We start from the raw sequence: 57073 nt of genomic DNA on the forward strand, positions 1-57073 counted from the left end.
GCTAACCTCGACTTCGTTTCTTTCGAAGCGATGCCGTGTCAGCGAGGTGGCATTATAGAGATTGCGATCACATTGGCAAGCCCTTTTTCACGTTTTTTTTGATTTTTTTATCGTTTGGGTGTTTTTTATTCTAAAAGGCGAGTTTTCACTACTATTCTACCTCCATATCCCCAGTAATCGCCCCTAATAAGGAGAAAAGATGAGCTCAATTAGAAGCTACAAAGGTATAAAGCCCCAACTTGGTGAGCGTGTTTACGTTGACTCAACCTCAGTGTTAGTCGGAGATATCCGTATTGGGGACGATTCTAGCATTTGGCCATTAGTAGCGGCACGAGGCGATGTGAACCACATTCACATTGGTGATCGAACTAATATTCAAGATGGCAGTGTTTTGCATGTCACCCATAAGAACTCTGAAAACCCAAACGGCTATCCACTTATTATTGGCAATGACGTTACGATTGGCCACAAAGTGATGCTGCACGGTTGTGAGATACACGATCGTGTATTGGTTGGTATGGGGGCGATTGTTTTAGATGCTGTCGTTATTGAATCAGAGGTGATGATTGGAGCGGGCAGTTTAGTACCGCCAGGAAAGAGATTAGAAAGCGGTTATCTTTATGTCGGTAGTCCAGTAAAACAAGCTCGCCCTCTATCAGAGACAGAACGAGCTTTTTTGCAAAAGTCTGCCAATAACTATGTTCAAAACAAAAACGACTACTTACATGAAGTAGAAGACTTGAACTAAAGGTCTGTTAGCCGATGATAATATGGCCTTCTTCGTTGAAGGCTTCATCTTGTATTAACTCTTCTGCTATTTCTTCCAGATCAAATCGGTAGTCAATAAAAGCAGAGAGCACGGCCTGCTCCGCATCTAACTCTGAGCCAGATAACTTTTCTAACTTTTGTTTCGTCACAAAGCATTCTATTAACGCACCAGATTGTTGCGCCGCAAAGTTTACTGATTGTGATACTTCATCCCATGATTGCATGTCTGGGAATAAGATGGATTGATTCATCGCTTATTGACCTTCAAGGTTCTTTCTTAATTCACGCAAAATCTGTTTGGCTCCTGGACGAAGACCGCGCCATAACATAAAACTCTCAGCAGCTTGGCCAACTAACATACCTAAACCATCATAAGCATGTGCGGCACCATGTTGCTTAGCCCATTGGTTAAATGTGGTATCACCTTTGCCATACATCATGTCGTAGCTTGTACTATTGGCGGCGAACACCGAGGAAGAGATCGCAGGTAACTCACCACTCAATGATGCAGACGTAGAGTTGATTATGACGTCGTACTCTTCAGCAATGGTATTCATCTCTTTTGCTGTAACAAGGCCATACGCAGAAAACAATTCTGCCAATTCTTCGGCTTTGAAAAATGTACGATTAGTTATCGTTAGAGATGTTGGTTTTTGATCGAGCAATGGTTTAATCACTCCTCGAGCGGCACCACCAGCTCCTATGATCAGGATACGTGCACCTTCTAAAACGACTTGATGTTGCAACAAGTCTTGCACTAAGCCTGCACCATCAGTGTTATCACCAATGATTTCACCATCATCAAGCTTCTTAAGTGTATTCACTGCTCCAGCAAGCTGAGCACGCTCGGTCAAACGGCTGGCAAATTGATAGGCATCTTCTTTAAAAGGCAAGGTCACGTTACAGCCTTTGCCGCCGTCAGCAAAAAATGCTTTCGCCGCCTCGATAAATCCACCCACAGGCGCACATTCTGCGGTGTATGTTAGGGACTGATTCGTTTGACGAGCAAAGAGTGTATGGATAAATGGCGACTTGCTGTGCCCGATAGGGTTACCAAACACGGCGTAACGATCGATTTGCAGGGTCATTTCCTTACCTTTATTCCTTACTTAGATATAGAGAAAACAGGGCCATCTGATTACAGGTGACCCTATCACTATCTATCTATATAGAAAAGGAGATTCCGTGCTTACCATTCGCGTGGTTTCAGGTATCGATCGTAAAGTTCGGCTTCAGGCGTTCCTGCTTCTGGTTCGTAGCGGTACTCCCATCGCGCTAACGGCGGCATCGACATCAGAATCGACTCGGTACGCCCACCACTTTGTAAACCGAATAAAGTGCCACGGTCGTACACTAAGTTGAACTCAACATAACGACCACGACGGTAAAGTTGGAATTCACGCTCGCGCTCGCCATATTCGATGTCTTTACGACGAGACACGATCGGCAAGTAAGCTTGGCAATAGCCTTCACCCACCGCTTTGATGTAATCGAAACACTTATCAAACTCCCAGTGGTTCAAATCATCAAAGAACAAACCACCGACACCACGAGTTTCGTTTCGATGTGGCAAGAAGAAGTACTTATCACACCACGCTTTGTGTTCTGCATATACTTCTTCACCAAATGGGGCACAGATTGCCTTAGCTGTATCGTGCCATGACTGACAATCTTCTTCGAAAGGATAGAAAGGAGTCAGGTCGAAACCACCACCAAACCACCAAATTGGTTCTTCGCCCTCTTTCTCAGCGATAAAGAAACGCACATTAGCATGAGAAGTTGGGACGTAAGGGTTTTTGGGATGGATAACCAAAGAGACCCCCATCGCTTCAAAACGGCGACCCGCTAGCTCCGGACGATGTGCCGTCGCAGATGCTGGCATTTCTTTCCCTTCTACATGCGAGAAGTTCACCCCACCTTGCTCGAAAACAAGGCCATCACGCATAACACGTGAGCGCCCACCGCCACCAAGACGTTCGCCCGGTTCACGATGCCATGCATCCTCGACAAAGACGGCCTCTCCATCTTCTTGTTCTAACTGCTGACAAATGGAGTCCTGAAGTGACATCAGGAACTGCTTTACGGCGTGCTTATCGATTGCTGACATACGTTATTACCTATTACGTGATACCGGTTGATGACTGGCAAGCAGGGTTAGCCCTGTCTTAATATTTGTGAAGTCTTGGCGTCACGAATCTCGCTGGGTTTATCACGACCGCTGGTTTCACCACGAAGAATGGCCACCAGCTTGTCACCCAATTGCTCTTCGACTTCTTCCGTGGTCATACACGGTGGCAAGCCGGAAAGATTCGCGCTGGTAGAGGTTAACGGCTTTCCGAATGCATTACACATCTTTTGAACCAAAGGATGATCAGTCACACGAACTGCAATTGAATCAAACTGCCCTGAAACCCAGTTGGAGACTTTATCGCTCGCAGGCATGATCCAAGTGTATGGACCTGGCCAAGTTGCATGAACGGTCGCTAATTGTTCTCGAGTCAGTTGAGATTCATCAATATACGGCAAGAGCTGCTCATAACTTGCAGCGATCAGAATCAGCCCTTTTTCCACCGGGCGCTGCTTGAGCTCCAGCAGTTTTTGAATTGCTTCTGGGTTATCTGGATCGCATCCGACACCAAAAACCCCTTCTGTTGGGTAGGCAATCACTTCGCCTTGTTGTAGTGCGTTGAGCACTTGTTCAAAGTTATCCACCGATTACTTCCTGATTGTCTGACTGTATTATTTTCACTAAGTGTACAAATATTCATTCTCAGACACTAAAGCAATTTTTTTATAAAATGTATCAATAGCGTCAGCAACAAGACGCAAACGTTTGCTTGAGATAAAAATCCCCGTATAATGCGCACAAATTTATCAGCTCACCTAATTTTGCAGCTTGAAGGAGTTTGAGATGAAAGTCGGTATCATCATGGGTTCTAAATCCGATTGGCCAACCATGAAACTAGCAGCGGACATGCTAGACCAATTTGGCGTACCTTACGAAACAAAAGTCGTGTCAGCACACCGAACTCCTCAATTACTGGCGGACTACGCCAGTGGCGCAAAAGAACGCGGCATCAAAGTTATCATCGCAGGCGCAGGTGGTGCAGCCCACCTACCAGGTATGGCTGCTGCGTTTACTAGTTTGCCAGTGCTTGGTGTTCCCGTTCAGTCTCGTGCACTGAAAGGTATGGATTCACTGCTCTCTATTGTACAGATGCCAAAGGGAATTGCGGTTGGTACATTAGCGATTGGCGAAGCGGGCGCAGCAAACGCCGGTATCCTAGCAGCGCAAATCCTAGGCACTCATGATGAAAACATCATGGCGAAGGTAGAAGCGTTCCGCAATGAACAGACGGAAACCGTACTGGCTAACCCAAATCCAGCTGAGGATTAATCAGATGCATGTACTGGTTCTCGGATCAGGTCAGTTGGCTCGCATGATGTCTCTGGCTGGTGCACCACTGAACATCCAAATCTCGGCTTACGATGTCGGCAGCGGTAACGTTGTCCATCCTCTTACCCAACAGGTGCTTGGTCATGGTTTGGAAAATGCCATTGAACAAGTGGATGCGATCACCGCAGAATTCGAACATATTCCTCACGATGTACTCGACATCTGTGAATCAAGTGGCAAGCTCCTCCCTAGTACCGCAGCCATCAAAGCAGGCGGTGACCGCCGTGTTGAAAAAGCGCTACTCGATAATGCTGGCGTGCGTAATGCCAAGTACTACGTGATTGAGACACGTGAAGATTTTGAACGCGCAATTGAACATGTTGGCATGCCTATGGTGCTGAAAAGTGCATTGGGTGGTTACGATGGTAAAGGCCAATGGCGCTTGAAAGAAACGGCTCAGATCGAGACGATCTGGGCAGAAATGACGGAGTGCATTGCAGCAACACCAACTCAAGCGATTGTGGCTGAAGAGTTTGTGCCATTTAACCGTGAAGTATCGTTAGTCGGTGCGCGTGGCAAAGACGGCAGTGTTGAAGTTTACCCTCTAGCAGAAAACGTTCATACCAATGGCGTATTGAGCTTATCCACCGCGATTGATGCGCCAGAACTGCAAGCCCAAGCCAAGCAGATGTTCACGGCCGTCGCAGATAACCTGGATTACGTTGGCGTATTAGCGCTCGAGTTCTTTGATGTCGATGGCACACTATTAGTGAATGAGATTGCCCCACGCGTACACAACTCCGGTCACTGGACACAGCAAGGTGCGGAAACTTGTCAGTTTGAGAACCATCTGCGCGCCGTGTGCGGCTTGCCGTTAGGCAGCACCAAACTGATTCGCGAAACCTCAATGGTGAATGTTCTTGGTGAAGATACGTTACCAGAAGCATTGCTAGCGATGGATGGTTGTCACATTCATTGGTACGGCAAAGAGAAACGTGAAGGACGCAAAATGGGTCACATCAACGTATGCGGCGACTACCCAGGAGAATTGCACCGTAGGTTGTGCGCTCTCGCGGAGGTCTTAGATCCAATGACATTTCCAGCCGTGCACGAGTTTGCGAAACAAGCATAACGCTAAAATCTAGCCCCAAAAACCACAAAGGGTCGCACGATGCGACCCTTTTTAATTCTTTTGATGTATTTACCCTTGTTGAGTGTGCTGGCACTTACGGTTGGCACATTGCAATTTCACACCACTGGCGAGTTTCTTCTCCACCAACAACGTAAAACCACATTCTTCGCACCTCCCCTTTACCGGAGGGAGATTCACTGTAAATTTGCATTTAGGGTAGTTATCACATGCGTAGAAAGTTTTACCAAAGCGCGTTTTACGCTCAACTAAATGACCTTTACCACATTCAGGACACGCGTGTTGCTCTTGCGGCTGCTTTTCTGGCTCAGGTTGATTAATCGACTCAATATGATGGCACGCCGGATAGTTACTGCAACCAACAAACATGCCATAACGCCCTTGGCGTAATACCAACTCGTTACCACAATCTGGACAAGGAACGCCAAGCTCTTTGACGATGTGTCCATCATTGTTGTGCAGGGCTTTGATGTAATCACAGCTTGGGTAGTGGCTACAGCCAAGAAAGGGGCCGTGTTTGCCATGTTTGAGGGTCAACTCGCTGCCACATTTAGGACACGGCTCGTGTTCCAATGCGTGTTCATGGGCAGAGAAAAGGGTGTTGTCGATTTTACTACTCATACTTACCGTTTCGTGAAAAACACACCAAAAGACAAGCTCGCGTTCTTGCTAGCTAAACTCGAACTTGCCTAGATTGGGTTAGTGAAGAATCCCTTGTTCCTTGGTGTACAACAGCTCTTCCATTAGCGTGTAAGCGTTTTCGTTGCCAGGCACATTAAACAACACCATCAAAATGATCCATTTGAGGTCTTCAAGCTCAAACTCGCTCGTTTCTAGACCCATCACTCGGTCAATCACCATTTCGCGAGTTTCTGTGGTTAACACATTGATTTGCTCAAGAAACAATAAAAACCCTCGGCATTCCAAATCTAAACGCTGCATCTCTTTCGCTGTGTAGATACGAGTTGATGACGAAGCCATGCAAGTCGAGATTGCAGAAGAGGTGTCACTTTGCTGCAATGCGGCAAGCTCTTCTAACCAGACAAGGGCTTTGTAGATATCTTTTTGTTGGAAGCCTGCACGGAGCAGCTCTTCTTCCAACTCGTCTTGTTCGACCTGTAACTCTGCATCGCTATGGATGTAGGTTTCGAATAGATACATCAGTATATCCATCATCATAGCTAGCCCCTCCCCTTTCGAATATAGCCACCTGAAACCGCAACGACATACCCAGAGAGTTCTAACTCTAAGAGCTGCATCATGACTTCCTGGACAGGTATATTGGTCCTGTTTGCAAGAATATCAACCGGTGTAGCTTCACTTCCTACGTTAGCTAACAGCTGAGGAAATGGCAATTCTTCTTCATAATTTAACGTAGAAAATAAATCGGTACTCTGATTAATAGACCAATCAAGCAAAGACTGTATTTCATCTAAGACATCTTTCGTCTTTTCTACGAGGCAAGCACCATGACGTATCAACTGGTTGCCACCGCTGGCATTAGGGGCATTTATCGAGGCTGGCAGCGCAAAGACTTCTCGACCTTGCTCAAGCGCGTAACGAGCAGTAATTAACGAGCCACTCCTTTCCGCCGCTTCCACAACTAACACACCTAGCGATAATCCGCTAATAATGCGGTTTCGACGCGGGAAGTTTTCCGGGCGCGGCTTGGCGTTGGGGCGAAACTCGGACACCAAAGCTCCATGTTCAATGACACGTTGCGCTAAACCACGATGACGTGCCGGATAAATATTTGCTAAGCCAGATCCCAGCACCGCAATCGTCTTACCTTTGGCTTGCAACGCACCATCATGCGCATGACCGTCAATGCCTAAAGCTAGACCACTAGTGACAATAAAATCGTGCTGAACAAATTCTGCGGCAAATTGGCGTGCATGCTGTAAGCCATCAATACTCGCATTTCGGCTGCCAACCATCGCGATTTGTGGCTGCGAAAGACAAGTAGAATTTCCTTGCACAAAAAGCAGAGGTGGCGGCGCAACGATTTGTTTGAGTTGAGGTGGATAACGCGGGTCAGTCAGTGTCAGGATATGATGATTTGTAGAAGCCTCAAGCCAGCTTAAACAGGCATCGACTTCTTTATCTGTTGAAGCCCAAACTTGAATTTGCTTAGTTGTTAACCCAATTTGTTGTAGCTGTTCGGGAGAGAAGTTTACGATGTTACGCGGCGTGTCTCTTGCAAGTAGCTTATTCATTTTTACCCCGCCAATGCCTGGTAAACAACTCAGCTTTAACCAGGCAGCGAGATCATCGTTATTTCGTCGATTCATCGATGGTTAATTCGTCCGCCAACGGTGACACCACCGAAACATCTTGGTTAATGGGTTTCGTACTGTTAGTGATCAGTGCCAAGCTAAAGTACTGATACGGACGAATCACAAGCAATTCGCCAACTTTACTCTGTGGCAGAGTAATTTTCTTATCAAGCACGCCAAACTCTTTCTTGAACTCATCGCCGTCTTTGTAAACTGGGTGCGCGTCTTCTTTTAAATCAAACACACTGCCTTGCTTCAGATTGTCTGACGTGCCTTTATCAATCACCACGACTTGGTTAGTTGAACTAAAGCGAATACCTTCGATATTGCCCAGCAACTTTGCAGAGCTGTCTCGTGGCGACGGCAGCGGGTAGAACGTTGTTGTGAAGTCAGTGTTCTCGACTGATTGATTTGGCAACGCGATATCGTTACGCAGGATTTCTTGCAATTGAGACGTGATCTTCAAACCAGAATAATCGCTCGAAGCTTCAACGAGCTCACCTTTGGCAATCAAACGCAGCGCGGTGATCTCTTTAGACACATCGTCACGCGAGAACGTTTCTACTGGTCGGTAAATAGCCCAGCCTGTCGCGGTCTGCTTGCCATCGATGTACAGCACATCTTCTGCTGTCAGATACTTACTGCCTTTGCTGCTACCCATCACTTTTGCTGCACTGTTCAACGCATCTTGATCCAGCAATCGATCCGATTTGAGGTACGGCATCACCAAACCTTCAGCAACGGTTGGCACCGCTTTCTTTTCTGTGATGCGTGCTTTCGGGCTCAGCTTCTTTACCGGTTTTAGGCTCAATACGGGCTGACCGTTAATCCACACCAAAGACAGCTTGTCTCCGGGATAAATTAAATGAGGGTTGTCGATTTCCGGGTTTACTTGCCATAAACGAGGCCACAACCACGGGCTATCCAAGTACATGGCCGAAATATCCCATAGCGTATCGCCCTTCACGACTACATATGTTTGTGGCGCATCATCTTTAACAGTCAGTGGTTTCGCATCCACATTTGCTACAGCGTTGAAAGAGAAAAGTAACGGCAACGTAACACTGGCAACGTTGCGGAAAATTCGATTCATGACCCTCGTCCTTGGTCTATTAAGCAGGAACCAGAATGGAAATTGGTGCAAGGATGCTGTCATTTAGGCTATAAAATGTCTAGAATTGAGCCAACAAGGTTTGTGCTGTTTCGGCACAGTTCAATATTTCGAGTGAATATGTCTGTATTACAAGTATTAACATTCCCGGATGATCGCCTGCGCACAGTCGCAAAGCCTGTTGAAGCGGTGACGCCTGAGATTCAAAAAATCGTCGATGACATGATTGAAACCATGTACGACGAAGAAGGTATTGGCCTTGCTGCAACGCAGGTTGATATCCACAAACGTATCGTAGTGATTGATATTTCAGAAACTCGCGATGAGCCGATGGTGCTAATCAACCCTGAGATTCTGGAAAAGCGTGGCGAAGATGGCATCGAAGAAGGCTGTCTGTCGGTACCAGGTGCACGCGCACTTGTGCCTCGCGCTGCAGAAGTTACCGTTAAAGCACTGGATCGTGATGGCAAAGAGTTCACCTTTGAAGCCGACGACCTGCTAGCGATTTGTGTTCAACACGAGCTTGATCACCTACAAGGTAAGCTGTTCGTGGATTACCTATCGCCACTGAAACGCAAACGCATTCAGGACAAGCTAGCAAAAATCAAACGCTTTAACGAGAAGCAGCAAAACGCTTAATCTCGAACCATACCAATTAGAAGGAAGTCTACCTTGAGTCAGTCTTTACGAATTGTCTTTGCAGGTACTCCGGATTTCGCCGCCCGTCACTTGGCGGCGTTGTTGTCTTCGGAGCATGAAGTAATCGCGGTTTACACAAACCCAGATCGTCCAGCGGGTCGTGGCAAGAAATTGGCTGCGCCACCGGTAAAACAACTGGCGCTGGAACACAACATCCCGGTTTACCAACCTGAAAGCTTTAAGTCCGACGAAGCGAAACAAGAACTTGCCGATCTGAACGCCGATCTCATGGTTGTCGTGGCATACGGTATGCTACTGCCACAAGCGGTTCTTGATACCCCTAAGCTGGGTTGTATCAACGTACATGGTTCTATCCTACCTCGTTGGCGTGGTGCGGCTCCAATCCAACGCTCTATTTGGGCGGGCGATGCAGAAACTGGCGTGACCATCATGCAGATGGACATCGGTCTCGACACTGGTGATATGCTGAAGATTGCAACGCTGCCAATCGAAGCGACAGATACCAGCGCTTCAATGTACGAAAAATTGGCGGAGCTTGGCCCAGAAGCCCTGATTGACTGCCTAGCAGACATTGCTGCGGGTAAAGCAGTGCCAGTGAAGCAAGACGATGAGCTAGCGAACTATGCGAAAAAACTCAGCAAAGAAGAAGCACGCATCAACTGGAACGACGATGCGGCGCACATTGAGCGCTGCGTTCGTGCATTTAACCCATGGCCAATGAGCCACTTTGAGGCAGCAGAAAACAGCATCAAAGTATGGCAAAGCCGTGTGGCAGAGCAAACCAGTGACAAGCCAGCCGGCACCATCGTGCAAGCAGATAAAACCGGTATTTATGTTGCGACAGGTAACGGCGTACTGGTGCTAGAGCAACTGCAAGTTCCTGGCAAAAAAGCCATGTCAGTTCAGGATATTCTAAACTCACGTGCAGCTTGGTTTGAAGTCGGCACTCTGCTGGTTTAAGCCATACTAGGGGTTATTATCCCCAATAATACGAACTTTTAGAGGGCAGAGATGCCCTCCTTTACTTTAAGGTACTCATCATGAATGTTCGCGCTGCGGCTGCTAACGTCCTGTATCTTGTCGTCGACAAGGGCCACTCACTTTCAAGCGCTCTTCCAGCGGCTCAACAAACGGTACGACCTCGTGACCACGCTCTGCTACAAGAGATCTGTTACGGTGCGCTACGTTACCTACCTCGCCTAGAAATGATCGCAAACCAGTTGATGGATAAGCCGCTCAAAGGCAAACAACGTGTATTCCATCACCTAATTCTGGTTGGCATTTACCAACTGAGCTTCATGCGTATTCCTGCGCACGCAGCAGTCGGTGAAACGGTTGAAGGCACTAAAGAGCTGAAAGGTCCTCGTCTGCGTGGTTTGATTAACGCTGTATTGCGTAACTACCAACGCAACCAAGAAGAACTCGACCAAATGGCCGTCAGCAACAACGCTGGCAAATACGGTCACCCAAGCTGGTTACTAAAACTGCTGCAAGAGGCCTACCCACAGCAATGGGAAAGCATTGTTGAAGCGAACAACCAAAAAGCGCCAATGTGGCTGCGTGTGAACCATCAACACCACACTCGTGATGAATACCTTGCGCTACTCAAAAATGAAAACATTGATAGCACGCCACACACAGAAGCAATGGACGCCATAAAATTGGCCGCACCATGTGATGTGATGAAGCTACCTGGTTTTGATAAAGGTTGGGTTTCGGTGCAAGATGCGGCGGCGCAGCTTTCGATCAACTACCTAAAACCACAAGACGGCGAACTGATTTTAGATTGCTGTGCTGCGCCAGGTGGCAAGACTGCGCACATTCTAGAGCGCACGTCGGGCAGTGAAGTGGTCGCGATTGACTGCGACGACACACGCCTGAAACGTGTGCATGAAAACCTGAAGCGTCTCAACCTTCAGGCAAAAGTGGTTTGCGGTGATGCGCGTAATCCACAAGAATGGTGGCAAGGTGAGCAATTTGATCGCATTTTGCTGGATGCCCCATGTTCTGCGACTGGCGTGATTCGTCGTCACCCAGACATCAAATGGCTACGTCGTGCAGACGACATCGCCGCATTAGCAGAGCTACAAAGTGAAATTTTTGATGCCATGTGGACGCAACTGAAACCCGGCGGCACAATGGTTTACGCGACTTGTTCAATCACACCGCAAGAAAACGTGGAGCAAGTAAAAGCGTTTTTAGCACGTACCGCGGATGCGCAACTGCTGGATTCTGATCCCGACCAGCCTGGTCGTCAAATTCTACCAGGCGAAGAAGATATGGATGGTTTCTACTACGCAGTGCTAACTAAAACACACGCGTAACAGCATGCTAAATAGGGCGATTGGAGTGATTTCAATCGCCTTTTTCAGATAACGAGAAAAGAGTATGAAGATCATTATTCTTGGTGCAGGTCAGGTTGGCGGCACACTGGCAGAAAACCTAGTGGGTGAAAACAACGACATCACCATCGTCGACAACAATGCCGACCGACTGCGTGAATTGCAGGACAAATACGACCTGCGTGTGGTCAATGGCCATGCGAGCCACCCCGACGTGCTGCACGAAGCTGGTGCGCAAGACGCCGATATGCTCGTCGCGGTGACCAACACTGATGAAACCAACATGGCCGCCTGTCAGGTCGCGTTCACTCTATTCAACACCCCAAACCGCGTTGCGCGTATTCGCTCTCCAGAATACTTGGCAGAAAAAGAAGCCCTGTTTAAATCTGGCGCTATTCCTGTTGATCACCTTATCGCACCAGAAGAACTCGTTACGAGCTACATCGAACGTCTGATCCAATACCCAGGCGCACTGCAAGTGGTAAGCTTCGCTGAACAGAAAGTCAGCCTAGTCGCAGTAAAAGCCTACTATGGTGGCCCGCTGGTGGGTAACGCGCTGTCTGCTTTGCGTGAGCACATGCCACACATCGATACCCGTGTGGCGGCGATTTTCCGTCAAGGTCGCCCGATTCGCCCGCAAGGCACTACCATCATTGAAGCCGACGATGAAGTGTTCTTCGTTGCCGCAAGTAATCATATTCGCTCAGTGATGAGTGAACTTCAGCGCCTAGAAAAACCGTACCGCCGCATCATGATTGTTGGCGGGGGTAACATTGGTGCCAGTCTCGCAAAGCGCTTAGAACAAAACTACAGCGTGAAGCTGATTGAACGTAACTACCAACGTGCAGAAAAACTGTCAGAAGAGCTAGAAAACACCATCGTGTTCTGCGGCGACGCGGCAGACCAAGAGCTTCTCTCGGAAGAGAACATCGACCAAGTCGACGTCTTCATCGCGCTGACCAACGAAGATGAAACCAACATCATGTCTGCGATGTTGGCAAAACGCATGGGCGCGAAAAAAGTAATGGTGCTGATCCAACGTGGCGCTTATGTAGATCTGGTACAAGGCGGCGTAATTGATGTGGCGATCTCACCACAACAAGCGACCATTTCCGCCTTGCTGACGCACGTTCGTCGCGCTGATATCGTGAACGTATCCTCACTTCGCCGCGGCGCTGCGGAAGCAATTGAAGCCGTCGCTCACGGTGATGAAAGTACATCCAAAGTTGTTGGACGTGCGATTGGAGATATTAAGCTCCCACCTGGGACCACCATTGGTGCTATCGTTCGTGGCGAAGAAGTCCTTATTGCCCACGACCGTACGGTCATCGAGCAGGATGACCATGTGGTGATGTTCCTGGTCAACAAAAAATACGTATCAGACGTCGAAGCGCTATTCCAGCCGAGTCCATTCTTCCTCTAGGATTTTCCTATGGTCAACTTACGTCCCGTACTATTTGTTATCGGGCTGGTTTTATCCAAACTGGCCCTGTTTATGTACGTGCCGACTTTGGTCGCTTTCTTTACCGGTACGGGGGGATTCCTCGATTTCGCCCAAGCCGTTGTGATCACGCACCTTGCCGCCTTCATTTGCCTCACGATCGGTCGAACCGCCAAGTTCAAACTCAGCGTACGCGATATGTTCCTCATCACCAGTTTGGTTTGGACCATCGCCAGTGCGTTTGCCGCCTTGCCATTTGTGTTTATCAACCACATCAGCTTCACCGACGCCTACTTCGAAACGATGTCGGGTATCACCACGACGGGCTCAACGGTGCTCAGTGGCCTAGACAACATGGCGCCGAGCATCTTGCTGTGGCGCTCTATTTTGCAGTGGCTTGGGGGGATTGGTTTTATCGTAATGGCGGTGGCGGTGCTACCTATGCTCAATGTCGGTGGTATGAAGCTATTCCAAACCGAATCATCAGATTGGTCGGATAAAAGTAGCCCGAGAGCAAAAACGGTCGCCAAAAACATCGTAGCGGTTTATTTGATGCTTACTGGCTCATGCATTGTGGGCTACTTGGTCACAGGCATGAACTTGTTTGAAGCGATCAACCATGCCTTTACTACGCTATCAACGGGCGGATACTCTACATCCGACGGGTCGATGAACCACTTCTCTAATGGCGCACACTGGGTGGCCACTACCTTTATGTTCTTAGGTGGCTTGCCATTTTTGCTCTTCATCGCCGCGTTACGTAAACGCCGTATTGATGTGTTAGTTAACGACGCTCAAGTTCGAGGATTCGCGTACCTGTTCGTGTTCTCAAGCTTAGTGATTTCAGCCTGGTTAGTGATTCGAGACGGATACACCATTTTGGATGCGCTACGAGTGTCGATGTTTAATATCGTCTCTGTCGTCACCACAACCGGCTTTGGCTTAGAGGACTTCACCGCGTGGGGCGCATTACCCACAACTCTTTTTGCCTTCTTAATGATGGCGGGGGCATGCTCAGGATCAACGTCTGGCGGGATCAAAATCTTCCGTTTCCAAATCGCAATGACACTGCTGAACAAACAGATGATGAAATTGATTCACCCTTCAGGTGTGTTTGTACAGCGCTACAACCAACGCCCAGTGAATGATGACATTGTTCGCTCGGTGGTCGCGTTTGGCTTGATGTTCTTTATCACCATCATCTTTATCGCGGGTTGCTTGAGTGCGCTGGGTTTAGACCCCATCACGAGCATCTCTGGTGCCATCACTGCGGTAGCCAACGTCGGCCCAGGTATGGGAAGCGTGATTGGACCGACGGGTAACTTCGCGCCTCTGCCAGATACCGCCAAGTGGCTCCTGAGCTTTGGCATGTTGATGGGCCGGTTGGAAATTCTGACTATTCTTGTACTGTTCTTCCCTGCGTTTTGGCGCCGTTAAGCAGACACAAATAAAAGGTATAACAATGAAAACATGGATCACTCTGGCGACCCTACTTGCCGCCTCATCCACATACGCCGCTGAAGTCATCACTTTAGCCGATGGTCGAGAAGTGAAGTTAAACGATGACTTTACTTGGGAATACGTCATGAAAAAACCTGCGCAGCAAGCAACAGAGACGCAAGCGACAATAGGCGCGGTTGAAACGATCGCAGCTCCCGCAATTGCGACAATTCCAGTTGTGACGAAAACTGTTGGCACTACTGTGGTGGTAAACGCCAAAAAGCCAACCATGCAGCTGTCTGACTCTGGTGTCGACGTACTGATTGGCTCCGCGAGTTATCAAGATGGTGAGCTCGTACTGCCAACGTCCATTACCAATCAAAGCTCTCAATCGGTGATTCAAGTTGAAGTGGAAGTTCTGGTATTTGATATGTCTGGCCAGCAACTGGCGAAAGAAAAAGTCACGGTTTGGCAATCCATCAAGCGAATGGCGGATACTTACCTGCGACCAAAACAAGCAGAACAGGGTAAAAGCATCAAACTGGCAGTGCCGCAATCTCAGCAATACCAGTTTTCAGCCAAAGTGTTAGAAGTGAAAACTCGTTAATGTGATAACACATGTTTTGTCGAGTTCATATCTATCCGTTAGATAGGCTCGACAAAATAATAAATTGCGAAGAAGTGACACACACAACCCGCTAAAACGAAGCCGTGCCAAATCGCATGATTGAATGGAATACGCTTCGCAACGTAGAAAATCACCCCCAGTGAATACACAATCCCACCAGCTGCGAGTAATGTCAGTCCGCCAATATCCAAGTTGATCGCCAACTGATAAATCACAATCAACGACAGCCAGCCCATGACCAAATACGTCATCAAGGAAAGCTTTTTAAATCGGTAAACAAACGCGACTTTCATGATGATGCCGAGTAGAGCAATGGTCCAGATAACAATCATCAAACCAAACGCGAGCGGCGTACGTAAACTCACCAACAAAAAAGGCGTGTAACTGCCAGCAATGAGCAGATAAATGGCGCAGTGATCGAAAGTTTTTAGCCAGCGTTTGGCGTTGGGGTGCGGAATTGCATGATACAGCGTCGAAGCCAAAAATAGCACGATAATACTCGCGCCGTAGACAGCCATACTGGCCAGCGTCAGCGTATCAGCTTGCTGGTCTATGGCTTTGATTAGCAGCAGTATCAAGCCAACAATACCAAAAATCATCCCAATGCCATGAGTGATGGTATTGGCCAGTTCTTCGCGTTGACTGTATTGAGGTTTCTGCAGTTCAGACATCAATGCGCCTATACTAGAGTTTGAAATTTGCTCTAGTATGGCACATTAGGCTTACACGTGTAAGCTTAAATTAAGACTCATGAACGGCCGTGGTTTGATCGAGATAATTAAGTACAAGTTCGCCCACTTGATCAAGCTTAGTTGTGGCTGGAATGGTCAACTCTCGTTTGAGTTTTCCGCTACCCAGTAAGCTTGCGAGCATGCCACCCTCGCCCTTGCGTGTGCGGTCAACTTCAAACCATAATTTGAGTTCTTGCTCGCTACGATGAGCGACAAATTCTAACTCACGCCACACGCCATGGTATGGCCCGTCAGTCGGCACCATCTCAAATTCTTGCACAAATGGCAGGTCGAACCCTTTTACTTCCTCACACTCCACTTGGCGAATACGCAAACCTTGCGCTTCAAATGCGGATAACACCGCATCCATTAGTGGATCAGGTCGAACGGTGAGGATGTCTTTATCGGTCGGGTCTAAAGCAGCAGCAACGTCCAAGCCGGTTTCGAGCCACACTTTGGCGTCACCAATGGTGACAGGCGTATTCCAAGGCACATCGAGCTGAACATCGAAGGTACGCTCTTCGCCGGAATGGATGGTAAACGCATAAGGGAGGCTCCACTTAGCAAGCACATGAGTCTGAGGTACTCGGCGCATGCTGTGTCCTTCTCGCGCACCACGGTCATCAGGAGCTTCCGCGATATAGCGACAACACAGTTTTAAATCGATGTTGTCGATCGCTTGTTCAGTGGCACCACCATAAACATGGATAGACACATCCACACTTTGACCAGGATATAGCACGTCTTGATTTAGGATTGAGTCGACCTTAGCGCTCCCAATCCCAAAACTGGCAAGTGTCTTCTTCAAAAATGACATAGGCACCTCCTTCGTCGAGATCTCATACTACTACTGCTGATCGAGGGATCAAACAAAAATTGCCTCGATCATCGCGACAAAATGACAAAATCTAAACAATTCAATTGCTCAACTATCGACCAATTATTACAAGGATGCTAATCTTATACGTGATATGCATGCATATCGGTATTCCTGATTCATTAACTGGATTGGCGAGAGCCAGAAGAGTGATTCTTCAATCTTGTTGGAGCCTAGCTCATAATGATTCAGGCCATTACATCGGCAATGGATATGCCTGACAGTTAGGTAAATTAATGCGCCCAACAACAGTCAGGTTCGCACACACTAATACTAGTGCAATGCGCCGCCGCAGTGGCTTTACTACTGCACCAAAGGCAAAGCAAGTTGCGCCAGCAATGACATTGGTTGAGAAGACAGCAATGATGTCGAGTGTTCCGGCCAAAGTTATCAAAGCAGCTTAATCAAAAGCGCGGCGCCAGCTGCGCTTTTTTCTTTGCACGCAACTCAAACCACCTCAACGACTTAGAACAAAACACAGTGAAATAGATAGTTTTTCCTATTTGGTCTTCGCAAAGCAATTTGGTACCTTTACAGCTAATTACACCTATAAATTCTGTGGAGAAAGAAATGAAGTGTCATCGCATTGAAGAGCTGCTTGAGCTACTAGAGCCTGAATGGCATAAAGACCAAGAAATGAACCTACTGCAGTTCATCGTGAAGCTAGCGAAAGAAGCAGGCTACGAAGGCAACCTAGAAGATCTGACCGACGACGTGCTGATCTACCACCTTAAAATGCGTAACAGCAGCAAAGACGAAATGATCCCAGGTCTTAAGAAAGACCAAGAAGATGATTTTAAAACTGCGATTCTGCGCGCTCGTGGCATCATCAAATAACCGGTTCAACAGCCCAGTATTCTTTAAGCGACTCCCTCAAGTGAGTCGCTTTTTTATAACTAAAATTTTTAGTCCTACAATTGGTTATAACTGTTCAGCCAATTATCAGGTTAACTGTACTGACTTTTGTTGTTAAACGTTGACTGCGTTAAAGAAAAGGAATTGTTATTGATTGTATAATCGCCGTTCATCAGTATTTACTAAAATAATTATGTCCGGTCATGATTTATGATAAGGACGAAGTAGCAATGTCATCGAGCGACATCAATAGAAATGACGCCGTACATTATAAAAGCCTAAGAAGGATGAGTGCATGAGTCAGGATAAGATCGATATCAAAGATGTGACTCCTAAAACCTACAACCCTAAGACTCATAAAGGGAATGGGGATCGGTTCAACCCAAGTAATCGCATCTATGTACGCGAAAGCAAAGGGACTTACCAGAAACTGCGTCGTTACGGTGGTTGGTTCTTACTGCTTCTCTTCGCTTTGATACCGTGGATTCCTTACGGTGAACGTCAAGCGATCTTGCTCGATATTGGCAACCAGCAGTTCAACTTTTTCGGTACCACGTTGTATCCGCAAGATCTTACCCTACTCGCCTTGCTATTTGTGATCGCGGCGTTTGGGTTGTTCTTTATTACCACCTTCTTAGGTCGAGTTTGGTGTGGCTATCTCTGCCCACAAACCGTCTGGACCTTCATGTATATCTGGTTTGAAGAGAAACTGGAAGGCAGCGCCAATAAGCGTCGTAAGCAGGACTCCAATAAGCTGACGGCAAATTTAGCGATGCGCAAAACCATCAAACATATCGCTTGGTTTGCCATTGCGCTCGCCACTGGTTTTACTTTTGTTGGCTACTTCGTTCCAATGAAGCAATTGGTTATCGACTTTTTCACTTTTAACGCCAACTTCTGGCCCGTCTTTTGGGTAATGTTCTTTGCCATTTGTACTTATGGTAATGCTGGTTGGATGCGTTCCATCATGTGTATTCACATGTGTCCTTACGCGCGCTTCCAGTCTGCCATGTTTGATAAAGACACCTTCATTGTTGGCTACGATGCAAAACGTGGTGAAAAGCGTGGTCCACGTCCACGCAAAGCCGATCCAAAGCAACTTGGTTTGGGTGATTGTATTGATTGTGATTTGTGTGTACAGGTGTGCCCAACAGGTATCGATATTCGTGACGGCTTACAATATGAATGTATTAACTGTGGTGCCTGTATTGATGCGTGTGACAACACCATGGATCGCATGGGTTACGAAAAAGGCCTAATCAGCTACACCACAGAGCATCGCTTATCGGGTAAGAGTACCAAAGTCATGCGTCCGAAGCTGCTGGGCTATGGAGCTGTACTACTGGTCATGATTGGTCTGTTCTTTGCCCAAATCGCAGCGGTAGACCCAGCAGGCATGAGTGTTATTCGCGACCGTAACCAACTGTTCCGCGTAAATAGCTCAGGCGAAGTAGAAAACACCTACACCCTCAAAGTAATCAACAAAACCCAGCAAGTGCAAGAGTACTCGTTGGATGTTGAAGGGCTATCCGATGTAAGCTGGTATGGTAAGCAGACAATTCAGGTACAGCCAGGTGAGGTATTGAACTTACCAATGAGTCTTGGCGCCGATCCTGACAAGCTAAACTCTGCGATTACGACAATTCAGTTTATACTCACCGATAAGAGCAACGAATTCACCATTGAAGTGGAAAGCCGCTTTATAAAAAAACTATAGCGTCTACTTCAGTGACTAATGGAAAAAGGCTCAGCAATGAGCCTTTTTGTTTATATGTCCCAAAGTATGTTTAACTTTGACGCCCTTACCCCAGATTTTATGTGGTACGCGTTAGAAAGCATCGGCGTTCGCGCAGAATCAGGCTTTCTTCCCCTCAATAGCTACGAAAACCGTGTTTATCAATTCACTGACGAAGAGCGTCGTCGTTATGTCGTCAAGTTCTACCGCCCTGAACGTTGGAGCAACGAACAGATCCAAGAGGAGCACGACTTCACTTTAGAACTAATTGGCAACGAAATCCCCGTCGCACCACCTGTGCGCATCAACGGTGAAACCCTGCATCACTATCAAGGCTATGCCTTTGCGCTGTTTGAGAGCGTAGGTGGTCGCCAGTACGAGGTTGACAACTTAGATCAGCTCGAAGGTGTAGGGCGTTTCCTTGGGCGCATCCACAAAGTGGGTAGCCGCCAAGCCTTCCAACATCGCCCAACGATTGGCTTGCAAGAATACCTGTATCAACCAAGAGAGATTCTGCAAAACGCCAACATGATTCCAATGCACTTGGAGAACAGCTTCTTCAATGACTTGGATATGCTGATCAAATCGATTGAAAGCCACTGGCAAGAAGGCTTCAATACCATTCGGCTGCATGGCGATTGCCACCCAGGCAACATTTTGTGGCGAGATGGCCCTATGTTTGTTGATTTGGATGACGCTCGTAACGGCCCTGCTGTGCAGGACTTATGGATGCTGCTTAATGGTGAGCGCCAAGACAAACTGATGCAGCTGGATATTGTTTTAGAAGCTTATCAAGAGTTTTGCGACTTTAACCCCGCAGAATTGAAACTAATTGAGCCACTTCGCGGTCTACGAATGGTGCACTATATGGCATGGCTAGCAAAACGTTGGCATGACCCTGCGTTTCCTCTCGCTTTTCCATGGTTTAATGAGCCAAAATACTGGGAAGGTCAGGTCCTTGCATTTAAAGAGCAGATCGCCGCTCTAGAAGAAGCACCGCTGTCTTTAATGCCTCAATGGTAAGTCAGGCCACAAATTCAAAAATGGAGATATTTCGATGAAAAAACTGTTCGCACTGTTTTCTATGCTGATGCTAAGCCTGTCGGCACATGCAGCGCAATTCAAAGAAGGTGAACATTACAAAGTATTGGATCTTGAGGCATCAAAAAAACCTCTTGTGACGGAGTTTTTCTCTTTCTACTGCCCGCACTGTAATAGCTTTGAACCTGTTATCCAGCAACTGAAAAAGCAGTTGCCAGAAGGCACTAAACTACTAAAAAACCACGTTTCTTTCATGGGTGGCAACATGGGCCCATCAATGAGCAAAGCCTACGCGACCATGGTTGCACTAAAAGTGGAAGACAAAATGGTGCCAGTGATGTTTAACCGCATCCACAATCTAAAGAAGGCGCCACGTAACGATGAAGAGCTTCGCCAAATCTTCCTTGATGAAGGTGTAGACGCGAAGAAGTTCGACTCTGCATTCAAAGGCTTTGCGGTTGATTCCATGGTTCGCCGTATGGACAAGCAATTTGAAAACAGCGGTCTAACCGGCGTTCCTGCGGTTATCGTTAACAACAAATACCTAGTTCAAGCACAAAGCATCAAGACGATGGATGAGTACTTCTCTCTGGTGAACTACTTGCTGACACTAAAATAAGCGCATCGATATCAATCAAAAGGGGAGCCCATCGCTCCCCTTTTGTTTATTTGTAAATCTCTTGTAGCAACCGATCTTTTTCTTGCCACACATCACCCAACCATTGCTGAAATTGTCGCTTATAGGGCTTATCGTTAAAGTAATCACCAAGCACTCGTTCATCGACGGGCAACACATTCACACGCACAACAACCTTGCCCATTCGGCCCATTAATAAATCCTTGAATGGCTTATTTGTATTTTCTGGGTACGCCAGAGTCACATCGATAATGTTCTCGAACTGCTCCCCCATTGCCGCTAACGTGTATGCGATCCCGCCCGATTTTGGTTGCAGCAAATATTGGTAGCTCGCCTTGCTCTTACGCTGTTTTTCTTCGGTAAATCGAGTGCCTTCGACATAATTAACCACTGTGGTTGGGGCATTTTTGAACTTGGCGCACGAGCGACGTGTCGTCTCTAAATCTTGACCTCGTTTGTGCGGGTTGCGGATCAGATACTCTCGCGAATAACGACGCATAAATGGCATGTCGAGCGCCCAACACGCCATCCCAATGAAAGGCACATACAACAGTTGTTGTTTGAGGAAAAACTTCGGCATAGGAATGCGGTCTTTAAACACGCAGCAAAGCACCACAATATCGGTCCAACTGAGATGATTACTGATCAACAGATACCACCCGTCTTTTTTCAGCGCCTCACCGCCCTGAACATCCCAGTCAACACGGTTAGAAACCGCCAGAATGCCCGCATTAACGGTAGCCCATAACCACATCACCTTGTTGGCACAAGCGGTCGCTTTCGCTTTTAGCTCCACGCTTGGAAGCAATACTTTAAACACAGCGATAATACAAATTGCGATTGAACACAGCGCAGAATTGAGAATCACAAAAGAAGCGTTAAAAAAAAATAACAAATATGCCAACATGATAGTCAAACAACAGTGATAATGTGTGAAGAATAAAACAGCGTGTAATTATACTGCGCCTTTGCCACATTGGAATATGCGTGGGAATGGTCAGATTTGTTACCTCAACCAATATTTGCACCACTCATTCGACAATAAGGAGATAACGAATGAAACCAAGGCTAATTCTCTTGCCTTTGGCCTTTGTCGTCAGTTCTGCTCAGGCTCAACTCGCTGAAACCGCAGGTTTTGGCGGTGAAATTTCGCTGAATGCCGGATTTGTATCATCAGAATCCAACTTCAATACGGAAAATAGTAACACCATCGATTCTCTCAATAAGCGTGCCGATAGTGACAGCTCCGTTATCGCTGCGCCGCTAGGAAGCATTACTTACACTTTTGGTAACCGACTCAATCACCAAGTGTACGCGGGTACCACACGTTCCGATGTCGCGGTTGGTACCCTCGCTTTTCAGTTGGGCTATCAACACGAGTTGCCGTCCGGCACCGTGCTCGATATTTCCTATCTACCGACCGTGCTCAAAAGCGAAACTTGGCGTAACCCATATCAAGTCGGAACCGCCCGTCAAGAAACGGATGTGGACGGCAATGCCTATCGCTTTCAAATCAAAGGATTGATTGATAAAAACTTCAACCTTGATCTCGCTTATGCTGATAAAGACATTGAGCAAGAAGAAGTAACGGACCGTTCACTCGCTCGCGATGCGAGCCTTTACTACGTTAAAGGTGATTATCGGATTTCACTTAATCAAACATCTATATTGCAACCGGCGTTTACCTACATTAATCAAGATGCCGACGGTAAGGCGGAATCATTTGATTCGTACGGATTTGACATCAGCTGGTTTAAATTTATCAACCGCCATCGGTTGGCCCTCACCGCAGGTTATGCATGGAAAGACTATCAAGCCGCTAGCCAAACTTTTGCTAAAACACGAAATGACGACACCGTCAGCCTATTTGCAGCCTATGAATATCAAAACGTATTTGACTGGCAAGACTGGTCGTTCATTTCTTTAGCCGGCTATAGCCAAACTGACTCGAATATCACGTTTTATGAGGAGAAAGAGTACCTATTGTCTCTTGGTCTCAACTACACCTTCTAACGTCCTTCATCGCAACAAGGTGCTTACAACACTTGTTGCGATGACACTTTGCTGTCTATACCGCTTGCGCCGTAAGCTGTTTCAGTAAACGGTCCATCGCTCGATACCCAAGTGCCTCGGCCAAGTGCGTTCGTTCAATTTGCTCCGCCCCATCCAGATCGGCGATTGTTCGCGCCACTTTGATAATACGATGATACGCACGAATCGAGAGTCCTAAACGATGCAAAGCAGTTTCAAGAAACTCAGCATCACTCTTGTGCAAGGGACAAAACGCCTCAATTTCTCGACTACCTAGCAGTGCATTGACCTTACCACTGCGGTTTAGCATATTGTTACGCGCATGGCTCACACGCGCTTTTACGATAGCAGTCGGCTCACCGCGATCACCACCTTCTGCTAATGTCCCTTTGGGCAAAGCTGGGATTTCTAAAGACATATCAAAGCGATCTAACAGTGGTCCAGATAATCGACCAAGGTAGCGCAAAATAGCTTGTGGATTGGTGCGAGCTTGATTGCCTTCGTAATATCCTGTCGGGCTTGGGTTCAATGCACCAACTAATTGGAAGCGAGCCGGAAAGCGTGTTTTACCTTGCGCTCGAGAGATAATGATCTCGCCAGATTCGAGCGGTTCGCGTAACGAGTCTAGAACTTTACGATCAAATTCGGGCATTTCGTCGAGAAACAACAAGCCGTTGTGGGCTAAAGAGATCTCCCCGGGTCTGGGTACCGAGCCACCGCCAACTAATGCCGCCATTGAACTTGAATGATGCGGAGAACGAAACGGACGCGACTTCCAATTGTGCTCATTAATTTCACTCTGCGTCAGCGACGCCACCGAAGCGGTTTCCATTGCTTCTTCGTCACTCATCTCCGGTAGTAAGTCACACAAACGCGAAGCCAACATGGTTTTTCCAGTACCTGGCGGGCCAAGGAAAAGTAAGTTGTGGTTTCCAGCGGCAGCTATCTCCAATGCGCGCTTACCTTGTTGTTGGCCAATAATATCTTGTAAGTCTCGACCATGTTTTTCGACTATTTTGCGCTTAGGCGTTTGAAAAAGATTCAGTCGATGTTGACCACAAAGCTCGGCACATACTTCCAGTAATGATTGGGCCGATTTATGTTGTTCCTTCCCCACCAGCGCCGCCTGATCGCCATTTACATGTGGGACCACTAAATGACGTTGAATCTTACTGGCTTCCAGCGCAGCAGGCAGCACACCTTTTACAGGTCTTAGACCACCAGATAGCGCTAACTCGCCAACAAATTCGTAGTTTTTAAGCTTATCTGTCGCGATTTGCTCCGAAGCGGCCAAAATCCCCAATGCGATAGGAAGATCAAAACGCCCTCCCTCTTTGGGCAAATCTGCTGGAGCTAAATTAACGGTGATCCGCTTAGCTGGAAACTGAAAATTAGAATTAATGATCGCGCTACGAACGCGATCTTTGGACTCTTTTACCGTCGTCTCTGGCAGCCCTACCAAGGTAAACCCGGGCATACCATTGCTAATATGAACTTCTACACTAACCGATGGCGCTTGCACCCCGACGCTTGCTCGACTATGAATGATTGCCAGCCCCATACGTTCCTCAATTTATTGAACACTCTGTAAACAAATGTTTTATCTAGTTGGTTATGTTATATACCGCGTCCCAATTGAGAGTTAATGTGAAAAAAGAATGACTTTTTGCTTGTCATGCAGCGGAATTGTGTGATACCACTAATGACGCAAACAATTTCGTAGAACATTACACAACATTTTTTAACGAAAAAAGAACGACAGACAGATGAACCTTTTCGCTCATATCAACGCACTGCTAGCCCTGATTATCGTGGTCATTATTGGCACCGCGCGGGGTATTGTGGGCGAAAGGTAACCACAAATTACAAAAAACCCCCGCACTGAAAAGTCCGGGGGTTTTTTTACAACTACAAGTTGTCATCTGTCTAACCCTCGGACAGTTTAACGGGAAGAATGGGAGTGCACATGAAGTGCAATAAATATGGCAATCGCTACGAGCCACAACGTAGCAAAGGAGGTTTACGATGACTGGTGCACAACTTGTCGTAGCCGCTTTAAGACAGCAAGGCATCGAAACCGTTTTTGGCTACCCTGGCGGGGCCATCATGCCAATCTACGATGCTTTGTATGACGGAGGGGTGGAGCACATCCTATGCCGTCATGAGCAAGGGGCCGCCATGGCCGCAATTGGTATGGCTCGTTCCACTCAAGACGTTGCTGTATGCATGGCAACTTCCGGCCCAGGGGCCACTAACCTTGTTACCGGCCTTGCCGACGCTTTTCTTGACTCCGTACCTCTAGTTGCCATCACAGGCCAGGTTGCTAGCTCTCATATCGGTACCGATGCATTCCAAGAAATGGATGTGATCGGAATGTCCCTAGCCTGTACTAAGCACAGCTATCTCGTGACCGAAATTGAAGATCTAGCGCCGACACTTGCCGAAGCCTTTGAGGTCGCAAAAACCGGTCGTCCGGGTCCAGTCATTGTCGATATCGCCAAAGACGTTCAACTGGCTCAAACCCCAACAGATCTACTGCCTCCATACGTAGCGCCTGCAATCGAAGATGTCAGCGCTGAAGACATTAAGCGCGCGCAAGATGTACTGGCAGCATCAACTCGCCCAGTGTTGTATGTTGGTGGTGGCGTGCAACTCGCGAAAGCAACCGATGCAGTACGTGAATTCCTTCGTTTAAACCCAATGCCTGCAGTTAGCACACTAAAAGGCCTCGGTACCATTGAACGCCATGATCCTCACTATCTTGGTATGTTGGGCATGCACGGCACCAAAGCCGCTAACCTAGTGGTTCAAGAAGCCGATCTATTGATTGTGGTTGGCGCGCGTTTTGATGACCGTGTGACGGGTAAGCTCGACACGTTTGCACCAAATGCGAAAGTGATTCACATCGACATTGATGCTGCGGAGATTCATAAACTGCGCCACGCCAACGCACCATTGCGTGGCGACATCAACACCATTCTTCCTCAGCTAGAGCTGACTCAAGATATCTCACCGTGGGTATATCACAGTGAAAGTCTGCGCAGCGGCTTTAAGTGGCGTTACGACCACCCGGGCGAGTTAATCTACGCACCGCTATTGCTTAAACAACTGTCAGACATGATGCCAGACAGCTCAATTGTCTCGACTGATGTAGGTCAGCACCAGATGTGGGCAGCGCAACATATCCAGCCACGCGAACCACAAAATTTCATTACTTCTGCTGGCCTTGGCACCATGGGCTTTGGCTTGCCAGCAGCGATGGGTGCAGCAGTCGCACGTCCTGATGATCAGTCTATCCTTATTACAGGTGACGGTTCATTTATGATGAATGTGCAGGAATTGGGCACGCTGAAGCGTCGTCAAATTCCAGTGAAGATTGTCCTTCTTAATAACCAACGTCTTGGCATGGTTCGCCAATGGCAATCGCTGTTTTTCGACGGTCGCCACAGTGAAACCATTCTTGATGACAACCCAGATTTCGTGATGCTAGCAAAAGCGTTCGATATCCCGGGCAAGACCATCACCAAGAAAGAAGAAGTGGAGCCAGCGCTGAAAGAGATGCTAGCGAGTGAAACTTCTTACATGCTTCACGTTTTGATTGATGAAGAAGAAAACGTGTGGCCATTGGTGCCACCTGGCGCATCAAACAGTGATATGTTGGAAAATACATAGGAGACAATCGCATGGACAGATATTTACTCGACATCAAAGCCGATGACAAACCGGTACTGTTGGAGCGCGTTCTACGTGTGATTCGTCACCGAGGCTTCGTGATCAAACAAGTCGCTGCTACGCAAAACCATGAAAGTAAAGTAGCCAGCGTCGAGATCATCGTCGACAGCGATCGACCAATCTCGTTTTTGATCAATCAAATAGAGAAGTTGTGGGACGTTCGTAAGGTTGAGGTGCTAAAAATCCGCAACGATGAACTGCCAAATCACAACTTACAACAACACGTAAGTGCATAAGGAAGGCAACAAATGGCAACGAAAACTGCAGATTTCATTTGGTTTAATGGTGAGATGGTTCCATGGGCAGAGGCGAACGTGCACGTTCTAACTCACGCAATGCATTATGGTACATCCGTGTTTGAAGGCGTGCGCTGTTATAACACACCAAAAGGTCCAATTGTCTTCCGTCACCGTGAGCATGCACAACGTTTAAAAGATTCCGCCAAGATTTACCGTTTCCCGATCCCTTTTTCTGTAGAAGAAATCATGGAAGCGACCCGCGAAACACTGCGCCAAAACAAACTCGATAGCGCTTACATTCGTCCATTAGGTTTTGTCGGTAATGTTGGTTTGGGCGTGTGCCCACCAGTTGGCACTGAAATGGATCTAATCATTGCGGCATTTCCTTGGGGCTCTTACTTAGGCGAAGAAGCGCTAGAAAAAGGTGTCGATGCGATGATTTCAAGCTGGAACCGCGCTGCGCCAAACACCATCCCAACTGCGGCTAAAGCAGGCGGTAACTACCTATCTTCACTACTGGTTGGTGGTGAAGCGCGTCGTCACGGTTACGACGAAGGTATTGCGCTAAGCGTAGATGGTTACCTATCGGAAGGGGCTGGCGAAAACATCTTCGTTATCAAAGATGGCGTGATCACCACACCACCAGCAACTAGCGCGATTCTACCGGGCATCACTCGTGACTCGATCATGACGATTGCACGCGATAAAGGCTACGAAGTGCGTGAAGCGAACATTGCTCGTGAAGCGCTTTACCTTGCCGATGAAGTCTTCATGACAGGTACTGCGGCTGAAATTGTGCCTGTGGCAACCATCGACAAAATTGAAGTGGGCACAGGTAAACGCGGCCCAATCACTAAAGAACTACAAGCAGCCTACTTTGGCCTATTTGACGGCACCACGGAAGATAAGTGGGGCTGGTTAGACTATGTGTACCCAGAACAGAAGTAAGAAGGATTTAAGAAATGCCAAAATATAGATCAGCTACCACCACACATGGTCGTAACATGGCGGGGGCACGCGCGCTGTGGCGTGCAACGGGTGTGAAAGAAGAAGACTTCGGTAAACCAATCATCGCCGTGGTGAACTCGTTTACTCAATTTGTTCCGGGTCACGTACATCTTAAAGACATGGGTCAGCTTGTCGCACGTGAAATTGAAAAATCAGGAGGCATCGCGAAAGAGTTCAACACCATCGCGGTCGATGATGGTATCGCAATGGGTCACGGCGGCATGCTGTATTCACTGCCATCGCGTGAGCTGATTGCAGACTCAGTAGAGTACATGGTGAATGCACACTGTGCCGATGCCATGGTGTGTATCTCTAACTGTGACAAAATCACTCCGGGAATGTTAATGGCATCTATGCGTCTTAACATCCCAGTTATCTTTGTTTCTGGTGGCCCGATGGAAGCAGGTAAAACCAAGCTTTCTGATCAGATCATCAAACTAGACCTTGTTGATGCAATGATCCAAGGCGCGGATCCAAAAGTATCTGATGAGCAAAGCGAGCAGATCGAACGCAGCGCATGTCCAACCTGTGGATCGTGTTCAGGCATGTTCACGGCAAACTCGATGAACTGCCTAACAGAAGCGCTGGGTCTTTCTCAGCCGGGCAACGGTTCTATGTTGGCGACTCACGCTGATCGTGAACAGCTATTCCTTAACGCGGGCAGACGCATTGTTGAACTGACTCGTCGTTACTACGAGCAAGATGACGAATCCGCGTTGCCACGCAACATCGCAACTTATGATGCCTTCGAAAATGCAATGGCACTGGACATTGCCATGGGTGGTTCAACCAACACCATTTTGCACCTGTTAGCTGCAGCGCAAGAAGGTGAAGTGGATTTCGATATGGAAGATATCGATCGCCTATCACGTCAAGTACCACACCTATGTAAAGTGGCACCATCTACCCAGAAATATCACATGGAAGACGTACACCGCGCAGGTGGTGTAATGGCGATTCTTGGTGAATTGGATCGTGCTGGTCTACTGCACAATGATGCTCGCACCGTACTGGGTCTTTCAATGAAAGAGCAGTTGGCAAAATACGACATCATCCAAACGGAAGACGAAGAGGTACTTAAGTTCTACCGCGCAGGCCCTGCGGGTATTCGTACCACCCAAGCGTTTTCGCAAGATTGTCGTTGGGATCGCCTTGATGACGACCGTGCAGAAGGTTGTATTCGCGCGAAAGACAACGCCTTCAGCCAAGAAGGTGGCCTAGCCGTTCTATCAGGCAACATCGCATTGGATGGCTGTATCGTGAAGACTGCCGGTGTTGATGAAAGCATTCTTAAGTTCACTGGTCCAGCTGTGGTATTTGAGAGCCAAGAAGATGCGGTGGAAGGCATCTTGGGTGGCAAAGTCAAAGCAGGTGACGTGGTTGTTATCCGTTACGAGGGCCCTAAAGGTGGTCCGGGCATGCAAGAAATGCTTTACCCAACCACTTACCTAAAATCGATGGGCCTTGGTAAAGAATGTGCACTGCTGACTGACGGTCGCTTCTCTGGTGGTACATCAGGACTCTCTATCGGCCATGCTTCTCCTGAAGCCGCTAACGGCGGTGCTATTGGACTGGTGAAACCGGGCGATATGATCGCGATTGATATTCCGAACCGTTCAATTTCACTCGAAGTGTCTGAACAGGAACTTGCAGAGCGCCGTGCAAAACAAGACGAACTTGGCTGGAAACCTGTTGATCGTCAAAGAGAAGTTTCCTTTGCACTTAAAGCGTACGCGAGCATGGCCACCAGTGCTGACAAGGGTGCAGTACGAGACAAGTCGAAGCTAGAGGGCTAGCAATGATGGAATCTCAACCCGAAAAGAAAGTAAATCAAACTGGCGCAGACTATCTGCGCCAAATCCTCCGCGCTCCGGTGTATGAAGTCGCAACAGTAACACCACTGCAAGAAATGCCTCGTTTATCTGCGCGTATTGGTAACAATGTGCAAATCAAGCGCGAAGATCGCCAACCCGTGCACTCATTTAAATTACGCGGTGCGTACAACATGGTGGCAAGTTTATCTGAAGCGCAGAAAGCCGCTGGTGTCATCGCTGCATCGGCAGGTAACCATGCTCAAGGCATGGCACTGTCTGGCACTAAGCTGGGCATCAAAACCACTATCGTGATGCCAAAGACCACGCCGGATATCAAAGTCGACGCAGTACGCAGCTTTGGTGGCAATGTGGTACTACACGGCAGCAACTTTGATGAAGCAAAAGCAGAAGCCGAACGTTTGTCAGAGCAATATGGCTATACTTTTGTGCCCCCCTTTGATCACCCACTGGTGATCGCAGGTCAAGGCACCATCGGTATGGAAATGCTGCAACAAAATGGTCACCTTGATTACATCTTTGTTCCTGTCGGTGGCGGCGGTTTGGCCGCTGGTGTTGCGGTACTCGTGAAGCAGTTAATGCCAGAAATCAAAGTCATTGCTGTAGAGCCGGAAGACTCATCTTGTCTTAAAGCAGCGCTGGATGCTGGTGAACCTGTCGTACTAGACCAAGTCAGCATGTTTGCCGATGGCGTCGCAGTAAAACGCATTGGTGAAGAGACTTTCCGTCTGTGTCAAAAGTACATTGATGGCCATATTGCGGTCTCTAGTGATGAAATCTGCGCAGCCGTAAAAGACATCTTTGAAGATACCCGTGCGATTGCTGAGCCTTCGGGTGCGCTTGCTCTGGCGGGGCTGAAGAAATTTACTGAACAGAACAAGCTGAAAGACAAAAACCTAGGCACGGTACTGTCTGGCGCAAACACCAACTTCCACGGGTTACGTTATGTGTCAGAACGTTGCGAGCTAGGTGAAAAACGTGAAGGTTTATTGGCAGTGACGATCCCTGAACGCCAAGGAGCGTTCTTTGAGTTCTGTAACTTGATTGGCGGTCGTGCCGTTACGGAGTTTAACTATCGTTACAACGATGACGAACTCGCTAATATCTTTGTCGGTGTTCGTCTGCAAGGTGGTCAAGAAGAGTTGGAAAACATCATTCACGATCTACGTGAAGGTGGCTATCCGGTGGTTGACCTTTCTGACGATGAAATGGCGAAGCTACACATTCGCTACATGATCGGCGGGAAGCCATCGAAGCAACTCAAAGAGCGACTCTACAGCTTTGAATTTCCAGAGTACCCAGGTGCCTTGCTGAAATTCTTAAGCACTCTTGGTACCCATTGGAATATTAGCTTGTTCAACTACCGTAACCACGGCGCAGACTACGGACGCGTTTTATGTGGTTTCGAGTTAGATGAAGGAGATTTAGCTCAGTTTTCTGCGCATTTACGCGAACTTGGCTATCAATGCAAAGACGAAACAGACAACCCGTCTTACAAGTTCTTCTTGTCATAAAACGCCACACTCCAAACATATCAAATAAAACACCTCGCTATTGCGAGGTGTTTTTTTATGACTGTAACCAATCTTGATGTAGCTGATTAGGCGATCCTAGGTAATCCACCATCCATTGGATCAATTTATGATTATCATCTTTGCGCCAGACCAAGCAACAATGACTGAGCGGCTTATCATCTGGCATCACCTTCTCCACCAGCACACCATCATTGATCAGTGGCGTTGCAATATGACGTGGCATATAACCCACGCCAACTCCATTTTTCAAACATTCAATTGCACTGTACCAGTTGGGTAGTAATAATCGGCGCTGTTGCGGATAATGGCCAGTATGGCGTTTTGGCAGCACATTCGAAGTATCATCAAGGCAGATCGCCGGAAATTGACTCACAAACTCTTCAGTAAGCACTTGTTGTCGAACGCAAGGATGAGCGGGTGACATTACAAATGCCCAATCCAATACGCCCATATCTTTGACTTCAAAATCCCCACCAACGGGAACCGCAGATGTCGCGCCAACGACAATATCGGCTCGTCCTTGTGCTATGGCTTCCCAAGAACCATTGAAGACCTCCATATTGATCTGCAATTCAGCAAATTCAAACTCGCGATAAAAATCTTCCACTAAAGGTTTGAGCTTCTCTAACTTCACCACGTTATCTAAGGTCAGCTTTAACGTGCTCTTCCATCCCTGAGCCGCTCGGCGTGTTTGTGCTTTCACCTCTTCCATTTGACGCAGCAAAGAGCGAGCCTCAGACATAAAAAGTTCACCTGCTGGAGTTAACTCCACTTTCCTCGGTAAGCGTCGAAACAGCACCACATCTAAATCTTGCTCGACCTGCCTTACTCCATAGCTAATGGCTGAAGGGACTTTATGCAGCACCTCAGCCGCAGCGGTGAAACTGCCTAAACGAGCAACCGTATCCAGCATTTCCAGAGATGCTTTAGAGAACATGATTTAACCTTTCAAAAAATTTGATTGATAACCAACAATTTTAGCGTTTTATTTTATCAAAATCGAAAAATAGAATAATAAGGTAAATAAATCAGGGTTGGCGCCAACTGATGTTGATTAAAAAATGATTAAATAATTTGACTGGTTGAATCATGAAAATATCAAAACTACAGCTCATTTATCTGGCAGCATTATCGATGCTTGGCTTCGTTGCTACCGATATGTATCTGCCAGCATTCAAAGCGATGGAAATCGACTTTGCAACAGGCCCTGAGCAAATAGCGCTCTCTTTAACAGTATTCCTAGTTGGTATGGCGGTTGGCCAGCTAATGTGGGGATTGGCATCCGATAAATTTGGCCACCGCAATACACTCGCGGCCGGGTTAGTGCTGTTTACTATCGCGTCATTCGGTTTGGCTTTCTGTGACCAAGTATGGCAACTACTGACACTGCGCTTTATCCAAGCTATCGGTGTATGTGCACCAGCCGTGATCTGGCAAGCCATGGTCATTAAACGCTACTCAAGCAGCAGTCAGCAAATTTTCGCAACGATCATGCCGTTAGTCGCGCTATCACCAGCACTAGCACCTCAATTAGGGGTAGTGTTGGCAGATAACTTCGGCTGGCACAGTATCTTTATTACGCTAACACTAGTTGGTGTCTTCTTGGTCTTTGCGACAATGGCCCAAAAAGACGAGAAAGCAGAAATCAAACAAACCAGTATGTCTGCCGACATCAAAGCGCTGCTGAGTTCTAAAAAATACCTTGGCAACGTATTTATGTTTGCGACGGCTTCGGCTGCATTCTTTGCTTACCTAACTGGTATGCCAGAAATCATGGCGCAACTAGGCTATGAAGCAAAAGATATTGGTTTGAGCTTTATCCCACAAACTATCGCGTTTATGGCTGGTGGTTACTTGGGTAAAGTCGGCGTGCGTAAATTTGGTGATGAAAAAGTTCTACGTCAATTGATTGGACTATTTAGTGTCGCGGCAATAATGATATTCATTGCCTCACAATGGGAACTGTCTTCTATCTGGCCAATTCTAGCGCCTTTCTGTTTAATTGCGGTAGCCAATGGTGCGCTATACCCAATCGTAGTAAACCGCGCGTTGGCAAGTGCTAAACAAAGCCCTGCAACAGCTGCAGGCCTGCAAAACAGCTTACAAATTACTGTGAGCAGTCTATCAAGCGCATTAGTTGCTGCAATGGCAAGCCAAGCTCAAATGGTAACGGGCGTTGCAATCATCATCTGTATGGGTGGTCTTTGGATGGGTTACATCTTATCTAACCGTGAATTGTCTCAGCACTTCACGACTCCAGACAATGCTCGTGTAGTGAGTGAAGACGAACTTTAATTGTTCAGATAATAAAAAAGAGCCGCGTAATGCGGCTCTTTTTGTTTATAAGCTTTTCAACCCCCACTTCTTGGCAGTCAGCTTGAAAAAGCCTTGGGTCTTTTTCAGCTCAACCCAATGGTTGATGTAATTAATCCATACTTGATCGTCTTGCGGCAACAGCATCGCAATTGGTGTCGGTTTACGCGGAGCGGTCACTGGTACTATCGCCAGTTGTTTAAACTTGTCCACCAACGTCGCTGCTTCCACATTGGACGTCACCGATACATCGGCCCTGCGAGCTAGTAATTCTTGGAAGTCGCGCGCTGGCGCTTCAATCACAATGTGTTGAGCCAGCGGGAAAAACTCTTTCACCATTTTTTCTTGCACCGTTCCTAGTGTCGCCGCGACTTTCACATCAGGCGTATTAAAATCTGCCCAATCAGAGAATTTGGCGAGATCTTTCTTTTGCACTACGGGTACAAAGGCAAGGTAGAAATACGGTTGGCTGTATCCAGCGACTTTCGCGCGCGACATATTCAGGGACGCGCTGCCAGTAATATCGTATTTATTGGCGGTAATGCCATTGACTAGCGTCTTCCAATCCGTGGCTACATACTCTACTTTTACACCGAGATCTTTAGCAAGCTCGGTCGTTACGTCGATATCAAAGCCACGATAACTGTTGGTTGCAGGGTCTTTCATCGTCATCGGATTCCAATCTCCCGTCGTTCCAACACGGAGTACACCATTGTCTAAAATGGATTGAAGACGGCTTTCAGCATGAGCAATTTGAGTTGCAGCAAGTAAACACATTCCTAGCGCTAGTAAAATCTTTTTCATTTTTATTCCCTTAAAAATAATGACCTTATACGGTTTAATGATTAACCTTTATTAAAGCTCTATTGATAACATAGCAGCAACAATGGAAGTTTTTTAGTTAATTCAGGGAGTAAATGTGACCTTTCGAACTCTATGGCTGATTTCGCTGCTGTTGCTCACAGGTTGCTCAGATTATCAATGGGGCTGGTATGTGCTCGATCCCTCTACGGAGCAAGGACTCACCAATCTGAAGTTTTTAATCGCCGGATTTAGTGACACCATCCAAGTATCACTCCTCAGTATGTTATTTGCGATGACCTTAGGTTTAATCATCGCCCTACCGGCTCTGTCGAACTCTCCCTACTTGAAGTGGATCAACCGCATTTATGTCGAGGTAGTCCGTTCAGTGCCTGTTTTAGTCTTACTACTTTGGGTGTATTACGGCATGCCAACGCTGTTGGATGTCTCACTCAATCACTTTTGGGCGGGTGTTATTGCCCTGACCATTGCTGAGAGTGCGTTTATGGCGGAGGTGTTTCGCGGCGGAATCCAAGCCATCAGTCGTGGCCAGCATGAAGCGGCTGAATCTTTGAGCTTAAGCTATTGGCAAAAGATGCACTTGGTAATTCTTCCTCAAGCGTTTCGACAAATTCTCCCACCATTGGGCAATCAATTTGTCTACATCCTCAAGATGAGCTCTTTAGTCAGTGTGATTGGTTTAAGCGATCTCACTCGCCGTGCTAATGAGCTAGTGGTGAATGAGTACTTACCCCTAGAGATTTATACCTTCCTCGTTTTGGAGTACTTGTTGCTCATTCTATTCGTATCCCAAGCCGTTCGTTGGCTCGAAAAACGCATCGCCATTCCCAGTTACTAACGATGAAGCCTTTAGCTAGAAACAACAAAGCCGCTCTTGTTGAGCGGCTTTGACAATATAGCGACAGAGTGCAGGTACTGCTTATTTCTGTTTTACAGGGCGTTGCCAGCCATTAATTTTGCGCTCTTTGACGCGAGTAATCACTAACTCGCCTTCTTCAACATCTTTTGTCAGCGTCGTGCCTGCACCGATGGTTGCGCCATCAGCGATAGTGACAGGAGCCACCAGCTGACTATCAGAACCAACAAATACATCATTACCGATGATGGTTTTAAACTTGTTCGCACCATCGTAGTTACAAGTAATCGTACCGGCACCGATGTTCGTACGTTGACCGATTTCAGCATCACCAAGGTAAGTTAGGTGGTTCGCTTTTGACCCTTCTCCGATACGCGCATTTTTAACTTCTACGAAGTTACCCACATGGGAATCGTTACGCATCTCAGCACCAGGACGAAGGCGAGTAAATGGACCAACGGTACATTCTTCACCAACCGTTGCACCTTCAATCACACTGTAAGGGCGAACGATGGTGTTGTCGTCGATTTCGCAATCTTTCAGTACACAGCCAGCACCGATAACCACGTTATCACCGAGTGATACTTTACCTTCAATGATAACATTCACGTCAATTTCACAGTCCATACCGCACTGCAACTCACCACGCAAATCAAAGCGTGCTGGGTCGCGTAGCATCACACCTTGCTCTAGTAGCTTCTGAGCTTGCATTGATTGGAAGGCACGCTCTAGACGAGCCAGTTGAGCACGGTCGTTGACCCCTTCCACTTCAATCGCGTTTACTGGGTGTACTGCCTCGACGGCGCGACCTTCATCGTGTGCGGCTGCAATAACGTCAGTTAGGTAGTACTCGCCTTGCGCGTTGTTATTGTTTAAGCCAGACAACCAACGCTTAAGATCCCCACCAGTCGCAACCATCACGCCAGTGTTGATCTCTTTAATTTGTTTTTGTTCTTCCGTTGCGTCTTTTTGCTCAACAATCGCAACAACAGGACCATTTTTACGAATAATACGACCATAACCTGTTGGGTTATCAAGCATCACTGTAAGCAGTGCAATACCACCAGTTGGTTGAGCATCCAACAAATTCTCGATGGTTTCGGCTGAGATTAATGGCACATCACCATAAAGCACGAGGATTTTCTCATCATCTTCAAAGCGAGGAGATGCTTGGTCAACCGCATGGCCAGTTCCCAACTGATCCGCTTGCAGCACCCAGTTTACTGGCTCTTCAGCAAGAGTGGTTTGCATTTGATCACCACCGTGACCAAATACTAAGTGAATATTTTGTGCACCAAGACCAGTACATGTATCAATCACATGTTTTGCCATTGGCTTCCCTGCCAAAGTGTGTAGCACTTTAGGCATGTTCGAATGCATACGGGTACCTTTACCCGCAGCAAGAATCACAGCACTGAATTTCATTGATAACCTATTGACGTTTTATGTTAATTGGCCGTTATTTTAAACAGCTCTTTTAAAATAGTTAATGGAGTAAGGTAAATTTCCAACTAAAATTAATCAAAAAGGCGACCATTTGGCCGCCTTTTGTCATGCAACGTTGCTAATTGAGCTTAGCGACGCTTTTTTGTCAGCTCGATAACTCGTAGCTGAGCAATGGCTTTAGCCAGTTCACTGGCCGCTTGTGCGAAGTCCATGTCACCATGCTGATTCTGGATTTGCTCCTCAGCGCGGCGCTTGGCTTCTTCTGCCTTCGCTGCGTCTAGCTCTTCACCACGGATAGCGGTATCAGCCAGTACAGTCGCTGTACCAGGCTGAATCTCTACCATACCACCAGAAACATAAATGATTTCTTCGTGGCCGTGCTGTTTCACAATACGCACCATACCAGGCTTGATAGCGGTCAGCAGCGGTGTGTGACCATGGAAAATACCAAGTTCACCTTCGCTACCGGTCACCTGAAACGTTTCAACACGACCAGAGAAGATTTTCTTCTCAGCGCTTACTACGTCTAGGTGAAAGGTTATTGCTGCCATATCGCCTCCTAGTTAGCCTTATAGCTTCTTCGCATTCTCAATAGCATCGTCGATGCTACCGCAGTACATGAATGCCTGCTCAGGAATGTCGTCGTATTCACCAGCTAGTAGACCTTTAAAGCCACGTAGAGTCTCTTTTAGAGGTACGTAAATACCAGGGTCACCTGTAAATACTTCTGCTACGTGGTAAGGCTGAGTTAGGAAACGCTCAATCTTACGTGCACGAGATACAACTTGCTTATCTTCTTCAGATAGCTCGTCCATACCTAGGATAGCAATGATGTCTTTCAGCTCTTTGTAGCGCTGAAGTGTCTGCTGAACGCCACGAGCAACTTCGTAGTGATCTCGACCAACTACTAGTGGATCAAGCATACGAGATGTTGAATCTAGTGGGTCGATCGCAGGGTATAGACCCATTGCAGCGATGTTACGGTTAAGTACAACCGTTGCATCCAAGTGCGCGAACGTTGTTGCTGGAGACGGGTCAGTCAAGTCATCCGCAGGTACGTATACCGCCTGTACAGACGTGATAGAACCTGATTTCGTTGACGTGATACGCTCCTGAAGTACACCCATCTCTTCTGCAAGAGTTGGCTGGTAACCTACCGCAGAAGGCATACGACCTAGCAGTGCCGATACCTCTGTACCTGCAAGTGTGTAACGGTAGATGTTATCAATGAACAGTAGTACGTCACGACCTTCGTCACGGAAACGTTCTGCCATTGTTAGACCAGTCAGTGCAACACGTAGACGGTTACCTGGTGGCTCGTTCATCTGACCGTAAACCATCGCTACTTTCGATTCTTCAGGCTTCTCAACGTTTACAACGCCCGCTTCCTGCATCTCGTAGTAGAAATCGTTACCTTCGCGAGTACGCTCACCAACACCCGCAAATACGGATAGACCTGAGTGCTGTAGTGCGATGTTGTTGATAAGTTCCATCATGTTAACGGTCTTACCTACACCTGCACCACCGAATAGACCGATTTTACCACCCTTAGCGAATGGACAAATTAGGTCGATTACTTTAACGCCCGTTTCTAGAAGTGCGATCTCGTTTGATTGTTCTTCGTAGCTTGGTGCGCTGCGGTGGATAGAGTAAACCTCTTCCGCGCCCACTTCACCACGCTCATCAATCGCGTCACCTAGGACGTTCATGATACGACCTAGAGTTTTAGTACCGACTGGTACTGAAATTGGAGCGCCAGTGTTAACCACTTCAACTCCACGACGTAAACCATCAGAGCTACCCATTACGATACAACGAACTACGCCACCGCCTAGCTGTTGTTGAACTTCAAGAACTAGACGCTCTTTTGAGTCCGTTACGTTTAGAGCGTCATATACACTAGGTACATTGCTCTGTGGGAACTCTACGTCGACTACCGCACCGATGATCTGTACGATCTTACCTGTAGCCATCGTTAATCCTCTAAACTATTTCGTTTTACCTAAGCTTAAACCGCAGCTGCACCACCAACGATTTCCGATAGTTCTTGTGTGATCGCAGCCTGACGGGCTTTGTTGTACACAAGTTCCAAATCGTCAATCAAGTTGGTTGCGTTATCCGTTGCAGCCTTCATCGCAATCATTCGAGCCGCTTGTTCACAAGCAAGGTTCTCAACCACACCTTGGTATACCTGAGACTCTACGTAACGCACTAGTAGCGTATCCAGTAGAGGTTTTGGCTCAGGCTCATAGATGTAGTCCCATGAGTGCTCACGCTGCATCTCTTCGCTGTCCGATTTAGGCAAAGGTAGCAATTGATCGATCGTTGGTTGCTGAACCATAGTATTCACAAATTTGTTGAACACTACGTATAGACGGTCCAGTTCACCTTCATCGTATTTCTTCAGCATTACGCCAACAGAACCGATTAGGTCTTCTAAGCTTGGGTTATCACCCAGGCCAGAAACCTGTGCCGCAACTTTTGCGCCACCATGTTTAAAGAAAGCTGTTGCTTTTGAGCCAACAACGGCAAGCTCAATCTCAGCACCTTTCTCTCTCCATGCTTGCATGTCTGTAACGGCTTTTTTGAACACGTTAATGTTCAAACCACCACACAGACCACGGTCTGTCGAAACGATGATGTAACCAACACGTTTAGCTTCACGCTCTTCTAGGTACGGATGACGGTACTCTAGGTTTGCGTTAGCCACATGACCGATCACTTTACGCATTGTTTCAGCGTATGGACGAGAAGCTTCCATTGCATCTTGAGAACGACGCATTTTTGAAGCTGCTACCATTTCCATCGCTTTCGTAATTTTCTGCGTGCTTTTAACACTACCGATTTTATTACGTATCTCTTTTGCGCCGGCCATCGTTACTCTCCGTTAGTTGGTGGCAGAAACTGCCACCGACCTAATTACCAAGTTTGGGTTGCTTTGAAGTCGTCAGTCAGTTTCTTCAACTGAGCTTCGATTTCATCGTTGTAAGCGCCAGACTTGTCGATCTCAGCTGCTAGTTCAGCGTATTGACCGCGAGCGTACGATAGTAGAGCCGCCTCGAAATCTAGAACTTTGTTAAGTTCTACATCATCAAGGTAACCGCGCTCTGCCGCGAAGATAGTTAGAGCTTGGTCAAATACAGACATTGGAGCGTACTGCTTCTGCTTCATTAGTTCTGTTACTTTTTGACCATGGTCTAGCTGTTTCTTCGTTGCTTCATCAAGGTCAGAAGAGAACTGAGCAAATGCAGCTAGTTCGCGGTACGCAGCTAGTGCTGTACGGATACCACCTGATAGTTTCTTGATGATTTTCGTCTGAGCTGAACCACCTACACGAGATACTGAGATACCTGGGTCAACAGCTGGACGAACACCGGCGTTGAATAGCTCAGTTTGTAGGAAGATCTGACCATCGGTAATCGAGATTACGTTAGTCGGTACGAATGCTGAAACGTCACCTGCTTGAGTTTCGATGATAGGAAGAGCAGTCAATGAACCAGTCTTACCTTTCACTTCACCGTTAGTGAAACGTTCTACGTACTCTTCGTTTACACGAGCTGCACGCTCTAGTAGACGCGAGTGTAAGTAGAATACGTCACCTGGGAATGCCTCACGGCCTGGTGGACGTTTAAGTAGTAGAGAGATCTGACGGTAAGCTACCGCTTGCTTAGATAGGTCATCGTAAACAATCAGTGCGTCTTCACCGCGATCGCGGAAGTATTCACCCATCGCACAACCTGCGTATGGCGCTAGGTATTGCAGCGCTGCAGATTCAGAAGCTGATGCAACTACAACGATCGTGTTTTGTAGTGCGCCGTGCTCTTCTAGTTTGCGAACTACGTTAGCGATAGTCGATGCTTTCTGACCAATTGCTACGTAGATAGAGAAAATACCAGAGTCTTTCTGGTTGATGATCGCGTCGATCGCCAGTGCTGTTTTACCAATCTGACGGTCACCGATAATAAGCTCACGCTGACCACGACCGATTGGGATCATTGAGTCAACTGACTTATAACCAGTTTGCACAGGTTGGTCTACCGATTTACGGTCGATTACACCTGGTGCGATCACTTCTACAGGCGAAGTCATTTTCGCTTCGATTGGACCTTTACCATCGATAGGCTCACCCAGCGTGTTTACTACGCGGCCTAGTAGTTCTGGACCAACTGGCACTTCAAGAATGCGGCCAGTACCTGTAACTTTCATGCCTTCCTTAAGGTCAGCATATGGGCCCATTACAACCGCACCAACCGAGTCACGCTCAAGGTTAAGTGCCAGTGCATAACGGCCACCCGGTAATTCAATCATTTCACCTTGCATCACGTCCGCTAGGCCGTGGATGCGGATGATACCATCGCTTACCGATACGATAGTACCCTCGTTGCGAGCTTCACTAACAACTTCGAAAGATTCGATACGTTGTTTGATTAGATCGCTAATTTCCGTGGAATTAAGTTGCATGCTCCAATCCCCATTAAGACTGCAATGCATCGCTCAGGCGGTTCAAACGACCACGCGCTGAGTCATCGATGACTAGGTCTCCGGCTCGAATAATAACCCCACCAAGTAGGGTCTCATCTACACTGCAATTCAGCTTCACTTTGCGTTCAAGACGCTTTTCAAGTTTGCTGCCAATGTTTGCAAGTTGCTCATCAGAAAGTTCTGTAGCTGAAATGACTTCAACATCGATTTCTTTCTCATGCTCTTTCTTCAGAGTGTAAAACTCTGTGCAAACATCAGGAAGGGCCGCTAAACGACCATTCTCAGCCATCACCTTCAAAAGGTTTTGACCGTGCGTATCAACTTGTTCGCCGCAAACTGCAACAAAAATCTCTGCCATTTTATCAGCAGAAACCGAACCGGTTAGAAGTTCGTTCATTTGTTCGTTTTTGGCCACTTCAGCAGCAAAAGATAACATTTGGCCCCATTGGTCCAACTGGTCTTTCTCTAAAGCAAAGTCGAAGGCTGCTTTAGCATAGGGGCGTGCGATAGTAGTCAAATCAGACATATGCGCCCCCAGACTTAAAGTTTTGCAGTAATGTTGTCGAGAATATCTTTTTGCGCATCTTTATCGATTGAACGCTCAAGGATTTTCTCAGCACCAGCTACAGCCAGAGTAGCAACTTGTTTGCGCAGGTCATCGCGCGCACGATTGCGTTCAGCTTCAAGTTCTGCTTCTGCTTGCGCTAGGATTTTCTGGCGTTCTGCCTGAGCTTCCTCGCGAGCTTCATCAAGAATTTGAGACTTGCGCTTGTTCGCTTGTTCGATGATCTCAGTTGCTGTGCGCTTCGCTTCTTTCAATTGATCAGAAGCGTTGGCTTGTGCTAGATCCAAGTCTTTCGCAGCACGTTCTGCTGCTTGAAGGCCATCAGCAATTTTCTTCTGACGCTCTTCGATCGCTTTCATCAATGGTGGCCATACATACTTCATGCAGAACCACACAAATAGTGCAAACGAGATTGCTTGACCTAGCAGAGTTGCGTTTATGTTCACAACAGCTACCCCTCTATTTGGACTTAGTGTTAATCAGTGACAAGCGCTAATCGCTCGTCCCGAGTTAAAGGTGATTAACCTAGTTGACCAACGAATGGGTTTGCGAAAGTGAATAGTAGCGCGATTACGATACCGATCATTGGAACCGCATCAAGTAGACCCGCGATGATGAACATCTTAACTTGTAGCATAGGAGCCATTTCTGGTTGACGTGCAGCACCTTCTAGGAATTTACCACCTAGCAGTGCGAAACCAATCGCTGTACCAAGAGAAGCAAGACCGACGATAATACCTACGGCGATTGCAGAAAAGCTCAGTAAAGTTTCCATTACTATCTCCAATTTATAGTTGTTGGCTTAGTGCCCAAATAAAAAGCTTTAAAAAAATTAATGATCAGGATCTTCGTGTGCCATTGACAGGTAAACAATTGTCAACATCATGAATACGAAGGCTTGAATCGTAATAACCAAGATATGGAAGATTGCCCACGGTAGTGAACCCATCCATTGTAAGTACCATGGTAGCATTGCCGCACAAAGAATGAATACAACCTCACCCGCGAACATGTTACCGAATAGACGCATACCAAGTGATAGAGGTTTCGCCAGTAGCGATACCACTTCAATCAGTAGGTTAAACGGAATCATAAGTGGGTGATTGAATGGATGTAGTGCAAGTTCTTTTGCGAATCCACCTAGACCTTTCACTTTGATGCTGTAGTAAATCATCAATGCAAAAACGCCTAGAGCCATAGCCATGGTGATATTCACATCAGCAGACGGTACAACCTTAAGGTAAGGGATACCTAGCCAATGTTCTGCTGGGTACGGTAAGAAGTCGATAGGAACTAAGTCCATCACGTTCATCAAAAATACCCAACAAAAGATAGTCAGTGCTAAAGGCGCGATCAGTGGGTTGCGTCCATGGAACGTGTCTTTGACGTTATCGGCGACAAATTCAACGATCATTTCTACAGCACACTGAAGCTTACCCGGTACACCCGCTGTTGTTCTCTTCGCTACTTTGTAAAAAATTCCGAGGAAGATTAAACCAGTAAACCAAGAAAAAAACAGGCTATCGATATGTACGTTCCAGAAACTTGTCTCCGACCCTACTAAACCCAACTTATACAGCGATAGGTTAGAAAGGTGGTGGGCAATGTAACCGGACGATGTTAGCGCTTCACCTGGCGCAGCCATAACTCATCCTATTTTTTGTTGTTAATGAATAGCACTGGTGCACAGATATTAATACCTAGTACCAGCAAATAGGTTAGTTTGAGGGGAACAAGTTCCACCTGCATATACATGTAGGCAACATAGAACAGTGCAACCGTGATGAGAATTTTCAGTACTTCACCCGTATAGAAGGAAGCCGCGATGCGCTTGGCAGCGCGAGCCCCACTAAACATGAAAGCACACAGCGCGAATACTGCATTGGCAACAACAAAAATGCCTCCGCCAATCAGCGCTGAAAATCCCCAGTCAGGATTTATGGCTACCGCCATTCCTGCTGCCACAAAAATAACCGCGCCAGACTGGATCATTAACAATTGCCTTGCGAGCTCTCGTCCTGGTCTAGCTAACGCAGCTACCATGTATTCGTACCTCTAGTAATATCCACTTCGCACTAAACTCTCTGTGCTGGGAAATTGGCGAAAATTATACGTTCAGTTCAACGTAAAGCAATTCGATTGCATCAAAAACTTACAGTTTTGTTTACAAAACGACAACTTTCGCACAAAATTCGATTAATTAGATTAATTGACCTAAATCAATTATCTCATCTAGGCCTCAAGCTTGGCAATTAGTTGGTCCAATTTGTGAGGCTCATCAATACTTATCGTCAATTTCGCTTTTCCGTTTGCAGAACGGGTCAGAGAAACTTTTGCATCAAGCAGCTGACTCAATTTATGCGACATTTGCTCAGCTTCGGTATCTTCTTGTTGCCCTTTTTGCTCATTTTGTGGGGCTAAGCACTTTTTTACTAACTGTTCGGTTTGGCGAACAGTCATTTGCTTTTTCGCGACTTGTTGAGCAACCTCAACCTGCTGCTCACCCTGCAAGGCCAATAACGCTCGCGCATGACCCATTTCTAGCAATTTATCCGCAACCAAGCTTTTCACATCGGACTCAAGCTGGTTTAAGCGTAACAAGTTACTGACCGTCGTTCTCGACTTACCAATCACTTCTGCGACTTGTTGATGCGTAAGCGTAAATTCGTCTTGTAAGCGCTCAAGCGCTTGTGCTTCTTCAATCACATTCAAGTCTTCACGTTGAATGTTCTCAATCAACGCCATGGCAATCGCCGCGCGATCTTCGACTTTCTTCACCAAACACGGCACACGTTTTAAACCAGCCTGCCTTGCCGCACGCCAGCGGCGCTCACCAGCGATGATCTCAAACTGGCCGCTTTCAACCTGGCGAACCACGATTGGCTGAATAATGCCTTGTGACTGAATCGAAGCCGCTAATTCTTCGAGCGCTTCAGGCGCCATATCTTTACGCGGTTGGTATACGCCCGGTTGCAATTGACCAATCGCTAAATCGGTTAACTCACCGTCTGCCGATAATTCCTGGCTATGCGATGCAATATGCTGTTTTTCACGAGCAAACGAACTGGTCGACAATAACGCATCCAGTCCTTTTCCGAGACCACGCTTAGACATGGGGTTGAATTCCTTAGGTTAGAGTTAAACTGGGATTTCTTCGCGGCGGAGCATTTCGCCCGCTAGAGCAAGATACGCTTTGGCCCCTGCAGAGTACTTATCGTAGTACATCGCTGGTTTACCGTGACTTGGCGCTTCGGCCAAACGCACATTACGCGGAATGACGGTACGGTAAACTTTATTGCCAAAGTGTTTTTTAAGTTGATCGGACACTTCATTCGATAGGCGATTGCGCGGGTCGTACATAGTACGCAGTAAACCTTCGATTTTGAGGTTTTCATTAACCACAGCCGCTAACTTGCTGATTGTGTCCATAAGAGCAGTTAAACCTTCTAAGGCAAAGTATTCACATTGCATCGGCACCAGCACAGAATCAGCTGCCGCCATCGCATTGATTGTAAGAAGGTTTAGAGAAGGAGGACAATCAATAAAGATGAAATCATAGTTATCGCGAACTGACGACAATGCATTTTTTAAACGCACTTCGCGAGCGAACACTTCCATCAATTTGATCTCTGCTGCGGTTACGTCACCGTTCGCCGCGATCAAATCATACTTCCCTGTGGTTTGGGTACATACGACTTGATCGAACGGTGTATCTTCGACCAAAAGATCGTATGCGGTGGCATCGACCATATACTTATCCACGCCACTGGCCATCGTAGCATTGCCTTGCGGGTCGAGATCGATCACCAAAACCTTGCGCTTTGTTGCCGCCATCGAAGCCGCTAAGTTAATGCACGTTGTTGTTTTACCGACCCCACCTTTCTGGTTGGCGATTGCTACAATTTTACCCACGATTACCTCGCTAATTTTCCTTGCGCGATAAGATTACTAGATGACGATCACCTTCCAACTCAGGAACAGCTAAAGATATGATCTCTGTCACACTGCACCATTCAGGAAGCTGATCCATTTCATCTTTAGGGTGCTGTCCTTTCAGCGCTAGAAACACCCCATGCTCTTGTTTCGGCAAATGGTGGCACCATTCCACCATGTCTGTCATTGAAGCAAAAGCTCGACTCAAAACGCCATCAAATTTTTCTTCAGGTTGGAATTCTTCGACGCGACTTTGAATTGGTGTCACGTTTTTCAGCCCTAATGTGTGCACGACTTGCTTGATAAAACGGATGCGTTTGCCAAGACTGTCGAGCAAGAAGAAGGTCTTCTCAGGGTTCATGATTGCCAAAGGTATGCCCGGTAAGCCCGGACCAGTACCAACATCAATAAAGCGCTCACCGGGCAGGTGTGTGCTCACCACGATGCTATCAAGAATATGTTTCACTAACATATCAAGCGGATCGCGCACCGACGTTAAGTTGTACGCTTTGTTCCACTTGTCGAGCAGTTCGACGTAACCGACCAATTGCTCTCTTTGTTGCTCTGACACTTCTAAATCGGTTTTCGCGATCAGTGAATCCAGTTTTGTTCGCAATGCGCTCATTTTATTCTTCCTCACCTTTCTTCAGCAAACCATGCTTTTTCAAGTGAACAAGAAGAATAGAGATTGCTGCAGGCGTAATACCAGAAATGCGCGATGCAATACCGATGCTCTCTGGTTTGGCCTCACTCAATTTAGCAACGACTTCGTTTGATAAACCTTTTACATCGCGGTAATCCAAATCAGCAGGTAACTTGGTATTTTCGTGACGCAATGATTTTTCGATCTCTTCCTGCTGACGCTTGATGTAACCATCGTATTTTACTTGAATTTCAACTTGCTCCGCCGCTTGCTGATCTTCAAGTGCAGGAGCAAACGCTTCAAGTTGCGTCAGTTGCGAATAAGTGATCTCTGGACGACGCAGAAGATCCTCACCACTCGCTTCACGTGCCATTGGGGTTTTCAGCAGCTTGTTCAGCTCATCAACGCCTTCTGATTTCGGATTCATCCACGTTGATTTCAAACGCTGACGTTCCGTTTCCATGTTATTGAGTTTCTCGTTAAAGCGAGCCCAACGAACATCGTCAATCAAGCCTAACTCGCGTGCTTTTTCCGTTAAACGTAAATCGGCGTTATCTTCACGTAGCAACAAGCGGTATTCCGCACGAGAAGTGAACATGCGGTACGGTTCTTTGGTACCCATGGTCGATAAATCATCAATCAATACGCCCATGTAAGCTTGGTCACGACGTGGGCTCCAGCCTTCTTTGTCTTGGCTGTACAAGCTTGCGTTTAGACCGGCCATCAAGCCTTGCGCTGCGGCTTCTTCGTAGCCAGTCGTACCATTAATCTGACCAGCAAAGAACAGACCATGAATAAACTTGGTTTCGTACGTTTGCTTCAAATCACGTGGATCGAAGAAATCGTATTCAATCGCATAACCAGGACGAACGATATGCGCATTTTCAAAACCTTTCATTGAGCGAACGATTTGTACTTGCACATCAAATGGCAAGCTAGTCGAGATACCGTTAGGGTATAGCTCGTGCGTCGTTAAACCTTCTGGCTCAATGAAGATTTGGTGGCTATTTTTATCCGCAAAACGCATCACTTTGTCTTCAATCGACGGGCAGTAACGCGGACCAATGCCTTCAATCACACCCGCGTACATCGGACTGCGATCCAAGTTGCTACGGATCACGTCGTGCGTTTGCTCATTGGTGTGCGTAATAAAACATGGGATCTGACGCGGGTGTTGTTCGCGTTTACCCATGAATGAAAATACAGGGGTAGGGTTATCACCGTGCTGAGCTTCAAGCACTGAAAAATCAACGGTGCGAGCATCAATGCGCGGTGGGGTACCCGTTTTTAAACGATCCACACGAAATGGCAGTTCACGTAATCGATCCGCTAATGCGATCGACGGTGGATCTCCTGCACGTCCGCCTGAAGAGCTCTCCATGCCAATGTGGATCTTACCACCAAGGAACGTACCTACCGTTAGTACGACGGCTTTCGCATGGAAGCGAAGTCCCATTTGAGTCACCACGCCAACCGCGCGGTCTTGCTCAACAATCAGATCATCCACTGACTGCTGGAACAGCGTTAAGTTAGGTGCATTTTCTAATGCGTTACGGACGTACGCTTTGTACAGAGCACGATCCGCTTGAGCTCGAGTCGCTCGAACTGCAGGACCTTTGGAGGCATTTAGTGTACGGAATTGAATACCTGCATGGTCGATGGCTTCAGCCATCAAACCGCCCATAGCATCCACTTCTTTTACTAAGTGACCTTTACCAATACCACCAATCGCCGGGTTACAAGACATCTGGCCTAATGTATCGATGTTATGGGTAAGGAGAAGCGTTTTTTGTCCTGTGCGTGCAGATGCGAGCGCGGCTTCCGTTCCTGCGTGTCCGCCACCGACAACAATGACGTCAAAGTTTTCGTGATAAAGCATGAACTGACCTCAGGTATTCAAAGGGATTTAATGGACAGATAAAGGAGCAGTATTTTACCTGCTTTATGCCACAGAGAAAAACGTTTTCTCGTTTTATCCGTTTTAAGCTTCAAGATAAATATATATAAGATCTATATATATGATCTTTTATTAGATCTACTATTAGGATCGACCGTTTCTGTGGATAACCTAAAAATGATCAACAAGATCATGGATCTTCTTTGGATCATATCTTGTGATCATGATTGGATCAGATCGAGGATTACCTGGGATCAAAAGTAGTAGTTATACACAGGGGGTGAAATTGATCAAAGTTGTTATTGGGATAACTAAAGGAAAATCACTGGATCTTATCGTAGTTATCCACAGCTCGTTTGGTTGGTTTTTGAGCAGTTAAACAAAATAATTTGACGGGAGTTATTCACATTGGGGAAAACAGAGCCGAATTTCGACTCTGTTGAAGGGAAAGCGGGGAGCTTAAAAGCGTTCGATATTCTCTTTTAACCATGCCTCAGCGGCGTCTTCGGGTACTGCATGGCTCAGTACATCAATCTTAAGACAATCAGCGAGCGGTGTGGCACCAATGTCCTCTAGTAAATCATAAGCGTGTTGACCAGCGGCGCAGAACGTATCATAGCTTGAATCACCAATCGCAATCACTGCGAACTTTACGTCGGTCATTTTCGGCGGGGTATTTTGTAATGCCGCGATAAAAGGTTGAATATTATCAGGGTACTCACCAGCCCCATGGGTTGAGGTGATCACCAACCACGTTCCTTGATTTTCGATCTCATCAAGGGATGGCTGATTGTGGATCGTTGTTTCAAATCCATTCTCGTTGAGTAGATCACTCAGGTGATCCCCTACGTATTCTGCGCCACCTAGCGTGCTGCCTGTAATAATGTGGATCATACTTCTTCCTTATTGAATGCGACGGCTAAAGCTCATGGATGGCTTGCCGTACAAAAAGAAGCGCGGTGTGAGTTAAGCTCAGCACCGCGCGTTCGATTATTTACTTCCCGATACAGAATGAAGAGAAGATTCGGCCCAGTAAGTCGTCAGAACTGAACTCGCCGGTAATCTCGTTGAGATGCTGCTGGGTGATGCGCAGCTCTTCTGCCAGTATCTCACCAGCCATATAGCCTTCAAGCTGTTCCTGGCCTATTTGAAGGTGCTGTGCGGCGCGTTCCAACGCATCGAGGTGACGGCGACGAGCCATAAAGCCACCCTCACTGTTGCCTGAGAAGCCCATGCATTCTTTTAGGTGTTCACGCAGAGCTTCAACCCCTGCACCAGTTTTCGCTGACAAGCGGATGAGGGTAGGGTTATTGACGTGGCAGATCCCCATTTCTTCACCCGTTTGATCCGCTTTGTTTCGGATCACGGTTATGCCGATATTGTCGGGTAGGCGATCCACAAAGTCTGGCCAGATATCTTTCGGATCGGTGGCATCGGTTGTGGTGCCATCCACCATGAACAAGACGCGGTCTGCTTGAGCGATTTCATCCCACGCGCGCTCAATACCGATTTTCTCGACTTCGTCGGAGGCATCACGCAGACCTGCTGTATCAATGATGTGCAGTGGCATACCATCAATGTGGATATGCTCACGCAGGACGTCACGCGTGGTACCTGCGATGTCGGTTACGATTGCAGACTCTTTGCCTGATAGCGCGTTCAGTAGGCTTGATTTGCCCGCATTTGGACGACCAGCAATCACGACTTTCATCCCTTCACGCATGATTGCGCCTTGGTTGGCTTCTTTGCGCACCGCATCTAGGTTGTCGATGATGGCTTGTAGGTCACCAGCCACTTTGCCGTCGGCCAGAAAGTCGATCTCTTCTTCTGGGAAGTCGATGGCTGCCTCAACATAGATACGCAAATGAATCAGCGACTCAACTAAGGTATTAATGCGCCCTGAAAAGGCGCCCTGTAAGGATTGCAGCGCCGATTTTGCTGCTTCTTCAGAACTTGCATCAATGAGGTCTGCAATTGCTTCTGCTTGAGCGAGGTCGAGTTTATCGTTCAGGAACGCGCGTTCAGAGAACTCACCAGGGCGAGCTGCTCGAATACCATTAATACCTAGAATGCGTTTTATCAGCATATCCATCACGACGGGGCCGCCATGGCCTTGCAGCTCAAGTACGTCTTCACCTGTAAATGAGTGCGGGTTAGGGAAGTACAGAGCGATGCCCTGATCAAGCACAGTGCCATCTTCTGACTTAAATGGCAGGTACTCTGCATAGCGGGGCTTTAGTGTCTTACCCGTGACTTCTAACGCCACTTGGTTGGCTTTAGGGCCTGATACTCGAATAATACCGACACCGCCACGACCAGGCGCGGTCGCTTGAGCGACAATCGTATCTGTAGTCATAATTTTGCCTTTTGAGCTGGGCTCAAATTGAGCCATAACTTTAGTTAGCTGAATTGTAATCAGCCAAAAACAAAAAGGCGACCTTTTGGCCGCCTTTCTCAATCATTTCCTAAAAGGTTACTTGCTGTGTAAGCCTTTTTTCTCTAACCCTTTGTAGATCAGAGTTTGCTGGATAAGCGTTACGATGTTCGACACCAACCAGTACAGAACGAGACCTGATGGGAAGAACAAGAAGAAGAAGGTAAACATAACCGGCATAAAGGTCATGATCTTCTGCTGCATTGGATCCGTTACTGTTGTCGGGCTCATCTTCTGGATTAGGAACATAGACGCACCCATCAATAGCGGCAGGATGTAGTAAGGGTCCTGCGCTGACAAGTCGTGAATCCAACCAAAGAATGGTGAGTGACGAAGCTCTACCGATTCCATTAGCGCCCAGTATAGTGCGATGAAGATAGGCATCTGTAGGATAAGAGGTAAACAGCCACCGAGTGGGTTCACTTTCTCTTTCTTGTACAGTTCCATCATTTCTTGGCTCATGCGCTGACGGTCATCACCGATACGCTCACGCATTGCTTGCAGCTTAGGCTGTAGCATACGCATTTTCGCCATAGACGTGTATTGCGCTTTTGTTAGTGGGTACATTGCACCACGAACGATGAAGGTCAGACAGATGATTGCCACACCCCAGTTACCAACAAAGCTCTGGATGAATGAAAGCAACATATGAAGAGGCTTCGCAATGAACCATAACCAGCCGTAGTCCACTACTAGGTCTAGGTTAGGTGCCACTTCTGCCATTTCATCTTGCAGTTTTGGACCAACCCAAAGTGTTGCTTCAAACTTAGCCTGATCGCCTGTTGCGATAGTTTTGTTCGGCATACGAACGCCGATGTCGCCTAGGTTGCCAATTACACGAGTGTATAGGTTAGTACCTGGTTCGTTACGTGGGATCCAAGCTGCGGCAAAGTAGTGCTGAATCATTGCTGCCCAACCTTGGCCATCGGCTAGGTTAAGAGACAGGTTGCGATCCTGCATATCATCAAAGCTGTACTTCTTGTAACGCGTATCTTCTGTTGAGTATGCGCCACCACGGTAAGTAGGCATTGTGATGCTGCCACCATCGTCCATTAGGTTTTGACGTAGGTGAGCGTACATACCAAATGTTGCGTTGTTGCCTGAGTTGTTCACTACATCGTATTCAACATTAAGCGCGTAGCTGCCGCGTTTAAAGATGTAAGTTTTGGTGTATTCGATGCCGTTTGCAGTGAATGTCATCGGAACGCGAAGTTCATCTTGACCGTCAGCCATTGTGAAGCTGTCTGCACTTACGTTGTAGTGAGGGCGATTTGTGCTGCTCAAGTCGATACCTTGAGGACCCACTAGACCGCTTTGAGCGATAAATTGGTGACCTTGAGCGTCTTTAAGCAGAACAAAGGAATCTGATGAATCTAACTCAGCAGAGTATTCGTTAAGGTTGGCATGTACCACATCGCCACCAACGGTGTCGATCGACAGAGTTAAAACATCAGTCGTTACTGTGATAGTTTTTGCAGAAGCTTGCTGTTGACCAGGAACTGGGTCAAGTTCATCAGCAAAAGATGGTGCAGGTAGAGTGCTGCTTGATTGAGCCTGTTCAACTGCTTGAGGTTCTGGATTCTTTGCAACTTGCCATTGTTGAAACAGCAAAAAAGAAACCAGGGCCAAACCGATGAGCAGGATATTACGTTGAGAATCCATCGTTAGTTATCTCTGTCTTGTTTTTGGACTGGTGGAACGGGGTCATACCCCCCTTCATTCAAAGGGTGGCATTTTAATAGACGTTTGCCTGATAACCAACATCCTTTTACAAAACCGTGAGCTCTCAAAGCTTCTAGCGCGTAAGTGGAACAGGTTGGTGTGAACCGGCAACGAGGACCAATCAAAGGGCTGATAAACCAGCGATACAGATAAACGAGCCCAATGGCTATCCACGTGAAGGGCGAGACAGGCGTTGCCATAGCTTATCAAACAACTTAAAAATTTCCTCATTGCTTAAATCTTGCGCGCTTTTCTTCGCAATCACAACAAAATCTTTGTTTGGAAGCTGATGTTGATTGTTACGAAAGCTTTCACGAGCCAAACGCTTAAATCGGTTACGACCGACAGCCGTTTTGATTTGCTTTTTTGGAACCGCTAAACCTAATCGTGGATGAGAAAGTTTGTTATTGCGAGCAATGATGGTGAAATGAGGCGAGCCAGCTCGATGAGCTTGCTGGAAGACGTTTTGATAATGCTCGGGAGTTAACAAACGTAACTCCCGATTAAACGCGTACGTGTTCAAAATAAACTAGCGATTATTTTGATAGGCGCGCACGGCCTTTTGCACGACGTGCGTTGATAACTTTACGACCGTTCTTAGTTGCCATGCGAGCACGGAAGCCGTGAGTACGCTTGCGCTTTAGAACTGTAGGTTGAAAAGTGCGTTTCATGATAATTACCTTTACTGATCAGTAGTTTTAGGTTCTTGTTAAACCCAGCGTGGGTATTTGCTTTCTTATATAAAGAAGCTCTTTATATAGAGAAGGACAACCGACGCCTCTCAACAAAGAGGCGGAATTGTAATCACACTCACATAATGTGTCAATGACTCAATGAGTACGAAATTCCGGCCGGGCGATTATACGTAGTGTGAGTAAAATCTCAAGGATCAATCGATCCTGATGCTTGATCGTTACTCTATTCCTACTTGGTTAAGGAATTTTTTCAAACGAGGATCTTGTGGATTATCGAAGATATCCTGTGGAGAACCTTGCTCAACGATATTGCCTTCCGCCATGAAGATCACTCTATCAGCGACTTCTTTCGCGAATTGCATCTCGTGCGTCACCACCAGCATGGTTTGATGCTGATTAGCTAACTTCTTCATTAATGAGAGAACTTCACCGACCCATTCAGGATCCAGCGCAGAAGTTGGTTCGTCAAATAACAGCAGTTCTGGTTGCAGCGCCATCGCTCGGCCGATACCCACACGTTGTTGTTGGCCGCCAGACAATGCCGCTGGATAACTATCGCCTTTATCCCCAAGGCCGATGTCATCCAGAATTTGTTGCGCTCGTTTGAGAGCATCGGCTTTTTTCCAGCCTCGAACGGTCACTAGACCTTCGGCAATGTTCTGGCGCGCATTCATATGGGCAAACAGGGCATAGTTTTGGAACACAAAGCCAGTTCGACGACGCAGCGCTAATACTTCGGCTTTAGTGTGTTTTTGAGTATCAACGGAGATGTCATCTATCGTGATACGACCTTCATCTGCTTGTTCTAGAAAGTTCACCGTACGCAGCAAGGTTGATTTACCCGTACCACTTGAGCCGATAATCACGATGATCTCACCTTGCTGAATATCGAGGTCGATGCCTTTCAGTACTTCAGTCTCACCAAAACGTTTGTGAATATTTTCTAACTTAATCATCGTACGTACGCCTTATTCAGTTTTGCTTCTGCCCAGATTTGTACGCGAGTCAGAATCACCACCACTCCCCAGTAAATAAGAGCAACCGCAAGGAAAGCTTCAAAGAAACGGAAACTTGATGAGGCTTCCATCTGTGCTTTCGCCATGATTTCGGCCACACCAAGCGTGAAGGCGAGAGACGTTGACTTGATCATATCGATGAAATAGTTCATCAATGAAGGCAGTGCGACACGCGTTGCTTGAGGTAAAATCACTCGGCGCATCGCCTGAGATGTTGTCATACCCACCGACAAGCTCGCTTCCATCTGGCTACGATCAATACCAATAATGGCGGCACGAATACTTTCCGCCATATAAGCGGCAAAGTGCAGCGTTAAACCGATCACCGCTGCTGAGAAGGCATCAATACCCACCATCAATGGGAAAATTTGTGGTAAGCCGTAATAAAGCAGGAAAAGCTGAACTAAGAGAGGGGTGCCACGGAAGAAGCTGATGTAAAGTTGGCTTAATTGATCCAGAACTGGCAGTTTAAATACGCGAATATTGGCTAAAATGACGGATAAAATCAGTGAAAACACCAATCCCCATGTCGCCATTTCCATGGTAGTGCCAAGATATTTCAGCAATATCGGCAGCAGTTCCAACATGTAATTAAAGTCAAATCCCATACGGCTTACCTAAAGGCTAGAGAAAAGAAAAGGTGGAAAACAAGTTCCACCTTTACGTAAGTTTATTTTAGTCCGAGAGTGATACCACTTTGCGGCCTAAAGTACAAAGAGTTCTTATTTCGTGATGTCAGCGCCAAACCACTTCACGGAAATTTTCTCTACTGTACCATCTGCGCGCATCTCAGCCAGTGCTTTGTTTACTTCTTCTTGCAGCTTACGACCTTTCTCGTTGTCCACGAAAGGCCATGCGTTTTGAATGGTTTCAAACGGTTCGCCCGCCAATTCCAAAGGAAGACCGGTTTTCTTAATCAGCTCTAACGCAGAAAGACGATCCATTACAAATGCATCTGCACGACCGAGCGCCACGTCATGTTCGATACCTGTGTCGTACGTTTTAATGTTGATCTTGCCGTCTTTGTCGTATTGACGCAGCAGTTGCTCGAAGTTAGATCCTAGATTCACAGCAACGGTTTTGCCCGCAAGATCGTCAACACCTTTGATGCTGTCGTTGCCTTTACGCACGGTAATTTGTGCGCCATCTACAACGTAAGGGTCAGCAAATAGGTATTTGGCTTTACGCTCATCAGTCATGGTGATTTGGTTGGAGATCGTATCGATGCGACCGGTTTCTAGCAGACCAAATAAACCAGAGAAGTTAGCGGTTACGTATTCGATTTTGTAATCGTTGCGTTTGCCGATTTCATCCCACATGTCGACTTCAAAGCCTTGTAGCTTATCTTGCTTTACAAAAGTAAACGGGAAGTAGCGACCTGACATACCAACTTTGACTTCAGTAGCGGCTTGTACGGTTGCTGCCGACAGTGCAATGGCTGCAACGGCAACCTTAATCCAGTTTTTCATAATACATCTCCATAATTTTATGGTTGGAAATACTACTGTTAGTTAGCTCAATTAAATAAATAACCAAGAGCAATAACCTAGACCTGTGAGTTATTAGATAATAGAAGAAGAATGTTAAATGTGATGAAAATGCGAACTGAACCAGGGGAAATGATCGACAAAATCAGCATTGGGAATAAAATAATACACAGACTTATCACCAATCACTCGATCTTGTGAATTTTGCCCAATTGTGGATCGTTGTGTGGGCAAATTTGGGGCAAGGTGTGTTGATCTCATCAAGTTTGCAGAAATAATTGTGAATAACTTGGATCTTATTCACTGGATCGTCGATCAATCACTGGCGATCTTGGTTATCAACAGGTAAAATTGCCAGTCTTTTCCGATAATTCAATTACTCAGTGGGGGCACCGTGTCATCTTCGCTTTGGCTGCAATGTTTGCAGCAGCTTCAAGAAGAGCTACCAGCTACAGAATTCAGCATGTGGGTTCGTCCGCTACAAGCGGAGCTCAATGACAATACTCTCACTCTATTCGCGCCAAACCGCTTTGTGTTGGACTGGGTGCGTGATAAGTATCTGAACAATATTACTCGTTTACTACAGGAATACTGTGGTGGCGACATTCCTAACTTACGCTTTGAAGTGGGGAGTCGACCTGTCTCTGCTCCAAAACCAGCGCCGACACGTACGCCTGCAGATGTGGCTGCGGAGTCATCTGCACCTGCGCAATTACAGGCACGTAAGCCAGTACACAAAACCTGGGATGACGACGCTCAAGCGATTGCGGCGATCAATCACCGCTCAAACATGAACCCAAAACACAAGTTCGACAACTTTGTTGAAGGTAAGTCGAACCAACTGGGTTTGGCTGCGGCGCGTCAGGTATCGGATAACCCAGGTGCAGCTTACAACCCACTATTCCTATACGGCGGCACGGGTTTGGGTAAAACCCACTTATTGCATGCGGTGGGTAACGCGATTGTGGATAACAACCCGAACGCGAAAGTGGTCTACATGCACTCAGAGCGTTTTGTGCAAGACATGGTAAAAGCGCTGCAAAACAATGCGATTGAAGAATTCAAACGCTACTACCGCAGTGTGGATGCACTCCTTATCGATGACATCCAATTCTTTGCTAATAAAGAACGTTCGCAAGAAGAATTCTTCCATACCTTCAACGCACTATTGGAAGGTAACCAGCAGATCATCTTAACGTCTGACCGTTATCCTAAAGAGATTAATGGCGTTGAAGATCGTCTTAAATCTCGCTTTGGTTGGGGTCTTACTGTTGCGATCGAGCCGCCTGAGCTTGA

General features: G+C 47.0%; 60 protein-coding genes (1 of these 60 cut by a window edge). 23 read left to right on the plus strand and 37 right to left on the minus strand.

Features of this window, described 5'->3' with window-relative positions; genetic code table 11:
• The first annotated feature begins 199 nt into the window (after nt 1-199).
• Entirely contained in the window at nt 200-748 is a 549-nt protein-coding gene (locus tag MSG33_RS21030; RefSeq protein ID WP_005461433.1) for a gamma carbonic anhydrase family protein, read from the plus strand.
• Between the two features lie 7 nt (nt 749-755).
• On the opposite strand, the gene MSG33_RS21035 is transcribed toward MSG33_RS21030, so the two are convergent.
• The 4 genes from MSG33_RS21035 to MSG33_RS21050 form a co-directional block, all read right to left on the minus strand.
• Nucleotides 756-1019, minus strand: coding sequence for a DUF1488 domain-containing protein (locus MSG33_RS21035; protein ID WP_203346777.1), 264 nt, complete (start codon nt 1017-1019; stop codon nt 756-758).
• Between the two features lie 3 nt (nt 1020-1022).
• On the minus strand, nt 1023-1856 hold the full coding sequence (gene aroE / locus MSG33_RS21040; protein WP_203346778.1) for a shikimate dehydrogenase: 834 nt from the start codon (nt 1854-1856) through the stop codon (nt 1023-1025).
• A 101-nt stretch (nt 1857-1957) separates the two neighbouring features.
• Nucleotides 1958-2875 carry an oxygen-dependent coproporphyrinogen oxidase gene (gene hemF / locus MSG33_RS21045; protein WP_065645011.1) on the minus strand — a complete coding sequence of 306 codons (918 nt, stop codon included), beginning with the start codon at nt 2873-2875 and terminating at the stop codon, nt 1958-1960.
• 47 nt (nt 2876-2922) lie between these two features.
• Nucleotides 2923-3480, minus strand: coding sequence for an L-threonylcarbamoyladenylate synthase (locus tag MSG33_RS21050; RefSeq protein ID WP_046874602.1), 558 nt, complete (start codon nt 3478-3480; stop codon nt 2923-2925).
• 199 nt (nt 3481-3679) lie between these two features.
• Here MSG33_RS21050 and purE point away from each other — a divergent pair, with 199 nt between their 5' ends.
• Together purE and MSG33_RS21060 are read left to right on the plus strand one after the other, a co-directional pair.
• Nucleotides 3680-4165: a 5-(carboxyamino)imidazole ribonucleotide mutase gene (purE, locus tag MSG33_RS21055; RefSeq protein ID WP_005379082.1), complete on the plus strand. Its 486-nt coding sequence runs from the start codon at nt 3680-3682 to the stop codon at nt 4163-4165.
• Nucleotides 4166-4169: 4 nt separating this feature from the next.
• Nucleotides 4170-5297 carry a 5-(carboxyamino)imidazole ribonucleotide synthase gene (locus MSG33_RS21060; protein WP_248382012.1) on the plus strand — a complete coding sequence of 376 codons (1128 nt, stop codon included), beginning with the start codon at nt 4170-4172 and terminating at the stop codon, nt 5295-5297.
• 69 nt (nt 5298-5366) lie between these two features.
• On the opposite strand, the gene MSG33_RS21065 is transcribed toward MSG33_RS21060, so the two are convergent.
• The 4 genes from MSG33_RS21065 to MSG33_RS21080 all read right to left on the minus strand — a co-directional run bounded on the left by MSG33_RS21065 (nt 5367) and on the right by MSG33_RS21080 (nt 8684).
• A complete protein-coding gene (locus MSG33_RS21065; RefSeq protein ID WP_248382014.1) occupies nt 5367-5936 on the minus strand; it encodes a topoisomerase DNA-binding C4 zinc finger domain-containing protein in 570 nt (189 codons plus the stop codon).
• A 78-nt stretch (nt 5937-6014) separates the two neighbouring features.
• Nucleotides 6015-6494, minus strand: coding sequence for a DUF494 family protein (locus MSG33_RS21070; protein ID WP_005379074.1), 480 nt, complete (start codon nt 6492-6494; stop codon nt 6015-6017).
• 2 nt (nt 6495-6496) lie between these two features.
• Entirely contained in the window at nt 6497-7606 is a 1110-nt protein-coding gene (dprA, locus tag MSG33_RS21075) for a DNA-processing protein DprA (protein WP_248382016.1), read from the minus strand.
• Nucleotides 7590-8684, minus strand: coding sequence for a LysM peptidoglycan-binding domain-containing protein (locus MSG33_RS21080; protein ID WP_248382018.1), 1095 nt, complete (start codon nt 8682-8684; stop codon nt 7590-7592). The genes dprA and MSG33_RS21080 overlap by 17 nt, the downstream gene beginning before the upstream one ends.
• Before the next feature lie 138 nt (nt 8685-8822).
• Here MSG33_RS21080 and def point away from each other — a divergent pair, with 138 nt between their 5' ends.
• From def to MSG33_RS21110, 6 genes are all read left to right on the plus strand, one after another.
• Nucleotides 8823-9341, plus strand: coding sequence for a peptide deformylase (def, locus tag MSG33_RS21085; RefSeq protein ID WP_005379068.1), 519 nt, complete (start codon nt 8823-8825; stop codon nt 9339-9341).
• 33 nt (nt 9342-9374) lie between these two features.
• Nucleotides 9375-10322, plus strand: a complete 948-nt coding sequence (fmt, locus tag MSG33_RS21090) for a methionyl-tRNA formyltransferase (protein WP_005461453.1) — start codon at nt 9375-9377, stop codon at nt 10320-10322.
• Between the two features lie 80 nt (nt 10323-10402).
• Nucleotides 10403-11686 (plus strand): 16S rRNA (cytosine(967)-C(5))-methyltransferase RsmB, encoded by a 1284-nt coding sequence (rsmB, locus tag MSG33_RS21095; RefSeq protein ID WP_005394040.1) that lies wholly within the window; start codon nt 10403-10405, stop codon nt 11684-11686.
• Nucleotides 11687-11750: 64 nt separating this feature from the next.
• The gene (trkA, locus tag MSG33_RS21100) at nt 11751-13127 is read left to right on the plus strand and encodes a Trk system potassium transporter TrkA (protein WP_005394041.1); all 1377 of its coding nucleotides are present in this window, start codon (nt 11751-11753) and stop codon (nt 13125-13127) included.
• Nucleotides 13128-13136: 9 nt separating this feature from the next.
• A complete protein-coding gene (locus MSG33_RS21105) occupies nt 13137-14582 on the plus strand; it encodes a TrkH family potassium uptake protein (protein WP_248382019.1) in 1446 nt (481 codons plus the stop codon).
• Nucleotides 14583-14607: 25 nt separating this feature from the next.
• The gene (locus MSG33_RS21110; protein ID WP_248382021.1) at nt 14608-15192 is read left to right on the plus strand and encodes a DUF3157 family protein; all 585 of its coding nucleotides are present in this window, start codon (nt 14608-14610) and stop codon (nt 15190-15192) included.
• A gap of 38 nt (nt 15193-15230) precedes the next feature.
• Here the strand turns inward: MSG33_RS21110 and MSG33_RS21115 are convergent, their stop codons facing one another.
• The gene (locus MSG33_RS21115; RefSeq protein WP_005394044.1) at nt 15231-15884 is read right to left on the minus strand and encodes a hemolysin III family protein; all 654 of its coding nucleotides are present in this window, start codon (nt 15882-15884) and stop codon (nt 15231-15233) included.
• A gap of 70 nt (nt 15885-15954) precedes the next feature.
• Nucleotides 15955-16761: a sporulation protein gene (locus MSG33_RS21120; RefSeq protein ID WP_005394045.1), complete on the minus strand. Its 807-nt coding sequence runs from the start codon at nt 16759-16761 to the stop codon at nt 15955-15957.
• Between the two features lie 296 nt (nt 16762-17057).
• Between MSG33_RS21120 and MSG33_RS21125 the strand changes: the two genes are divergently transcribed.
• The 5 genes from MSG33_RS21125 to MSG33_RS21145 all read left to right on the plus strand — a co-directional run bounded on the left by MSG33_RS21125 (nt 17058) and on the right by MSG33_RS21145 (nt 21071).
• Entirely contained in the window at nt 17058-17225 is a 168-nt protein-coding gene (locus MSG33_RS21125; protein ID WP_005379043.1) for a hypothetical protein, read from the plus strand.
• A 166-nt stretch (nt 17226-17391) separates the two neighbouring features.
• Nucleotides 17392-17658 (plus strand): YihD family protein, encoded by a 267-nt coding sequence (locus MSG33_RS21130; RefSeq protein ID WP_248382023.1) that lies wholly within the window; start codon nt 17392-17394, stop codon nt 17656-17658.
• A gap of 313 nt (nt 17659-17971) precedes the next feature.
• The gene (gene ccoG, locus MSG33_RS21135; protein WP_006742922.1) at nt 17972-19393 is read left to right on the plus strand and encodes a cytochrome c oxidase accessory protein CcoG; all 1422 of its coding nucleotides are present in this window, start codon (nt 17972-17974) and stop codon (nt 19391-19393) included.
• Nucleotides 19394-19447: 54 nt separating this feature from the next.
• Nucleotides 19448-20434 (plus strand): serine/threonine protein kinase, encoded by a 987-nt coding sequence (locus tag MSG33_RS21140; RefSeq protein ID WP_074190074.1) that lies wholly within the window; start codon nt 19448-19450, stop codon nt 20432-20434.
• Between the two features lie 34 nt (nt 20435-20468).
• The gene (locus MSG33_RS21145) at nt 20469-21071 is read left to right on the plus strand and encodes a thiol:disulfide interchange protein DsbA/DsbL (protein WP_005379036.1); all 603 of its coding nucleotides are present in this window, start codon (nt 20469-20471) and stop codon (nt 21069-21071) included.
• Nucleotides 21072-21117: 46 nt separating this feature from the next.
• Here MSG33_RS21145 and MSG33_RS21150 read toward each other — a convergent pair whose 3' ends face one another.
• Complete coding sequence (locus MSG33_RS21150; protein ID WP_048625603.1) at nt 21118-21996, minus strand: acyltransferase; 879 nt, start codon at nt 21994-21996, stop codon at nt 21118-21120.
• A 149-nt stretch (nt 21997-22145) separates the two neighbouring features.
• Between MSG33_RS21150 and MSG33_RS21155 the strand changes: the two genes are divergently transcribed.
• Nucleotides 22146-23102, plus strand: coding sequence for a DUF2860 domain-containing protein (locus MSG33_RS21155; protein WP_248382025.1), 957 nt, complete (start codon nt 22146-22148; stop codon nt 23100-23102).
• 55 nt (nt 23103-23157) lie between these two features.
• On the opposite strand, the gene MSG33_RS21160 is transcribed toward MSG33_RS21155, so the two are convergent.
• Nucleotides 23158-24681: a YifB family Mg chelatase-like AAA ATPase gene (locus MSG33_RS21160; protein ID WP_238778195.1), complete on the minus strand. Its 1524-nt coding sequence runs from the start codon at nt 24679-24681 to the stop codon at nt 23158-23160.
• A 464-nt stretch (nt 24682-25145) separates the two neighbouring features.
• On the opposite strand from MSG33_RS21160, the gene ilvG reads away from it, so the two are divergent.
• Genes ilvG through ilvA form a run of 5 tightly spaced genes read left to right on the plus strand, consistent with a single transcriptional unit; the run spans nt 25146 to nt 31445 of the window.
• Entirely contained in the window at nt 25146-26792 is a 1647-nt protein-coding gene (gene ilvG / locus MSG33_RS21165) for an acetolactate synthase 2 catalytic subunit (RefSeq protein WP_248382027.1), read from the plus strand.
• An 11-nt stretch (nt 26793-26803) separates the two neighbouring features.
• Nucleotides 26804-27088 (plus strand): acetolactate synthase 2 small subunit, encoded by a 285-nt coding sequence (gene ilvM, locus MSG33_RS21170; protein WP_005378958.1) that lies wholly within the window; start codon nt 26804-26806, stop codon nt 27086-27088.
• A gap of 12 nt (nt 27089-27100) precedes the next feature.
• Entirely contained in the window at nt 27101-28039 is a 939-nt protein-coding gene (gene ilvE / locus MSG33_RS21175) for a branched-chain-amino-acid transaminase (RefSeq protein WP_005378953.1), read from the plus strand.
• A 14-nt stretch (nt 28040-28053) separates the two neighbouring features.
• Nucleotides 28054-29895 (plus strand): dihydroxy-acid dehydratase, encoded by a 1842-nt coding sequence (gene ilvD, locus MSG33_RS21180; protein ID WP_074190055.1) that lies wholly within the window; start codon nt 28054-28056, stop codon nt 29893-29895.
• Between the two features lie 2 nt (nt 29896-29897).
• Nucleotides 29898-31445: a threonine ammonia-lyase, biosynthetic gene (ilvA, locus tag MSG33_RS21185; protein WP_248382029.1), complete on the plus strand. Its 1548-nt coding sequence runs from the start codon at nt 29898-29900 to the stop codon at nt 31443-31445.
• Between the two features lie 55 nt (nt 31446-31500).
• On the opposite strand, the gene punR is transcribed toward ilvA, so the two are convergent.
• Nucleotides 31501-32403 (minus strand): DNA-binding transcriptional activator PunR, encoded by a 903-nt coding sequence (punR, locus tag MSG33_RS21190; protein ID WP_248382031.1) that lies wholly within the window; start codon nt 32401-32403, stop codon nt 31501-31503.
• Nucleotides 32404-32555: 152 nt separating this feature from the next.
• Between punR and punC the strand changes: the two genes are divergently transcribed.
• Nucleotides 32556-33761 (plus strand): purine nucleoside transporter PunC, encoded by a 1206-nt coding sequence (gene punC, locus MSG33_RS21195; RefSeq protein WP_031780373.1) that lies wholly within the window; start codon nt 32556-32558, stop codon nt 33759-33761.
• A 45-nt stretch (nt 33762-33806) separates the two neighbouring features.
• On the opposite strand, the gene MSG33_RS21200 is transcribed toward punC, so the two are convergent.
• The gene (locus tag MSG33_RS21200) at nt 33807-34583 is read right to left on the minus strand and encodes a transporter substrate-binding domain-containing protein (protein ID WP_104970000.1); all 777 of its coding nucleotides are present in this window, start codon (nt 34581-34583) and stop codon (nt 33807-33809) included.
• Nucleotides 34584-34698: 115 nt separating this feature from the next.
• Between MSG33_RS21200 and MSG33_RS21205 the strand changes: the two genes are divergently transcribed.
• On the plus strand, nt 34699-35439 hold the full coding sequence (locus MSG33_RS21205; protein ID WP_046874589.1) for an amino acid ABC transporter permease: 741 nt from the start codon (nt 34699-34701) through the stop codon (nt 35437-35439).
• Nucleotides 35440-35520: 81 nt separating this feature from the next.
• On the opposite strand, the gene glmU is transcribed toward MSG33_RS21205, so the two are convergent.
• The 23 genes from glmU to MSG33_RS21320 form a co-directional block, all read right to left on the minus strand.
• Nucleotides 35521-36882: a bifunctional UDP-N-acetylglucosamine diphosphorylase/glucosamine-1-phosphate N-acetyltransferase GlmU gene (gene glmU / locus MSG33_RS21210; protein ID WP_005394079.1), complete on the minus strand. Its 1362-nt coding sequence runs from the start codon at nt 36880-36882 to the stop codon at nt 35521-35523.
• A gap of 149 nt (nt 36883-37031) precedes the next feature.
• A complete protein-coding gene (locus MSG33_RS21215; protein ID WP_005378937.1) occupies nt 37032-37454 on the minus strand; it encodes a F0F1 ATP synthase subunit epsilon in 423 nt (140 codons plus the stop codon).
• 18 nt (nt 37455-37472) lie between these two features.
• Nucleotides 37473-38876, minus strand: a complete 1404-nt coding sequence (gene atpD / locus MSG33_RS21220) for a F0F1 ATP synthase subunit beta (RefSeq protein WP_248382033.1) — start codon at nt 38874-38876, stop codon at nt 37473-37475.
• A gap of 35 nt (nt 38877-38911) precedes the next feature.
• Nucleotides 38912-39778: a F0F1 ATP synthase subunit gamma gene (gene atpG, locus MSG33_RS21225; RefSeq protein WP_005394082.1), complete on the minus strand. Its 867-nt coding sequence runs from the start codon at nt 39776-39778 to the stop codon at nt 38912-38914.
• Between the two features lie 44 nt (nt 39779-39822).
• The gene (atpA, locus tag MSG33_RS21230; RefSeq protein ID WP_005394084.1) at nt 39823-41364 is read right to left on the minus strand and encodes a F0F1 ATP synthase subunit alpha; all 1542 of its coding nucleotides are present in this window, start codon (nt 41362-41364) and stop codon (nt 39823-39825) included.
• Nucleotides 41365-41377: 13 nt separating this feature from the next.
• Nucleotides 41378-41911 (minus strand): F0F1 ATP synthase subunit delta, encoded by a 534-nt coding sequence (atpH, locus tag MSG33_RS21235; RefSeq protein ID WP_005394085.1) that lies wholly within the window; start codon nt 41909-41911, stop codon nt 41378-41380.
• 14 nt (nt 41912-41925) lie between these two features.
• Nucleotides 41926-42396: a F0F1 ATP synthase subunit B gene (gene atpF / locus MSG33_RS21240; protein ID WP_031780375.1), complete on the minus strand. Its 471-nt coding sequence runs from the start codon at nt 42394-42396 to the stop codon at nt 41926-41928.
• A 74-nt stretch (nt 42397-42470) separates the two neighbouring features.
• Entirely contained in the window at nt 42471-42725 is a 255-nt protein-coding gene (gene atpE / locus MSG33_RS21245) for a F0F1 ATP synthase subunit C (protein ID WP_002540812.1), read from the minus strand.
• 57 nt (nt 42726-42782) lie between these two features.
• Entirely contained in the window at nt 42783-43595 is an 813-nt protein-coding gene (gene atpB / locus MSG33_RS21250) for a F0F1 ATP synthase subunit A (RefSeq protein WP_005378922.1), read from the minus strand.
• A gap of 8 nt (nt 43596-43603) precedes the next feature.
• Nucleotides 43604-43993: a F0F1 ATP synthase subunit I gene (locus MSG33_RS21255; RefSeq protein WP_005378921.1), complete on the minus strand. Its 390-nt coding sequence runs from the start codon at nt 43991-43993 to the stop codon at nt 43604-43606.
• Between the two features lie 189 nt (nt 43994-44182).
• Nucleotides 44183-45064 carry a ParB/RepB/Spo0J family partition protein gene (locus MSG33_RS21260; RefSeq protein ID WP_164667034.1) on the minus strand — a complete coding sequence of 294 codons (882 nt, stop codon included), beginning with the start codon at nt 45062-45064 and terminating at the stop codon, nt 44183-44185.
• Between the two features lie 24 nt (nt 45065-45088).
• The gene (locus tag MSG33_RS21265) at nt 45089-45862 is read right to left on the minus strand and encodes a ParA family protein (RefSeq protein WP_005383838.1); all 774 of its coding nucleotides are present in this window, start codon (nt 45860-45862) and stop codon (nt 45089-45091) included.
• Between the two features lie 10 nt (nt 45863-45872).
• Nucleotides 45873-46508, minus strand: a complete 636-nt coding sequence (gene rsmG, locus MSG33_RS21270; protein WP_005394093.1) for a 16S rRNA (guanine(527)-N(7))-methyltransferase RsmG — start codon at nt 46506-46508, stop codon at nt 45873-45875.
• 1 nt (nt 46509) lies between these two features.
• The gene (gene mnmG / locus MSG33_RS21275; protein WP_047010278.1) at nt 46510-48405 is read right to left on the minus strand and encodes a tRNA uridine-5-carboxymethylaminomethyl(34) synthesis enzyme MnmG; all 1896 of its coding nucleotides are present in this window, start codon (nt 48403-48405) and stop codon (nt 46510-46512) included.
• A 477-nt stretch (nt 48406-48882) separates the two neighbouring features.
• The gene (mioC, locus tag MSG33_RS21280; RefSeq protein WP_005394096.1) at nt 48883-49317 is read right to left on the minus strand and encodes an FMN-binding protein MioC; all 435 of its coding nucleotides are present in this window, start codon (nt 49315-49317) and stop codon (nt 48883-48885) included.
• A gap of 100 nt (nt 49318-49417) precedes the next feature.
• Entirely contained in the window at nt 49418-50779 is a 1362-nt protein-coding gene (gene mnmE, locus MSG33_RS21285) for a tRNA uridine-5-carboxymethylaminomethyl(34) synthesis GTPase MnmE (protein ID WP_104969982.1), read from the minus strand.
• Nucleotides 50780-50896: 117 nt separating this feature from the next.
• Nucleotides 50897-52519, minus strand: a complete 1623-nt coding sequence (gene yidC / locus MSG33_RS21290; protein ID WP_005383834.1) for a membrane protein insertase YidC — start codon at nt 52517-52519, stop codon at nt 50897-50899.
• Between the two features lie 2 nt (nt 52520-52521).
• Nucleotides 52522-52779 carry a membrane protein insertion efficiency factor YidD gene (gene yidD / locus MSG33_RS21295; protein ID WP_005378822.1) on the minus strand — a complete coding sequence of 86 codons (258 nt, stop codon included), beginning with the start codon at nt 52777-52779 and terminating at the stop codon, nt 52522-52524.
• The gene (rnpA, locus tag MSG33_RS21300) at nt 52746-53069 is read right to left on the minus strand and encodes a ribonuclease P protein component (RefSeq protein ID WP_005394102.1); all 324 of its coding nucleotides are present in this window, start codon (nt 53067-53069) and stop codon (nt 52746-52748) included. The genes yidD and rnpA overlap by 34 nt, the downstream gene beginning before the upstream one ends.
• 46 nt (nt 53070-53115) lie before the next feature.
• On the minus strand, nt 53116-53250 hold the full coding sequence (gene rpmH, locus MSG33_RS21305; protein ID WP_005378825.1) for a 50S ribosomal protein L34: 135 nt from the start codon (nt 53248-53250) through the stop codon (nt 53116-53118).
• Nucleotides 53251-53492: 242 nt separating this feature from the next.
• Nucleotides 53493-54230 carry an amino acid ABC transporter ATP-binding protein gene (locus tag MSG33_RS21310; protein ID WP_182037149.1) on the minus strand — a complete coding sequence of 246 codons (738 nt, stop codon included), beginning with the start codon at nt 54228-54230 and terminating at the stop codon, nt 53493-53495.
• Complete coding sequence (locus MSG33_RS21315; protein ID WP_005378829.1) at nt 54227-54898, minus strand: amino acid ABC transporter permease; 672 nt, start codon at nt 54896-54898, stop codon at nt 54227-54229. The genes MSG33_RS21310 and MSG33_RS21315 overlap by 4 nt, the downstream gene beginning before the upstream one ends.
• Nucleotides 54899-55012: 114 nt before the next feature.
• Complete coding sequence (locus MSG33_RS21320; RefSeq protein ID WP_005378831.1) at nt 55013-55759, minus strand: amino acid ABC transporter substrate-binding protein; 747 nt, start codon at nt 55757-55759, stop codon at nt 55013-55015.
• Nucleotides 55760-56171: 412 nt separating this feature from the next.
• Between MSG33_RS21320 and dnaA the strand changes: the two genes are divergently transcribed.
• Nucleotides 56172-57073: the 5' portion of a chromosomal replication initiator protein DnaA gene (gene dnaA / locus MSG33_RS21325; protein ID WP_005378835.1), read on the plus strand. It continues 505 nt past the right edge of the window; only the first 902 of its 1407 coding nucleotides appear in the window; its start codon is at nt 56172-56174; its stop codon lies off the right edge, out of view.

This window comes from Vibrio sp. 1CM7H, assembly GCF_023161645.1.
Lineage (GTDB): Bacteria > Pseudomonadota > Gammaproteobacteria > Enterobacterales > Vibrionaceae > Vibrio > Vibrio diabolicus.

What these genes read in the sequence shown, in the direction of transcription:
- MSG33_RS21030 (WP_005461433.1), top strand. Translation starts at nt 200, where the DNA reads ATGAGCTCAATTAGAAGCTACAAAGGTATAAAGCCCCAACTTGGTGAG.
- MSG33_RS21035 (WP_203346777.1), bottom strand. Translation starts at nt 1,019, where the DNA reads ATGAATCAATCCATCTTATTCCCAGACATGCAATCATGGGATGAAGTA.
- aroE (WP_203346778.1), bottom strand. Translation starts at nt 1,856, where the DNA reads ATGACCCTGCAAATCGATCGTTACGCCGTGTTTGGTAACCCTATCGGG.
- hemF (WP_065645011.1), bottom strand. Translation starts at nt 2,875, where the DNA reads ATGTCAGCAATCGATAAGCACGCCGTAAAGCAGTTCCTGATGTCACTT.
- purE (WP_005379082.1), top strand. Translation starts at nt 3,680, where the DNA reads ATGAAAGTCGGTATCATCATGGGTTCTAAATCCGATTGGCCAACCATG.
- MSG33_RS21060 (WP_248382012.1), top strand. Translation starts at nt 4,170, where the DNA reads ATGCATGTACTGGTTCTCGGATCAGGTCAGTTGGCTCGCATGATGTCT.
- MSG33_RS21065 (WP_248382014.1), bottom strand. Translation starts at nt 5,936, where the DNA reads ATGAGTAGTAAAATCGACAACACCCTTTTCTCTGCCCATGAACACGCA.
- MSG33_RS21070 (WP_005379074.1), bottom strand. Translation starts at nt 6,494, where the DNA reads ATGATGATGGATATACTGATGTATCTATTCGAAACCTACATCCATAGC.
- dprA (WP_248382016.1), bottom strand. Translation starts at nt 7,606, where the DNA reads ATGAATCGACGAAATAACGATGATCTCGCTGCCTGGTTAAAGCTGAGT.
- MSG33_RS21080 (WP_248382018.1), bottom strand. Translation starts at nt 8,684, where the DNA reads ATGAATCGAATTTTCCGCAACGTTGCCAGTGTTACGTTGCCGTTACTT.
- def (WP_005379068.1), top strand. Translation starts at nt 8,823, where the DNA reads ATGTCTGTATTACAAGTATTAACATTCCCGGATGATCGCCTGCGCACA.
- rsmB (WP_005394040.1), top strand. Translation starts at nt 10,403, where the DNA reads ATGAATGTTCGCGCTGCGGCTGCTAACGTCCTGTATCTTGTCGTCGAC.
- trkA (WP_005394041.1), top strand. Translation starts at nt 11,751, where the DNA reads ATGAAGATCATTATTCTTGGTGCAGGTCAGGTTGGCGGCACACTGGCA.
- MSG33_RS21105 (WP_248382019.1), top strand. Translation starts at nt 13,137, where the DNA reads ATGGTCAACTTACGTCCCGTACTATTTGTTATCGGGCTGGTTTTATCC.
- MSG33_RS21110 (WP_248382021.1), top strand. Translation starts at nt 14,608, where the DNA reads ATGAAAACATGGATCACTCTGGCGACCCTACTTGCCGCCTCATCCACA.
- MSG33_RS21115 (WP_005394044.1), bottom strand. Translation starts at nt 15,884, where the DNA reads ATGTCTGAACTGCAGAAACCTCAATACAGTCAACGCGAAGAACTGGCC.
- MSG33_RS21120 (WP_005394045.1), bottom strand. Translation starts at nt 16,761, where the DNA reads ATGTCATTTTTGAAGAAGACACTTGCCAGTTTTGGGATTGGGAGCGCT.
- MSG33_RS21125 (WP_005379043.1), top strand. Translation starts at nt 17,058, where the DNA reads ATGCGCCCAACAACAGTCAGGTTCGCACACACTAATACTAGTGCAATG.
- MSG33_RS21130 (WP_248382023.1), top strand. Translation starts at nt 17,392, where the DNA reads ATGAAGTGTCATCGCATTGAAGAGCTGCTTGAGCTACTAGAGCCTGAA.
- ccoG (WP_006742922.1), top strand. Translation starts at nt 17,972, where the DNA reads ATGAGTCAGGATAAGATCGATATCAAAGATGTGACTCCTAAAACCTAC.
- MSG33_RS21140 (WP_074190074.1), top strand. Translation starts at nt 19,448, where the DNA reads ATGTCCCAAAGTATGTTTAACTTTGACGCCCTTACCCCAGATTTTATG.
- MSG33_RS21145 (WP_005379036.1), top strand. Translation starts at nt 20,469, where the DNA reads ATGAAAAAACTGTTCGCACTGTTTTCTATGCTGATGCTAAGCCTGTCG.
- MSG33_RS21150 (WP_048625603.1), bottom strand. Translation starts at nt 21,996, where the DNA reads ATGTTGGCATATTTGTTATTTTTTTTTAACGCTTCTTTTGTGATTCTC.
- MSG33_RS21155 (WP_248382025.1), top strand. Translation starts at nt 22,146, where the DNA reads ATGAAACCAAGGCTAATTCTCTTGCCTTTGGCCTTTGTCGTCAGTTCT.
- MSG33_RS21160 (WP_238778195.1), bottom strand. Translation starts at nt 24,681, where the DNA reads ATGGGGCTGGCAATCATTCATAGTCGAGCAAGCGTCGGGGTGCAAGCG.
- ilvG (WP_248382027.1), top strand. Translation starts at nt 25,146, where the DNA reads ATGACTGGTGCACAACTTGTCGTAGCCGCTTTAAGACAGCAAGGCATC.
- ilvM (WP_005378958.1), top strand. Translation starts at nt 26,804, where the DNA reads ATGGACAGATATTTACTCGACATCAAAGCCGATGACAAACCGGTACTG.
- ilvE (WP_005378953.1), top strand. Translation starts at nt 27,101, where the DNA reads ATGGCAACGAAAACTGCAGATTTCATTTGGTTTAATGGTGAGATGGTT.
- ilvD (WP_074190055.1), top strand. Translation starts at nt 28,054, where the DNA reads ATGCCAAAATATAGATCAGCTACCACCACACATGGTCGTAACATGGCG.
- ilvA (WP_248382029.1), top strand. Translation starts at nt 29,898, where the DNA reads ATGATGGAATCTCAACCCGAAAAGAAAGTAAATCAAACTGGCGCAGAC.
- punR (WP_248382031.1), bottom strand. Translation starts at nt 32,403, where the DNA reads ATGTTCTCTAAAGCATCTCTGGAAATGCTGGATACGGTTGCTCGTTTA.
- punC (WP_031780373.1), top strand. Translation starts at nt 32,556, where the DNA reads ATGAAAATATCAAAACTACAGCTCATTTATCTGGCAGCATTATCGATG.
- MSG33_RS21200 (WP_104970000.1), bottom strand. Translation starts at nt 34,583, where the DNA reads ATGAAAAAGATTTTACTAGCGCTAGGAATGTGTTTACTTGCTGCAACT.
- glmU (WP_005394079.1), bottom strand. Translation starts at nt 36,882, where the DNA reads ATGAAATTCAGTGCTGTGATTCTTGCTGCGGGTAAAGGTACCCGTATG.
- MSG33_RS21215 (WP_005378937.1), bottom strand. Translation starts at nt 37,454, where the DNA reads ATGGCAGCAATAACCTTTCACCTAGACGTAGTAAGCGCTGAGAAGAAA.
- atpD (WP_248382033.1), bottom strand. Translation starts at nt 38,876, where the DNA reads ATGGCTACAGGTAAGATCGTACAGATCATCGGTGCGGTAGTCGACGTA.
- atpG (WP_005394082.1), bottom strand. Translation starts at nt 39,778, where the DNA reads ATGGCCGGCGCAAAAGAGATACGTAATAAAATCGGTAGTGTTAAAAGC.
- atpA (WP_005394084.1), bottom strand. Translation starts at nt 41,364, where the DNA reads ATGCAACTTAATTCCACGGAAATTAGCGATCTAATCAAACAACGTATC.
- atpH (WP_005394085.1), bottom strand. Translation starts at nt 41,911, where the DNA reads ATGTCTGATTTGACTACTATCGCACGCCCCTATGCTAAAGCAGCCTTC.
- atpE (WP_002540812.1), bottom strand. Translation starts at nt 42,725, where the DNA reads ATGGAAACTTTACTGAGCTTTTCTGCAATCGCCGTAGGTATTATCGTC.
- atpB (WP_005378922.1), bottom strand. Translation starts at nt 43,595, where the DNA reads ATGGCTGCGCCAGGTGAAGCGCTAACATCGTCCGGTTACATTGCCCAC.
- MSG33_RS21255 (WP_005378921.1), bottom strand. Translation starts at nt 43,993, where the DNA reads ATGGTAGCTGCGTTAGCTAGACCAGGACGAGAGCTCGCAAGGCAATTG.
- MSG33_RS21260 (WP_164667034.1), bottom strand. Translation starts at nt 45,064, where the DNA reads ATGTCTAAGCGTGGTCTCGGAAAAGGACTGGATGCGTTATTGTCGACC.
- rsmG (WP_005394093.1), bottom strand. Translation starts at nt 46,508, where the DNA reads ATGAGCGCATTGCGAACAAAACTGGATTCACTGATCGCGAAAACCGAT.
- mnmG (WP_047010278.1), bottom strand. Translation starts at nt 48,405, where the DNA reads ATGCTTTATCACGAAAACTTTGACGTCATTGTTGTCGGTGGCGGACAC.
- mioC (WP_005394096.1), bottom strand. Translation starts at nt 49,317, where the DNA reads ATGATCCACATTATTACAGGCAGCACGCTAGGTGGCGCAGAATACGTA.
- mnmE (WP_104969982.1), bottom strand. Translation starts at nt 50,779, where the DNA reads ATGACTACAGATACGATTGTCGCTCAAGCGACCGCGCCTGGTCGTGGC.
- yidC (WP_005383834.1), bottom strand. Translation starts at nt 52,519, where the DNA reads ATGGATTCTCAACGTAATATCCTGCTCATCGGTTTGGCCCTGGTTTCT.
- yidD (WP_005378822.1), bottom strand. Translation starts at nt 52,779, where the DNA reads ATGGCAACGCCTGTCTCGCCCTTCACGTGGATAGCCATTGGGCTCGTT.
- rpmH (WP_005378825.1), bottom strand. Translation starts at nt 53,250, where the DNA reads ATGAAACGCACTTTTCAACCTACAGTTCTAAAGCGCAAGCGTACTCAC.
- MSG33_RS21310 (WP_182037149.1), bottom strand. Translation starts at nt 54,230, where the DNA reads ATGATTAAGTTAGAAAATATTCACAAACGTTTTGGTGAGACTGAAGTA.
- MSG33_RS21315 (WP_005378829.1), bottom strand. Translation starts at nt 54,898, where the DNA reads ATGGGATTTGACTTTAATTACATGTTGGAACTGCTGCCGATATTGCTG.
- MSG33_RS21320 (WP_005378831.1), bottom strand. Translation starts at nt 55,759, where the DNA reads ATGAAAAACTGGATTAAGGTTGCCGTTGCAGCCATTGCACTGTCGGCA.